Here is a 57,671-nt window from a genome sequence, read left to right as displayed (position 1 = left end):
GCCGACTTCAGTGCACGCTTCATGAGAACCAGCTCCGGAGAGGACGAGGAACGCTTGCTGCGGGACTCAACCACCGGAGCCTGGGCCTGGCCCCGGCCTCTCCTGTGCGCCGCCTGTCAGCCGGGCGACGCACACCTCACGCCCGCGCTCAACGCCGGACGCGGGCCAACTGCCGTGACTGCGCGACCAGTCGGTCCGCGCTGTCCCAGACCTCGGCGTCCTCCTCCAGGAAGCCGCCCGCGAGGTTGCGGGTGGTGATGGAGACGCGCACCGGGCCGGGGGCCGGGCGACAGCGGACGTGGACGGTGAGTTCGACGGTGGGGACCCAGCCGGCGATCCCGAGGTCGAAGGCGGTGGGCGGCAGGGCGTCCACCGCGAGCAGCAGGGAGAGCGGGTCGGCGTCCCGTCCGTCGGCGAGGCCGAACCAGGCCCTCATCTCACCCTTGCCGGAGGGCTGTCCGAGCGCCCAGCCGACGGTCGACGGGTCCAGCTTGAGCATCAGCCGCCGGGCGATGGGCTGCTGGTCGGCGTCGGGGGCGGGGGCGGGCCCGTCCTCGGGTCCGAAGCACTGGCCGATCGGCGGAAAGGCGGGCGGCTTCGCCGACGTGCGGACGTCGTCGGGGAGGGCGTCGAGGTCGCCGTAGGAGGCGAGGACGCGGATGCGTTCGACCTCGCGGCCCTCTCCGTCGTACTGGAAGAGGGAGGCCTGCCCGGTGGAGAGGGTGCGGCCGGCGCGGACCGTCTCGGTGCGCACGACGGCCGGGCCGGGGCGGGAGGCGCTGAGGTAGTGCGCGGAGACGGTGAAGGGGTCGCCGTGCGGGAGGGTGTCCGCCAGCGCGCGGCCCAGAACCGCGAGGAGATAGCCGCCGTTGACGGCGCCGAAGATCGTCCATCCTGCGGAGAGGTCGGTGTCGTAGACGCCGGGTTCGCGCGGGGTGACGGCGGTGTCGCGGTCGAACTCGCTGTCGCCGACTGCGGCGGGGGCGATGGCTGCTTCTGGCATGCCTGAACCGTACAACAGGAAATTACTAAGCGGTAGCTTTGCTCGCACGGCCCGCGCCTGAGCCTGAGTGGGAGCCGAGCCGGGGCGCGCCTCACTCCCCTCAGAGGTGAGAACCCGGCAAGACACGGGTAAGCGTCCCCCTCCCCCGTGAACCCCTCCCCCCGGCCGCCCCTCTGCACAGACATGAGCCTCACCGGGACTCCGTTCCTCTGCACCCTGGTCGTCCTGGCCCTCGTCGCCGTCGCCCTGCCGCTGCTGCTGTGGTCGCGACTGCGCGGGCCCAGGGCCGTGCGGGCCTCGGCCAGGGTGCTGATGCTGCTGTTCGCCCAGGGCACGGCCGTCGCCCTGGTCTTCGTGCTGGTCAACAACGCGAACAACCTGTACGACACCTGGGGCGACCTGCTCGGCACCGGCAGCCATGTGGAGCAGGCCGCCGACCTCGGCGCCGACGGCGCGGCGGGCATCGCGGCGGCGCGGCTGCCCAGGGTCCGGCAGACCTTCACCCAGGGCGACGGAGCCGGCATGCACGCGGCGGGCGGGGTGCGCGTCACCCAGCTCGAAGGCCGGGTCTCCGGCGTGAACGCGGAGGTCTACGTGTGGCTGCCGTCGCAGTACGACCAGCCCGCCTACCGGCACCGCACCTTCCCCGTGGTGGAGCTGCTGCCGGGTTATCCCGGCTCGCCGAAGTCCTGGTTCGGGCCGCTCGGGGTGCACGAGCGGCTGCTGCCGCAGATCCGCGCGGGCAAGGTCGCTCCGTTCATCCTCGTCGCGCCGCGCACCACGCTGCTGCCCGGTGTGGACACCGGCTGCGCCGACGTGCCGGGCACCGTCAACGCCGACACCTGGCTGAGCGTGGACGTGCCGAAGATGGTCATGGACAACTTCCGGGCCGAACCCGCGCCCCGGGGCTGGGCGGTCGCCGGGTTCTCGGCCGGGGCGCACTGCGCGGTCGAGCTGGCCGTCGCCCACCCCGACCGCTACCGGGCCGCGGTGAGCCTGTCCGGCTACAACGATCCGGCGGGCGAGCCCTCCTCCATGGCCGCGCAGGACCCGGCCCTGCGCCGGGCCACCGATCCCCTGCTGGTGCTGCGCCGGGCCGCCGAGCCGCCCGCCGTCGCGCTCTACCTCTCCGGCCAGCCGCACGACGGCTACGAGGACGCCCTCGCGCTGCGGCGGGCGGCGAAGGCGCCGACGAGCGTGCACGTCGTGTATCTGCCGAAGAGCGCGGGCGGTCACAACGCGACCCTGTGGCGGCCGCAGATCGTGCCGGCGTTCCGCTGGCTCACCACGCAGATGGGCGAGCAGCCGGTCGGCGGCGTGAGGACGGCTCCCTCTACTCCTCCCGCACCGTCGAGCGACGGTTCCACGCACGAGGCGCTCGCCAGTGGAACCGCATCGCGAGCAGCCGCAGGACGAAGGCGGTGACGGCGGCCCCGCCGCTGGCCCACGGGCCGATGACGTCGTAGCGGATGCAGAGCACGACGATCGTGGCGCCGACGATCGCCGGCACCGCGTAGAGGTCGCGGTCCCAGCGCAGCAGTGAGGGCACCTCGTTGGCGAGGACGTCGCGCAGCACTCCGCCGCCCACGGCGGTGGCCAGGCCCAGGGCGGCTGAGGCGGTCAGTCCGAGGCCGTAGGCGTACGCCTTCGTCGTGCCCGTGACGCAGAACAGGCCGAGGCCGGCCGCGTCGAAGACGTTCACGCCGGTCTGGATGCGCTCCACGTGCGGGTGGAGGAAGACCACGAGGAGGGCGGCGAACAGCGGGGTGAGGAAGTACCCCAGATCCGTGAAGGCCGCGGGCGGCACCGCGCCGATGATCACATCACGGAAGATCCCGCCGCCCAGTGCGGTGACCTCGGCGAGCACGGCGATGCCGAAGACGTCGAAGTTCTTGCGGACGGCCAGCAGCGCGCCGGAGATGGCGAAGACGAAGATGCCGATCAGGTCGAGGGTGTGCTGGACGGAGGGGCTGAACATTTGCTGGAACACCCTGCCATTCTGACCCAGCACAGAGCCCCCGCCTTCCATTGCAAGGCGGGGGCTCGGTGGTGCTTACTTCTCCTTGGAGGGCGTCTCCGCAGGCGGGGCGGGAGGCGTCGTCGGCTCCGCCTCGGCGGTCGCCGTCTCCTCCGTGAGGGACGCCACCGCCGCCGACGTCTCCGCCGACTCGGCGAGCACCTCGTCGGCCACCAGCTCCGCCGCCTCCTTCGCGGCGGTCAGCAGGACGGTGTCCTGCGGGGCCTGGTCGGCGAAGTTCTCCGGGTGGTGGCAGGCGACCTGCTGACCGGGGCGCAGCTCGACGAGCTTGGGCTCGGTCGTCTTGCAGATCTCCGTCGCCTTCCAGCACCGGGTGTGGAACCGGCAGCCGGTGGGCGGCGAGATCGGCGAGGGCACGTCGCCCTTGAGCAGGATCCGCTCGCTCTTGGCGTTCTTGCGCCGCGGGTCCGGGATCGGCACCGCCGACATCAGCGCCTTGGTGTAGGGGTGCATCGGCGACTTGTACAGCGCGTCGCGGTCGGCCAGCTCGACGATCTTGCCGAGGTACATCACCGCGATCCGGTCCGAGACGTGCCGGACGACCGAGAGGTCGTGCGCGATGATCACGTACGTCAGGCCGAGCTCCTGCTGGAGGTCGTCGAGCAGGTTGACCACCTGCGCCTGGATCGACACGTCCAGCGCGGACACCGGCTCGTCGGCCACGACCAGCTTGGGGTTGAGCGCGAGCGCGCGGGCGATGCCGATGCGCTGGCGCTGACCGCCGGAGAACTCGTGCGGGTAGCGGTTGTAGTGCTCGGGGTTGAGACCCACGACTGACAGCAGCCGCTGCACTTCCTTCTTGACACCGCCCTCGGGCTCGACGCCCTGGAGCTTGAAGGGGGCGCCGACGATCGTGCCGATGGTGTGGCGCGGGTTCAGCGACGAGTACGGGTCCTGGAAGATCATCTGCACATCGCGGCGCAGCGGGCGCATGCCGCCCACGCCGAGGTGCGTGATGTCCTTGCCCTCGAACTCGACCTTGCCGCCGGTCGGTTCGAGCAGCCGGGTGATCAGCCGGCCCATCGTGGACTTGCCGCAGCCGGACTCGCCCACGACGCCGAGCGTCTCGCCGGAACGGACCTCGAAGTCCAGCCCGTCGACCGCGTGCACCGCGCCGACCTGCCGCTGGAGCAGGCCCTTCTTGATCGGGAAGTGCTTCTGCAGGCCGGTGACCTTCAGCAGCACCTCGCCGTCGGCACGACGGGTCTCGCCAGCCTGCGCGGGAATCGTCACCGCTTTGTCGTCACTCACAGCTTCGGCGCAATCTCTTCGGTCCAGATACGCTCCCGCTGCTCCTTGCTCAGGTGGCAGGCGGCCCAGTGCCGGCTGCCGACCTCGGCCAGCTCGGGGCGGACCGTGCGGGTGACGTCGTCCTTCGGGAGGTCAGCGTACGGGCAGCGCGGGTTGAAGGCGCAGCCGGACGGGACGTTGATCAGGGAGGGCGGGGAGCCCTTGACCGGGATCAGGCGTTCCTGCTGGTCGCGGTCGAGCCGCGGCATCGAGCCGAGCAGACCCCAGGTGTAGGGGTGGCGGGGCTCGTAGAACACCTTCTCGGCCGGTCCCCGCTCGACGCAGCGCCCGCCGTACATCACCAGGATGTCGTCGGCGAGTTCGGCGACGACGCCCAGGTCGTGGGTGATGACGATGACCGCGGAGCCGAACTCCTTCTGCAGGTCGCGGATGAGGTCGAGGATCTGCGCCTGGACGGTCACGTCCAGGGCGGTCGTCGGCTCGTCCGCGATGAGCAGCTCGGGGTTGTTGACCAGCGACATCGCGATCATCGCGCGCTGACGCATACCGCCGGAGAACTCGTGCGGGTAGTTGTCCACCCGCTTGTCCGGCTGCGGGATGCCCACCCGGTCGAGCATCTCGACCGCGCGGCGCTTGGCGGTCTTCTTGTCGACGTCGTGGTGGATCCGGTACGCCTCCACGATCTGCTGGCCGATCGTGTAGTACGGGTGCAGCGCGGACAGCGGGTCCTGGAAGATCATCGCCATCTCGCGGCCGCGCAGCTTGCGCACGTGGTCCGGGTCGGCGCCGAGGAGTTCGGTGCCGTCCAGCCAGATCTCGCCGGAGATCTGCGCCTTGCGCTTGCCGTACTGGCCGGCGGTGTGCAGGCCCATGATGCCGAGCGAGGTGACCGACTTGCCGGAGCCGGACTCGCCCACGATGCCGAGGGTCTTGCCCTTCTCCAGCTGGAAGCTGAGTCCGTCGACGGACTTGACCAGGCCGTCGTCGGTGGGGAAGTGCACCTTCAGGTCGCGCACTTCGAGGAAGGCGCTCGGAGCCGGGGAGGACGACGTGGGCTCGCCCACGGCCGCTCCGGTCTTGCTGAGTTCCGTCATGCGAGCCTCACTCGGGGGTCGATCACGGCGTACAGGACGTCCACCACGAGGTTGGCGATGAGCACCGCGAGAGAAGTGATCAGGACGACGCCCAGAATGATGGGCAGGTCCTGGTTCCTGATGGCGTTCAGCACGGCCTGGCCGAGGCCGGGGAGGCTGAACGTGGTCTCGGTGAGGATCGCGCCGCCGATGAGGGCGCCGAGGTCCATGCCGAGCATGGTCAGGATGGGCGTCATCGTGGAGCGCATGGCGTGCTTGCCGATGACGGTCTGCTCCTTGAGGCCCTTGGCGCGGGCGGTGCGGATGTAGTCCTCGCCGAGGATCTCCAGCATGTTGGCCCGGGTGATCCGGGCGTACATCGCCGCGTAGAGGAACGCGAGGGTGATCCACGGCAGGATCATGCCGCCGAACCAGCCGCCGAAGCTGTCCTCCAGGGGCACGTACTGCGCGTTGAACCACTTCAGCCCGAAGGCGAAGACGGCCAGGCTCAGCATGCCCGTGAAGTAGATGGGGAGCGAGACGCCGGCGAGGGCGACGATCATCGCACCGCGGTCCCACAGGGTGCCGCGCTTGAGCGCGGAGAGCACGCCCGCCGCGACGCCGAAGATCAACCACAGCACGGCGGCGCCGAGCGCGAGGCCCAGGGTCACCGGGAAGCGGTCGGTCAGCACCGGCCAGACGGCCTGCTCGCTGCGGAAGGAGTAGCCGAAGCACGGCGCGGCGCACTGGATGGTGTCCCCGCCGCCGGTGTAGGTGCGGCCGGCGAAGATGCCCTTGAAGAACTCCCAGACCTGGAAGTAGATCGGTTCGTCCAGAGCCAGCTTCTCGCGCACGCCCGCGATGGCGGCAGGGTCGGCCTGCTTGCCCACGAAGCTCAGCGCGATGTCGACACCCGCCCACTTGGGGACGAGGAAGAAGATGCCGAAGACCACCATGATGATGACCACCAGCATCACTGCGGCGGCGAACAGCCGCCTGATGAGGTAAGCGAGCACAGCTCTCGGCCCGCCGCGGACGGCGGGCCACCGGTGGGGGTACCTCCCATGCCTTGTGGGCGGTGGGGGACTTCCGATGGCCCGCGGTCACGCTGCGCCGGCCTTCACCTGCCTTTCGTGCCGTGTGGCGGGTGCGCCGGGTTTACTTCTGCGGGTTCTTCAGGCCGAGGTTGACGAAGTCGTACTGACCGCTGTAGCCGTCGGTCGTGTAGACGTTCGCCAGGTTGTCCGAGCGCCAGTTGATGAACTTCTCGAAGACGAAGGGCAGGTAGTACGCGCCCTCCATCACCTTGTGGTTGATCTCCGTGGAGATCTTCTCCTTGCCGGCGTCGTCCAGCGTGTTCACGTACTGGTCGAACAGACCGTCGATGGCCTTGTCCTTGATGAGCGCGTAGTTGTTGTTACCGCTCTGCTGGATGAACTTGCTGTTCCACAGCGGCAGACCGAAGCCCTGCACGGACGGGAAGTCCGGGCCCCAGCCCATGATGATGATGCCGTACTTCTTCTTCTTCACGTTCTCGGGGCTGCCGATGATGCCGGAAGTCTGCGAGCCGTCGTACTGGTCGATCTCGGCGTTGATGCCGACCTTCTTCAGCGACGCCTGGAGCGACTGGGCGGTGGCCACCTCGACCGGCTTGTTGTTGCGGACCGCGATGGTGGTCGTGAAGCCGCCGGGCTTGCCGCAGGCCTTCAGGGCCTCCTTGGCCTTGGCCTCGTTGCCGCTCTTGTTGGCGCCGGCGATCTCGTACGGGTCGTACTTCTGGCCCTCGGCGCCCGGGACCGACGGCGGCAGCATGTTGGTGCCGATGTCGCCACCCGCGACGGGGCCGCCGCGCGCGGTCTGGAGCGAGACGTGGTCGGCGCCGTAGATGACGGCCTTGCGGCACTCGATGTTGTCGAACGGCGCGACGCTCTGCGGGAAGACCGCGTAACGGACGTAGCCGGAGACCGGGTTGTCCAGGTTGGCCTTGTGCTGCTTCAGGGCGGTGGTGCGGCCCTGCGGCGACATGCCGGTCTGGTTGAGGTCCAGGTCCAGGTCACCGTTGAGCAGACGCTGGTCCAGCTGGTTGGCGTCGGAGAAGAACTGGACGGTGATCTTGTCCGGGTAGGCCTTGCGGATCGGGTCCGAGGCCTGCTTCCACTGGTCGTTGCGGACCAGGTTCAGCGACTTGCCGGGCTGGTACGACTGGAACTTGTAGGGGCCGGAGGAGAACGGCTTCAGCTGGTACTGGGCCTTGGTGTCCTTGTCCTGGCGGACCGGGGACGCGGAGATCAGGCCGAGCATCTCCTCGAAGTCCGAGTTGGCCTTCGGCAGCTTGAAGACGATGGTCTTGTCGTCCGGGGTCTCGATGGCCTTCAGACCGAGCTTGTCGGCCGAGGTGTCCTTGTACGGACCCTTGTAGGCGCCGGTGGGGTCCAGCACGTCCTTCAGGTACGTCGGGCCGCCGGACAGCACGTCCTGCGCCCACACGCGCTCGATGCCGTACTTGATGTCCTTGGAGGTGATCGGCTTGCCGTCCTCCCACGTCACGCCGTCACGCAGGGTGTACGTGTAGGTCTTGCCGTCGTCCGTCACCTTGGCGAGACCCGTGGCGAGGTCCGGGGTGAGCTCGGCGCCCGCCTTGCCCGGCTCGGTCTTGTTCGTGACGAGCTGACGGCTGTAGTACCGGGCGAAGTTCCACATCATGCCGTAGTAACCGCGCGTGGTGTCCCACGAGTCGGCGTCCTGGGCGGCGCCGAACTTCAGGGTGCCGCCCTTCTTGGCGAGCGAGGCCTGGGCGACCTTGTTGTTCGCGGCGTCGAAGCCGGCGGCGCCGTTCTTCGAGCCGCCGCCGTCGTTGTCTCCGCCTCCGCACGCCGCCGTGGTCAGCAGCGCGGCGACCGCGGCGGCAGCGGCAAACGCCTGCTTCCGCCGCCCTGAGGTGCGTTCGGTAGTCACGATCTCGGATCCTCCGGATAGATGAGAGCCCCCGTGTGAGACCACGGGACAGTCAGTGGTGCGGCGGTTCAGCGGGATGCCTTCGGGTCGAGCGCGTCCCTGACGCCGTCGCCGAAGAGGTTGAAGGCGAGCACGGTGATGAAGATCGCCACACCCGGGACCACCATGTACATGGGGTCGGACTCGTAGTAGTCGATCGCGCTGGAGAGCATCTGACCCCAGGAGGCGGTGGGCGGCTTGACGCCCACGCCGAGGAAGCTGAGCGCGGCCTCGGTGAGGATGTTCGTGGGGATCATCATCGTGGTGTAGACGATGATCGGGGCCACGAGGTTGGGCAGCAGCTCCTTGAAGAGGATGTACAGCCGTCCGGCGCCCAGCGAGCGGGCGGCCTCGACGTACTCGCGCTCACGCATGGACAGCGTCTGGCCGCGCACCACTCGCCCGATGTAGGGCCAGCCGAAGAACCCGATGACGAGGATCATCACGAAGACGCGCACATTGGAGCCGGTCAGGCCCAGCAGGTTGCTCGGCATGACGGAGACCAGCGCGATGATGAACAGCAGCTGGGGGAAGGCGAGCAGACCGTCCATCACACGGCTGACCAGGGAGTCGACCCAGCCGCCGAAGAAGCCGGCGAGGATGCCCAGGACCGTTCCGAGGATCACGGCCACGACGGCCGACAGGAAGCCGACCAGCAGGGAGATGCGGGCGCCGTAGAGGATGCGGGCGAAGATGTCGCGGCCGTTGACGGGCTCCACGCCGAGCAGGTGCTCACCGCTCACGCCGCCGAGCGAGCCCGTGGGGGTGCCGAACAGCGGGTCGATGAGGTTCTCGTGATACTCGTTCGGGTCCTGCCCGAGCGCGCCGGTGATGACCGGGGCGAGCAGCGCGATCACCACGAGGAAGAGCACGACGATGCCGCCCGTGAGGGCGAGCTTGTCCCGCTTCAGGCGCTCCCAGGCGATCCGGCCGAGGGAACGACCCTGTACGGCCTTCGTGCCGGAAGCGGCGGCCGCCGCTTCCTCGACCGGGCTCGGGGCCGCTTCCGCGGTCGGCTCGTGCAATGGTGCCGTCATCTGGCAGGGACCCCTCTCAACCGGCGGTAGCCGGCCCGCACTTGCCGCTGTAGCGGCGTGATCAGTCCGTTCGTGTGCAGGGGCGAAGCACCCCTGGAGCGGGAGTCTTCAACGCTTTGGCGATCTGTTGCCAGACTTGGCAGGAAAAGGATGCGTAAACGTGATGCGGTCAGATGGATTCCGTTATCCGGACGGTGGGTAATGACTGCCGGACGGGGGCGAATGCGGACATATGCGCATTGATGCGCCCCAACTGCCGCTATCTACGCGCGAAGACGATCGGTGCCCTCCCCGGCGGGAACACGCTGGGTGAGGGGCGGGCGGGCAAGGTCAGAAACGGCCGGCGGGCGGATAGCCGTAGCCCGCCACGGGCGCCTGCGAGGGGGCGGCGGGGGCCGGGGCGTGGGCCTCGCGGTCGTAGAACGGGCGGGCGTGGACGCGCATCCACATCACCACCGGGTCGTGGTCGTCGGTCATGGCGACCGTCGACACCGGCAGCCCCTCCGGGACCGCGCCGATCGACTGCTGCATCATCGCCCGCACCGCGTCCACGGCCGGCGGGGACGTGTCGTACACGTCCAGCCCGATGACGAGGTACGGCGCGCCCAGGGCCGGCTGGACCCAGGCACGGCGCAGTGCGCGCAACGCCGGTGTGCGGTGGGCGTTCTGCGCGAGGAGGGCGTAGAACTGCGGGACCTCCACGCCCGGTTCGGACAGCCGCAGCGGGCCGGCCGGCTGGCGGTCCAGGCCGGTCGCGATGCGGCGCAGGTCGAGCCAGGGGATGCCGACGCCGCCGCCGGGGGCGTGCGGGTTCAGCCAGAGGCCGTGGTGGTCCGGGTACAGCGTGCGGGCCACGTCGAGGCCGTCGACCACTTCGTACGATCTGTTCCAGCCGCTGGCCGAGAGTTCCTGGGCGGAGGTGACGCAGGGGGCGTAGCCGTGGCCGTCGACGTCCATCGTGCCGTACTGGGCGTCCGGGGAGCCTGCCTGGCCCTGCCACAGCAGCATCCACACCTGGCCGGTGGTCGGGGTGGCGAGGGCGCGCAGGAGCGCCTCGTAGGCGTCGTAGCGCCCGGGCGTCACCTGGCGCAGCATGTGCTCGACCTGCCCGGTCGCGATGCCGCTGGCGCTCACCTGTACCGCCCCTTCGATTGGTTGGCCTCGATTCGTGGAGACTAGCTTAGGTGGCTTCGCCGACAACGGGTGCCCATCGGGTGTCGGTTGTTCGGCCGGGCGCACCTTGCGGGGCGGGTGCCTGCCGTCGGCGGGGGGCTCGCCGTCGGCGGGGCGGGGGCTCGCCGTCGGCGGGTGCGGGCTGTGGGGGGGCTGGGCGCGCAGTTCCCCGCGCCCCTGGAGTTGGGCCGGTCGCCCTGGGGGCCAGGGACCCGGGGTCCCCCGCCCCTGCAGGTGCGAGGTGTGGGGGGGCTGGGCGCGCAGTTCCCCGCGCCCCTGGAGTTGGGCCGGTCGCCCTGGGAGTCAGGAGCCCCGGGGTCCCCCGCCCCTGCAGGTGCGAGGAGTGGCGGGTCGTCGCCCGGTTCCCCGGTGCGGGTCAGCGGGTGTAGAACGGGCGGACGTTCTCCTTCAGCCATCTGGCCACCGGGTCGTCCGTGACGTCCAGGAGGACCAGGTTGACCGGCCAGTGGGTCGGGGTGGCGGTCAGGGCTCGGCCGAGGGCTTCCAGGGGGAGGGCCCTCAGGTCGCCTTCCCATGGGGAGAGTTCGACGCCGACGAACATCACCGGGTCGGCCGTCTCGATGGCCGCGAGGCAGCGGCGGGCCGTGACGACGACGCCGATCGCCTCGAACTCGGCCGACGCGGCGGACAGGAAGTCGATCGGGTCGTCCTGCCAGTCGGGCTCGAACAGCCGGACCCGGCCACCGGCGGCGGGGCCGTCCAGCGGGGTGCGGCCGGCGCGGCACAGCTCGGCGACGGCGCCGGGCGGCAGCGGGACGCCGACCACGCCCTCCGGGTTGACCGCGATGCCCACCTGCGGCGGCAGCCCGCGCGCGAACTCCACAGCCGGGGCGATCGTGTACGACATGTGCGAGCCGGCGACCTGGCGGAACTGTTCCTCGGAGCTGAAGACGGGCACGTAGGCCTGACCGTCGAGCTCCAGCGTGGGCAGGTCCAGGGGGCCGCTGTGCGGACCGCCTCCGCTGGGCAGCGGGATCCACACGAAGCTGCGGCTGAGCACCTCCACGATCCGCGCGCCGGCGCCGGGCACGCCGAGGGAGGCGGACAGCGCCTCCTCCAGTTCGTTGCCGGGCCATCCGCCATGCGAAGGGGGGTGCGCCTGTGCCGGGAAACCCGCGGAGAAGTCCGCCGGGAAGTCCGCCGGGGGGAATTCCATCTGCCTACCGCCGCCTGCCGAGAACCACTGGTGCCAGAAAAGGCTAACGGGTGCCGCCACCCCGCCCCCGCCCGCGCCCCTCCGGCGGGCTCAGCCGGTGAAGTCGATGCGGCGCAGCGTGTCCGCCGCGTCGCGGTCCAGGAGTACGGCCGAGCCGCAGCCTCCGGGCAGCCGGCCCTTCTCCACCGCGCGCAGCAGACGGGACGCGGCCCGCCGGTGGCGCAGGAAGGCGTAGCGGGACACCCCGCGCCCCCGTGCCCGCTGCCCTTCGAGCGCGGTGTCCACGGTGACGTCGAGCAGCAGCAGGTGCAGCGTGCCCCCGCGGCGGCGGGCCTCACGGGCCAGCCAGTCGCGCACCCACGCCTGCGTACCGCAGTCGTGCACGACCACCCCCTTGCCCTCGCGCAGCGCGCGCCGCAGCCCCACGTAGTGGGCGAGGCGGACGAGGGGACGGTAGAGCGCGTACGGCAGCGCGCGCGGCGTCCGCGCGTCCCAGCGGTCCCGGGTGTCCTGCGAGTCGACGCGGTGGCCCTTGACCGCGCGCCGCATCAGGGTGGACTTCCCGCTGCCGGGCAGGCCGGTGACCACGACCAGGTCGCGGGGCCCGAACAGCAGGCCGTGCGGGCTGTGGCCGGCGCGGGCGCGCAGGTCGCGGACGACGGGAGCGGTCCGGGAGCCGCAGGCTGCTCCGGCGGTCGCCGCGGGCTGCGCCGGCACGGCGATCGCCGAGGTGGTCGCGTAGGCCGAGGTGGTCACGTACGCCGTGGTCCTGTTCACCGTGGTCGTCCTCCCCTGGGGTCCGACAAGTCTTCTCCCCATCGAGCGTAAAGAGAAGGTAATGCGCGGCGCCTTCCGATTTCGTGCACGTACCGCCACAAGCCGGTTACAGATGCGGCCTGCCCTGACCGGGGCGAGCCGTGCAATGATGGCCGCGCCAACTGCATACCGGCCGTTTGAATCCGCGCGGGAGAGTTCCCCGGCGGCGCTCGCCCAGAGCGCCCGCCCGGGACGCCGAAGGAGCAAGTCCCTCCCTTGAATCTCTCAGGCCCCGTACCGCGCGGGCGAGGCACATCTGAAAAGCGGGCCGGCCCCTCGACAGGGGGCGGCTCCACCCAAGGTGCAAGCCATGGTCACCCCGTCGTACGGATGGCCTTCATGGCGAACCTCTCAGGTTCCGATGACAGATGGGGAGGAACGACCTCGCCAGTCTTGCCTTGGGAGACGAACGCCCGATGAGCAGCACCCCGCTTCGCCATACCGCCCTCGACGCCCTGCACCGCTCGCTGGGCGCGACCATGACCGACTTCGCCGGCTGGGACATGCCCCTGCGCTACGGCTCCGAGCGCGACGAGCACAACGCCGTGCGCACCCGGGCCGGGCTCTTCGACCTCTCGCACATGGGCGAGATCACGGTGACCGGCCCGGCCGCGGCCGCTCTGCTGAACTTCGCGCTGGTCGGCGACATCGCCTCCGTCGGCGTGGGCCGCGCCCGCTACACCATGATCTGCGTGGCGGACGGCGGCATCCTCGACGACCTCATCGTGTACCGGCTGGCCGAGACCGAGTACATGGTCGTCGCCAACGCCTCCAACGCCCAGCCGGTGCTGGACGCCCTGGTGGAGCGGTCCGCCGGCTTCGACGCCGAGGTCCGCGACGACCGGGACGCCTACGCGCTGCTCGCCGTCCAGGGCCCGGAGTCCCCCGGCATCCTCGCCTCCCTCACCGACGCCGACCTCGACGGCCTGAAGTACTACGCCGGCCTGCCCGGCACGGTCGCCGGCGTTCCCGCGCTGATCGCGCGCACCGGCTACACCGGCGAGGACGGCTTCGAGCTGTTCGTGAAGCCGGAGCACGCGGTCGAGCTGTGGCAGGCGCTGACCAAGGCGGGCGAGGGCGTCGGCCTGATCCCGTGCGGGCTGTCCTGCCGGGACACCCTGCGCCTGGAGGCGGGCATGCCGCTGTACGGGCACGAGCTGTCGCTGTCGCTGACCCCCTTCGACGCCGGGCTCGGCCGGGTGGTGAAGTTCGGCAAGGAGGGCGACTTCGTCGGGCGCGAGGCGCTGCTGCGGGCCGCCGGGCGGGCCGAGGCGAACGCCCCGCGCGTCCTGGTCGGCCTGGTCGCCGAGGGCCGCCGCGTCCCGCGCGCCGGGTACGCCGTGGTCGCGGGCGGCGAGGTGGTCGGCGAGGTCACCTCCGGCGCCCCCTCCCCCACCCTGGGCAAGCCGATCGCGATGGCGTACGTCGACGCCGCGCACGCAGCGCCGGGCGCCGAGGGCGTGGGCGTGGACATCCGGGGCAGCCACGAACCGTACGAGGTCGTGGCCCTGCCGTTCTACAAGCGCCGCAAGTAGTCGCCCGGCGCGTCGCGCGAGGTCGCGTCCACCGGCGTGACCCCGCGCACATTTAGCCGCCCACCAGCGGTTTCCCCAGTCACCCAGCCATCAGCACTCCCCCGCGTACAGGAGAATTCAGGCCATGAGCAACCCGCAGCAGCTGCGTTACAGCAAGGAGCACGAGTGGCTGTCGGGCGCCGAGGACGGCGTCTCGACGGTCGGCATCACGGAGCACGCGGCCAACGCGCTCGGCGACGTGGTCTTCGTCCAGCTCCCCGAGGCCGGCGAGACGGTCACCGCGGGCGAGACCTGCGGCGAGCTGGAGTCGACCAAGTCGGTCAGCGAGCTGTACTCGCCGGTGGACGGGGAGATCGTCGCCGTCAACCAGGACGTCGTCGACGACCCGTCGCTGGTGAACTCCGCCCCCTTCGAGGGCGGGTGGCTCTTCAAGGTACGGGTCACGGGCGAGCAGGAGGAGCTGCTCTCCGCCGACGAGTACACCGCCTACACCGCCGGCTGAGGAGTCGTAGACGCATGTCTGTCCTGAACACGCCCCTGCACGAGCTCGACCCGGAGGTCGCCGCGGCGGTCGACGCCGAGCTGCGCCGCCAGCAGTCCACGCTGGAGATGATCGCCTCGGAGAACTTCGCTCCGCTCGCGGTCATGGAGGCGCAGGGCTCGGTCCTGACCAACAAGTACGCCGAGGGCTACCCGGGGCGCCGCTACTACGGCGGCTGTGAGCACGTCGACGTGGCCGAGCAGATCGCGATCGACCGGATCAAGGACCTGTTCGGCGCCGAGTACGCCAACGTCCAGCCGCACTCGGGCGCCTCCGCCAACCAGGCCGCCCTGTTCGCGCTGGCCCAGCCCGGCGACACCATTCTGGGCCTGGACCTGGCGCACGGCGGCCACCTCACCCACGGGATGCGGCTGAACTTCTCCGGCAAGCAGTTCGACGTGGTCGCCTACCACGTGGACGCCGCCGGGCTGGTCGACATGGCCGAGGTGGAGCGGCTGGCCAAGGAGCACCGCCCGAAGGTGATCATCGCGGGCTGGTCGGCGTACCCGCGGCAGCTGGACTTCGCGGAGTTCCGCCGGATCGCCGACGAGGTCGAGGCCTACCTGTGGGTGGACATGGCGCACTTCGCGGGCCTGGTGGCCGCGGGGCTGCACCCGAACCCGGTCGAGCACGCGGACGTCGTCACCTCCACCACCCACAAGACGCTGGGCGGCCCCCGCGGCGGGATCATCCTCGCCAGGAAGGAGTTCGCCAAGAAGCTGAACTCGTCCGTCTTCCCGGGCTTCCAGGGCGGTCCGCTGGAGCACGTGATCGCGGCGAAGGCGGTCTCCTTCAAGGTGGCGGCGAGCGAGGAGTTCAAGGAGCGCCAGCGGCGTACGGTGGACGGCGCCCGTATCCTCGCCGAGCGTCTGACGGCCGAGGACGCCCGCGCGGCCGGGGTCAACGTCCTGTCGGGCGGCACGGACGTGCACCTGATCCTGGTGGACCTGCGGGAGTCCGAGCTGGACGGCCAGCAGGCCGAGGACCGTCTCCACGAGGTCGGCATCACGGTCAACCGCAACGCCGTCCCGAACGATCCGCGGCCTCCGATGGTCACCTCGGGGCTGCGGATCGGCACGCCGGCCCTGGCCACCCGCGGCTTCACCGCCGAGGACTTCGCCGAGGTCGCGGACGTGATCGCGCAGACGCTGAAGCCCGCCTACGACGCCGAGGCGCTGCGCGCGCGAGTCGTCGCCCTGGCCGAGAAGCACCCGCTGTACCCCGGTCTGGGGAAGTAGTTCCGTAGTTAGCCGTTTTCCGGCGGACGCCCCGCGCACTCGTGAACGGGTGGGCGGGGCGCCGGCGGAAGACTTCTGCACCACCCTGTATGGAGGAGTTCCCGTGGCCATCTCGGTCTTCGACCTGTTCTCGATCGGCATCGGCCCGTCCAGCTCCCACACGGTCGGCCCGATGCGGGCGGCGAGCATGTTCGCGCGCCGGCTGCGCAACGAGGGCCTGCTGTCCTCGGTCGCCTCCGTCCGCAGCGAGCTGTACGGCTCCCTGGGCGCCACCGGCCACGGCCACGGCACCCCCAAGGCCGTGCTGCTCGGCCTGGAGGGCGACTCGCCGCGCACGGTGGACGTGGAGACGGCGGACGAGCGCGTGGAGGCGATCAGGTCGGCCGGCCGCATCCGGCTTCTGGGCGAGCACGAGATCCCGTTCGCCTACGACGACGACATGGTCCTGCACCGCCGCGAGACGCTCCCGTACCACGCCAACGGCATGACGCTGTGGGCCTACGACGAGCAGGGCAAGGAGCTCCTGACCAAGACGTACTACTCGGTCGGCGGCGGTTTCGTGGTCGACGAGGACGCGGTCGGCGCCGACCGCATCGTGCTCGACGACACGGTCCTGAAGTACCCCTTCCGCACGGGCGACGAGTTGCTGCGGCTGGCGCGGGAGACGGGTCTGTCGATCTCCTCGCTGATGCTGGAGAACGAGCGGGCCTGGCGGACCGAGGAGGAGATCCGCGAGGGGCTGCTGGAGATCTGGCGGGTGATGCAGGCCTGCGTGGCGCGCGGCATGTCCCGCGAGGGCATCCTGCCCGGCGGCCTGCGCGTGCGTCGTCGCGCCGCCATGACGGCCCGTCAACTCCGGGCGGAGGGTGACTCGTTGGCCCACTCCATGGAGTGGATCACGCTCTACGCGATGGCGGTCAACGAGGAGAACGCGGCCGGCGGCCGCGTGGTCACCGCCCCCACCAACGGCGCGGCCGGCATCATCCCCGCCGTCCTGCACTACTACATGAACTTCGTCCCCGGCGCGGACGAGGACGGCGTGGTCCGCTTCCTCCTCGCGGCGGGCGCGATCGGCATGCTCTTCAAGGAGAACGCCTCCATCTCCGGCGCGGAGGTCGGCTGCCAGGGCGAGGTCGGCTCGGCCTGCTCGATGGCGGCGGGCGCGCTGGCGGAGGTCATGGGCGGCTCGCCCGAGCAGGTGGAGAACGCGGCCGAGATCGGCATGGAGCACAACCTGGGCCTGACCTGCGACCCCGTGGGTGGCCTGGTCCAGATCCCCTGCATCGAGCGCAACGGCATGGCCGCGGTGAAGGCGGTCACCGCCGCCCGCATGGCGCTGCGCGGCGACGGCTCGCACAAGGTGTCCCTGGACAAGGTCATCAAGACGATGAAGGACACCGGCGCGGACATGTCCGTCAAGTACAAGGAGACGGCCCGGGGCGGGCTGGCGGTGAACATCATCGAGTGCTGAGGCCCCGCGGGGACGGACTCCGCCCGTGCGGCCGGTCTCGGCTGCACGGGCGGTCGTCGTCACCGGGCGCGGGGCCCTCTCAGAGGTGCTGTTCGGTGGCGCGGGTGCGGTGGTACTCGTCCTGGCGCTCGTCCGTGATGTACGCCGGCACCGGGAAGTCCCACCAGCCGGGCACCCAGGGGCCCGCGGCGTCGCGGTCCGTGGGGACCTCGACCAGGGCGGGGGCTCCCGACTGGACGGCCTTGCGCAGGGTCGGCTCCAGGGACTCGGCGTCGGAGACCTTCCACGACTCGAGTCCGAAGGCCCGGCCCATGGCCGCGAAGTCGGGGCTGTACGGCGAGCCGTCCGGGTGGGAGAACTCGACGCCGATGTGCCGCGAGGTCTGCTTGCGCTGGCCGCCGCGGATCGACATGTAGCCCGCGTTGTTCTGGATGACGAAGATCACCGGTGCGTCGGCGGTGACGCTCATGGCGATCTCCTGGGCGCTCATGAGGAAGTCGCCGTCGCCGAGGACGCAGACCACGGGACTGTCGGGCCGGGCGAGCTTGGCGCCGATGGCGGCCGGGACGGCCCAGCCCATGGAGGAGAAGCCGCCCGAGGTGAGGTGGGTGCGCGGTGAGTAGACGGGGAACGTCTGCTTGACCGCGCCCTGCGTGTTGCCCGAGCCGGCGACGATGATCGCGTCGCGCGGGAGCACCGAGCGCAGGGCGCCGAGCGGGCGCTGTGAGGTGAACGGGAAGCGGTCGCTGTCGCGGCGGCCGGCAAGCTTCTCCTCCCAGTCCTGCTTGAGCCGGGCGAGTTCGGCGAGGTACTCGGAGCGGTCGACGCCCTTGGCGGGGAGGGAGTCGACGATGGCCGCCACGGCGCGCTGCGCGTCGGCGACGATGCCCACTTCGGCGGGGTAGTTCTTGCCGATCTCGTGCGGGTCGATGTCGATGTGGATGAGCTTGGCGGGCGGGATGGAGAAGCTGACGCCCTTGGCGTAGCTGGAGGCGGACCAGTCGGTGAAGCGACAGCCGACGGAGATGACGACGTCGGCGGAGCTCGCGATCGCGTTGCCGGTCATCGTGCCGGTCTGGCCGACGCTGCCGGCGAACAGCTCGTGGTCCTCGGGGAAGGCGCTCTTGCCGTTCCACGTGGTGACGACAGGGATCTGCCAGCGTTCGGCGAGAGCGAGGACCTCGTCGGACGCCTCGGACGTGATCGCCCCGCCGCCGACCACGATGACCGGCCGGGTGGCCGCGCGCAACACGTCGACGGCGCGGTCCACGGCCTCGGGGTCGGGGTGCTGGCGGCCGACGGGGATGCGCCGCTCCAAGTCGTGGAGCTCCACGTTCGCCGCCTCGGCCTGCACGTCCATGGGGATCTCGAGGTGCACCGGGCCCGGGCGGCCGGTCAGCATGGAGTTGAAACAGCGGTGCAGGACGAAGGGGAGCTCCTCGACACGGGTGACGACCCAGTGCCGTTTGCTGACGGCCTCGGCCACCTTGGGGAAGTCGTTGGCCGTGTAGCGGTCCAGTTCCTGGAGCAGTCCGTGGCCGCGCATGTGGGTGGGCGGGCCGCCGGTGATGACCAGGACGCTGGTGGAGTCCGTGAACGCGGTGCCCATACCGATGACGGTGTTGCTCGCGCCGGCGCCGATGGAGGTCACCGCGGCCTGCGGGCGGCCGGTGACACGGTAGTAGCCGTCGGCGAGGTGGACGGCGCTCTGCTCGTGGAAGGTCTGGATGAAGGGGATCCTGGACTCGTCGTCGAGGAAGGCGTCGGTCAGTGACCAGATGCCGTGGCCGGGGATGCCGGCGACGACGTCGACCCCGTGGTTGCGCAGGGTCCGCGCGACGATCTGGCCTCCGGTGAGGACAGGCATGGTGTGCTCCCGATCAAGCTCGGTTCGGATGGTGGGGTCAGGCGTTCTGGCGGGCGGCCCAGGCGAAACCCTGTGTGCACAGGCGGGTGACGTCCGGGTTCTGGAGGTCGTCGAGGTCGTGTCCGACCGCGCTGTAGAAGACGCGGCCCTGTCCCCAGGTCCGGGTCCATGCCTGAGGGATCGTCTTCCCTTCCAGCCAGGGCAGGTGTTCGCCGGTGAAGGTGCTCTCGGCCAGGACGTGGTTGTTGGGGTCGACGGACATGTAGTACTGCTCCGACGCGACCCGGAAGTCCTTCACTCCGGCGGTGATCGGGTGGCCGGCGTCCGTGACGGTGACCTCGTAGGGATACTTCACGCCTTCGCCGGCGGGGTGTTCGAGGAAGCTGCCGCCGATGAGCCAGTGGTACTTCAGGCTTGTGCGGAACGCGGCGGCGGCGCCGTGCCAGGCGGCGATCCCGGTGCCGTTCTCCACCGCGCCCAGCAGGTTCGACTCCTGGGCGGCGGTCAGGCCCTCGGACAGCAGAGCGTTGTTCCAGTTGAGTGCGATGAGGTCGTAGCCGGTGAGGTCGGCGTCGAGGGAGAAGATGTCGTTGGTCTCGTCGACGTCGAATCCGAGGTTCTTGAAGATCGGGAGGGCCCATTCCTCGGCCACCTGGTAGGGCTTGTGCCCCGGCCAGCCTCCGTACAGGTACAGCACGCGGGTCATGTGTCGCTCCCTCCGGTCGTTCGGGCCATGGCCGCGGCGCGCTCGCGCAGACGCGCGGCGACCTCCATCGCGTCGCCCTCCGGGGCGGTGGACTTGCGCTCCGGCTTCATGACCAGCAGGTACACCAGGCCCACGGCCGCGACGACGAGGAAGCCGACGAGTGCGATCCACTGGTCAAGGAGCGGGGTTCCCGCGCCGCCGGTGGGCAGGGCGAGAAGGACCATTCCGAGCACGCCGTAGATCAGGGCGGCCACGTTGACCACGAAGCCCCAGCGGCCGAGGGTCCAGGCCCCGGCGGGGCGCCAGCCCTTCAGACGCATCCGCAGCGCGGCCAGCACGACCATCATGAACGCCGCGTATCCGGCCAGCACCTGGAAGGACACGATCTTGGTGAGGGAGTCCGGCGAGTAGTAGACGAACACGAAGATCAGCAGCGGGACGACGTTCACGGCCAGCAGCGCGTTCATGGGGACGCGGTGCCGCTTGGAGATCTTCGAGAAGACGCGGGATCCCGGGAACATGTCGTCGCGGGCGAAGGAGAACACGATCCGGCTCGCGGCGGCCTGCTGGCTCATCACACCCGCGATGAAGGACGTGATGATGACGGTGAGCACCGCCTTCGTGCCCACGATGCCGAGCGAGTTCTGCAGGATCGAGGGGATCGGGTTGGTGTCCTCGCCCGAGAGGATCGAGCCGAGGTCCGGAGCCGCGAGCGCGTAACCGACGAACGCGAGCAGCGCGGCCACTCCGCCGACGGCCACGGTCAGCTGCATGGCCCGCGGGATGCTGCGGGAGGGGTTGGGGACTTCCTCCGCGATCTCGCCGCACGCCTCGAAGCCGTAGAAGAGGAAGAGGCCGACGAGGGAGGCGGCGATGAAGGCCATGATGTAGTCGTCGTGGTTGGAGCTGCTGGTCTCGAAGAAGATCGCGACCGAGTTGTGCCGTTCGAAGATCAGCAGGTACAGGCCGACGAGGACGATGCCGATCAGTTCCGCGGCGAGTCCGATCTTCGAGATCAGAGCCAGTGTCCTGGTGCCGAAGCAGTTGCAGATGAGGCAGACGACGGTCATGCCGATCGCGATCCACAGGCGCTGGGCGGGGGTGGAGCTGATGCCGGGCGCGTCGGCGGTTCCGGCGAAGAGGCTGGCCAGGAAGTCCGAGCTGAAGAGTGCGGTGCTGGTGATGCCGATGGTGATGGTGCAGATGTAGATCCACGCGTTGAACCAGGCGTAGCGCCCGTTCCACAGCCTTCGGACCCATTGGTAGAGCCCGCCCGCGAGCGGGAACTGCGAGACGACCTCGCCGAAGACCAGCGCGACCAGGAACTGTCCGGCCCCGACGATGCCGATCCAGAAGATCGACGGTCCGCCGGCCGTCGCCAGACCGACCGCGAAGAGGGACACGACGCCCACGAGGGGCGAGAGGTACACGAAGCCCAGGGCGAAGTTGCCCCACAGGCTGACCTTGCGGTCGAACTTCTGCTCATAGCCGAGTACGGCGAGCAGTTCGGCGTCGGCGGCCGAGGAGACGGGACTCCCGGTCCCGCCCGTGGAACTGACGCGGGTGGATCTGGGCGCCGCGTGCGCCTCGTTCTCCGTAGCTGACATGACGATCTCCGTGGGTCGAGGGGGACATGCTCCTTGTCGAACGGTCGCCGCGCTGCGCCTGCGGGCGGGCGTAAGTCGCGATCCGTCATCGCGGTTCAGCTCTGCTCGAAGGCGTGGTCGGACCAGTCCAGCCGGGCCGATCCGTAGCGCGCGGCGCGGACGTCTCCCGAGCGCGCGTGTCCCTCGAAGTTCTCGATGCGTGAGGCCCTGCCGCAGATCTCGCCGAGCCGGGCGCTGGACCCGGCGTCCCTGATCTCCTGGTAGGTCACGGTCTTGAGGTACTTGCCGACCCAGAGTCCGCCGGTGTAGCGGGCCGCTCCCAGGGTGGGCAGCACATGGTTGGTGCCGATGACCTTGTCGCCGTACGCGACGCACGTCTTGTCGCCGAGGAACAGGGCGCCGTAGTTACGCATCCGGTGCAGGGCCTCGCGGGGCTCGGCGGTGAGGATCTGGACGTGTTCGCCGGCGTACTCGTCGGCGAGCGCGTAGGCGGCGTCCAGGGTGGGGACCACGGCCACCTCGCCGTGGTCGCGCCAGGCGGGCCCGGCGACGTCCCCGGTGGGCAGATCCGGCAGCAGCTTGTCCACCCAGGCGATGGTCCGCGCGCCCACCTCCTCGGACGTCGTGATGAGGACCGTCGGGGAGTCGGGTCCGTGCTCGGCCTGGGACAGCAGGTCCGTCGCCACCACGAACGGGTCCGCGGTGTCGTCCGCGACGATCAGCACTTCCGTCGGTCCGGCGAACAGGTCGATGCCGACCTCGCCGAAGAGCTGGCGCTTGGCCTCCGCCACATAGGCGTTGCCGGGGCCGGCGAGCATGTCGACCGCGTCGATCGTCTCGGTGCCCAGCGCCAGGGCGGCCACGGCCTGGACACCGCCCATCACGTAGATCTCGTCGGCGCCGGCCAGATGCATCGCGGCGATGCTCACGGGCGGCGGAGCCCCGCGGTCCGGCGGCGTCGTCGCGGCGACCCGCTGGACACCGGCGACCTTGGCCGTCAGGACGGTCATGTGCGCCGACGCGGTGAGCGGATAGCGGCCGCCGGGGACGTAAGCGCCGGCCGCGCCGATCGGGATGTTGCGCTGTCCCAGGAACACCCCGGGCAGAGTCTCCACCTCGAAGTCGGTGAGGGAGTCCCGCTGCGCCCGGGCGAAGCCGCGGACCTGCTCCTGGACGAACCGCAGGTCGTCGAGGACCGTCTCGGGGACGGAGGAGACCACGGAGGCGACCTCGTCGGGGCTGAGCCGGAAGGACGGCGGGCCCCAGTGGTCGAACTTCTGCGACCAGCGGCGCACGGCGGCGTCACCGCCGGCCCGTACGTCGGCGATCACGTCCGCGACGGTCTCGACGATTTCCGGACGGCTGGCCCGGGCCGGTTTCGCGGCGGCGGGACCCTTGATGTAGTGGCGTTCTGACGACACTCTGCACTCCTCGCACGTGGTCGTGCCGGTGGGGTTGACCTGAAGTCTGAGGAAACGCGCGGGTGTGGCGACAGGCGCAGTGTGTGCAATATTGGCCGTGGAACCAGCACACACCGAGGTAGTGGTTCATGGCTGAACCCCTGACTGTTCGCGCCGCACTCGAACTCGAGGTGTTCAAGCGCACCCAAGTGCGCGTGTACGCCGGAGAGAGGAACCTGGACCGCCCGGTGCGCTGGGTGCACACCGGGGAGATCCCGGACATCCACCGCTTCCTCACCGGCCAGGAGATGCTCCTGACGGCCGGGCTCGGCATGGGCAGCACCGCTCTGCAGCAGCGCGCCTTCGTCCGGCGTGTCGCGGACGCCCGCGCGGCCGTGCTCGTCGTCGAGCTGGCCGGGCGCATGTTCGACTCGATGCCGCAGGCCGCGGTCGAGGAGGCCGAGGCCGCCGGCCTGCCCCTGGTGGGACTGGCCGACGAGATCCCCTTCGTCGAGACGTCGGCCCAGGTCCACGAGGTGCTGGTCGGCATCCGCGTCAAGCAGTTGATCGCCGAGGAGGCCACCAGCCAGGCGTTCATGGATCTGCTGCTGGCCGACGAGGACTACGTGGGCGTGGTCAGGGAGCTGGCCCGCCGCACCGGGCACGCCGTGGTGCTGGAGGACGTGACCCATCAGATGCTCGCCTACGGAGGCGCGACCCCGGAGGCCGACCGGGTGGTCAACGAGTGGAGCGCGCACTCGCGGGCCATTCACGAACGCCACCACCCTCTGGTGGCGCAGGGCAACGAGGCTCCTGCGGCCTCGGCGGCGTCCTTCAGCCAGGTCGAGCCCTGCGCACGCCAGCCCGTGGTCCTGCGCGGCGAGTCCTGGGGCTGGCTCCATCTGCTGCACGGCGAGGTGCGGCCGCACCCGGCCGTGCTGCGGACGCTGGAGCGGGCGGCGGCGGCCGTGGCGATCTCGCTGCTCAGCGAGCGGGAGAGCGGCGCCCGCGCGTCCCAGCGCCAGACGGCGCTGCTGAACCGGCTGATGCTGGGCGACATCACGGGAGAGCGGTTCGTGAGCCTCAGCCTGGCGCTCGGGCAGGACCTGCGCGGACGGGAGCTGATCGTTCTCACCGCGTGGGCGGGGGACGACGAGCCCGTCAGGGACCGTGTCCTCGCCCGTCTTCTGCAGGAGGCCGGCTGGCCGGCCGTCGTGGCCGACACCGGAGAGTTCGACGTGGCGGTCGTGGGCCTGCCCGCACGCACGGACGCGACCGCTGTGCGAAAGCTGTTGACCGATCACGGCGTACGGGGCGGCGTCAGCCGGACCGTGGAGCCGGCGGCCCTGCCGCTGGCGCTGCGCCAGAGCCGCAGCGCGGCCTGCGTCGCGGCGGCGGCGGAGCTCCCGGAGGTCCGCCACTTCGACGATCTGGGAGCCCTGCGTCTGCTCGTCGCGCTCTCGGAGGGTCCGGAACTCAGGCGCTATGTCGAGGACGAGCTGGGCCCACTGCTCAAGCACGACGCGCTCGTGAAGAACCCGTTGCTTCCCACCCTGCGGACCTTCCTCGACTGCGGCGGCAACAAGGCCAGGGCGGCCGAGGAACTCTTCATCCAGCGGCGCACCCTCTACCACCGCCTCGACCGGCTCTCCGAGATCCTCGGCCTCGACCTCACCCAGGTCAGCAACCAGCAGCGGCTGCAACTGGCCATGCGCGGACACGACCTGCTGCGCAAGCCGACGCTGCGGCGGGCCTGACCGCCGAGGACGTCAGCCCTTCGTCGCCCTGGCGAGGGACGGGGCGATGCGCAGGGCGTTCGCCCCGATCGTCAGGGCCGGGTTGAGCGCCGCGGAGGACGGGAAGAACGACGAGTCGGCCACCCAGAGGTTGTCGACGTCATGGCTGCGGCACAGGGGGTCGAGCACGCTCTGCGCCGGGTCGTGACCTGCCACGGCCGTTCCGCACATGTGGGAGTTGGTCTCGATGCCCATGCGCTGGGTGAAGATCAGCGGATAGCCGGCCTTGCGGACCGCCCGGGTCACCCGGCGCACGAGTTCGTGGTGGGGCGCGAGGTTGGTCGGCGTCCAGTCGATGAGGATGCGCTCGCCGTCCACGCGCACCCGGTTGTCCCGGGACGGCAGGTCCTCGGTCGTCAGATAGATGTCGAGGCTTCTGGCCGCCATGAACTTCAGGGCCCAGGTCGGCGCCCACGGACGCGCGGGCTTGAGCATGGGGGCCTGGAGCTTGCCCAGCATCTGGAGGTTGCCGAGCGGCCAGCGCGTTCCCGGTCCGGCTTCGTAGAAGTCGTTCAGACCGAGCGTCTTCTGCCACTTCGTGGGGTTGGTCCGCAGGGGGTCGACCCCGACGAAGAACGTGCTGTTGTGGACCATGTAGTTGCGGCCGAGCAGCCCCGAGGAGTTGGCGAGCCCCTGGGGGTGCGAGTCGTCGGCCGAACGCAGCAGCAGCGCGGCCGAGTTGACCGCGCCGCCGGCGAGGGCGAAGCTCTTGGCGTTGATGCGGATGATCCGGCCCGCGTGCCGTGCCTCGGCGGCGACGACCTTGCGGCCGTCGGGCGAGGTGATCAGCCGGGTGACCTCCGCGCCCGTGAGGATCTTCGCGCCGTCGCGCAGCGCGGGGAGCAGCAGCCGGTTCTCGGCGTCGGACTTCATGCCCGTCTCGTCCGGACAGCCGTCGGCGGTCGTGACGGCGGCGCGGTCGGCCTGCGTGCTGATGTTCAGGGCGTTCGGCGTGTGGAACGGGTGCAGGCCCTGCCTGCGCAGCGACCGGGAGAACCGCTCGATCTCCGGTTCGTGCTGGAGCGCCGGGTAGGGGTAGGGCTTGGAGCGGGGCGGCTCGGTGGGGTCCTCGCCCGTCTGCCCGTGCACCTGGAGCAACTGCTCCATGACGGTGTAGAAGGGCTCCAGCTCGTCGTAGCCGAAAGGCCAGGCTCGCGAGACGCCCTCGTGGTGTTCCACCTCGGTGAAGTCACTGCGCCGGAAACGGGGCAGCATGGCGCCGTAGAAACGGGTGTTTCCGCCCACCCAGTAATACACACCGGGCGCGAACGGCTTTCCGGTGCTGCCGTCGTACCAATAGCCCGCGTTTTTGTAGCGGCCTTTGATGTACATCTCGGCCGGTTGCGAGTTCTCGGGTTCACGGGGCAGGAAACGGCCCCGTTCCACGACGAGCACGTCGAGACCGGAGTCCTTCAGCGCCCAGGCCAGCGAGGACCCGCCCATGCCGGATCCGATGATCAGGACGTCCGTGCTGATCTCTTCGGCGGCGTCGGGTGAGACGAGGGAATCGGGCCGGAGCTCCGGGGGCGTGTAATCCTGGCGGACCGGATCGGACATGAGTCGAAATCCCCTCAGACGCTCGGGTGCGGGCTCGGAAAGACCGGAAGTGGTGCCCCTTGCCCTGGCAGTTCCAGGAGAGCCTAAACAGCGGCATGGACGCGGCACATGCACGAGATGGGTAATGACTGCCGCCCCTGTTGCTCACCTCGTGCATGTGCTGGGCGGGCCCGGCGTCTCTAGCGTCGTCACGCACCACGTCGCCGATCAGCGCGTGGGGGACTTCCATGGAGGCGAAATGGACACGGAATCGTATGACTACATCGTCGTCGGGGCCGGCTCGGCCGGTTGTGCGCTCGCGGCCCGCCTGTCCGAGGACCCGGATGTCACGGTCGCGCTGATCGAGGCGGGGCCGCCGGCCCGGGGCCGCCTCTTCGAGATACCCGCACTGTTCTCACAGCAGCTGAAGACGGCGTACGACTGGGACTTCGAGACGGAACCCGAGCCGCGGCTCGCAGGGCGCCGCGCCTACCTGCCGCGGGGCCGGGTGGTCGGCGGCACCAGCTCGATGAACACGATGCTGTACGTGCGCGGTCACCGCTACGACTACGACACCTGGGAGCGGCTCGGCAATCCGGGCTGGGGATACGACGACGTACTGCCGTTCTTCAGGAAGTCCGAGGACAACGAGCGCGGCGCCGACGACTTCCACGGCGTCGGCGGCCCCCTCACCGTCAGCGACCCCCGATCCGTCCATCCGCTGCTGACGGCATGGGTCGAGGCGGCTCAGGACGCGGGCCACAAGTACAACTCGGACTTCAACGGGGCCGAGCAGGAGGGCGTGGGCTACCACCAGGTCACGCAGCGAGGCGGACTGCGGTGCAGCAGCGCGGTGGCGTTCCTGGAGCCGGCCGCCGGCCGTGCGAACCTCACCGTGCTCCCCTCGACGACCGCTCTGCGTCTGAGCTTCGACGGCTCGCGGGCCACCGGTCTGGAGGTCGACCACCTCGGGACCGTCCGGACGATCCGGGTCGAGCGGGAGATCGTGCTGTCCCTGGGGGCCTACAACTCTCCCCACCTGCTGCTGCAGTCCGGCGTCGGACCGGCCGACGAACTCTCCGCAGGAGGGATCGCGCCGCTGCACGACCTGCCTGACGTCGGCAGGAACATGCAGGACCACACCGGGTGCTTCATCAGCTTCTTCAGCGACACCGAGCCGCTCCTGGGACCGGACACCTCCCGGGAGGAGCAGCTCCTGCGGAGGCAGGGCACCGGTCCGATGGCCTGGAACGAGACCGGCGGCTTCTTCAGCTCCGGCGACGACGTCCCCGCCCCGGACATCCAGGTGCACGCCGCGCTGGGCATCGTCCGCGACGAGGGTCTCGCCGCGCCGCTGGAGCCGGGCATGTCGTTCGGGCCGTACGTGGCACGACCCGCGAGCCGCGGCTCGGTGCGGCTGCGGCACTCACACCCGTACGCCAAGCCGCGCATCTTCCACAACTATCTCGACGACCCGGACGACCGCCGGCGGCTGCGGGAGGGCGTCCGCCTGTGCATGCGCATCGCCCGTGAGCAACGGCTGACGTCCCTGCTGCAGTCGGATCTGCGCGCGGCCGCCGGCGCCGGACTGGCCCCGCTGTCGGACAGCGACCAGGACATCAACGACTTCATCCGCACGCAGTCGTTCTCCTTCTACCACCCGTCGGGCACCTGCATGATGGGCAAGGTCGTCGACCACGAACTCCGTGTGCACGGGCTCGAGAACGTCCGTGTGGCGGACACGTCGATCATGCCGACCCTCGTCACCGGCAACACGAACGCCCCCGCCATCATGATCGGCGAGAGGGCCGCCTCGTTCATCCGGTCGTGACCGGCACGGCTCGCGAAGACGTCGCGTCACACCGTCCGGACGACGGTGCCGCCGCCTTGCAGCGCCGTGACCTCGTCGGCGGCCGCGCCGGTGTCGGTGACGAGGGTGTGCAGGCGGGCGGCGGGGCTGACGACGGCGTAGGCGGTGTGGCCGAGCTTGCTGCCGTCGGCGGCGGCGATGACGCGGCGGGCGGAGGCCATGCCCGCCTTCTTCACCGCGGCGTCGTCGAGGTCGTAGGCGGTCAGACCGTCGGCCGCGGTGAGCCCGCAGCAGCCGATGACGGCGGTGTCGAAGCGCAGGGCGGCCAGGGAGGCGAGAGTGAGGGGGCCGGTGAGGGCTCCTTCACCGGCGCGGGGCTGTCCGCCGGGCACGACCAGTGTCGCGGGGCCGGGTGTCTCGGCGAACAGGCGGATGGCCTGCAGGGACAGGGGCATCACGGTGACGGGCCGCTCGCGCAGCAGGCGGGCGACCTCCAGGCAGGTGGTGCCGCTGTCCAGCAGGACGCTCTCGCCGTCGGCGATGAGCGCGCAGACGGCGGCGGCGATCCGGCGTTTGGTCTCGACCGCCTCGTGGGCGCGCAGCGCGAAGGGAGGCTCCTCGCCCCGCAGGAGCAGGGTGCGCGCCCCTCCGCGGACGCGTTCGAGGACTCCCTGGGCGGCCAGGGTGTCCAGGTCGCGCCGGATGGTCATCTCCGAGGCGCCGGTCAGCTCCGCGAGTTCCTGGACCGTGGCGCCCCCGGAGTCCCTGACGACCTTCGCGATCAGCCCGTGCCGGTCTGCGTTGCTCATGCCGTGATTGAACACCACGGGAAAATGAACAACAAACCTGTTCGTTATCGCGGTTTTCAAACACAAAGAATGTTCGTTACGCTGGCCGACATGGAACGTTCCCTGCGAGCCGCCCGCGTGGCGACCTATGTCTACTTCGTCCTGTACGGCACCTTGCTGGGCACCTGGGTGGTGCAGATCCCCGCGATCGAGGAGCGCGTCGGCGTCAGCCACGCCACGCTCGGCGGCCTGCTGGTGGTGCTCGGGCTCGGAGCCTTCACAGGGATGCAGGTGGCGGGTCCCCTGACCGACCGCCTCGGCACCCGCACGGTGGTACCCGCCGGCGGCGTGCTCTGCGGCGCGACCCTGTTCCTGCCCGGCCTCGCCCACGATCCGTGGACGCTGGCCGCCGCGCTGCTGGTCTTCGGGCTCTGCAACGGCTGCCTGGACGTGAGCATGAACGCCCACGCCGTGCACGTGGAGAAGGCGTACGGCCGGCCCGTCATGTCCGGCTTCCACGCCACGTTCTCCGTCGGCGGCGTCCTCGCCGCGCTCGCCGGAGCGGGCACGGCGAGCGCCGGACTGCCCCCGGCCGCGGCCATGGCCGCCATGGGATCGGTGGGCATCGTGGTCGCCCTGGCCGCGGCCCGCGCCCTGCTGCCCGCCGCTCCCGCCGCCGAGAGCACCGGCTCCGCGGAGCAGGCCGGCACGTCACCGGCCGACGAGCGCCGCACCACGACGGGCCGGGTATGGCTGCTGGCCGTCCTGGCGCTGATGGTCATGCTGTGCGAAGGCGCCGCCAACGACTGGAGCGCCCTGCACCTGAGGGACGCCCTGGGCGCCTCCGCGAGCACCGCGGCCTTCGCGTACGGCACCTTCGCCGCGGCCATGACCGTCGGCCGCCTGCTCGCCGACCGCTGCGTCACCCGGTTCGGTTCCCTGGCGATCCTGCGCCACGGCGCGGCCGTGGCCGCCGTCGGCATCACACTCGTGACCGTCGGCCCCTGGATGTGGACCGTGTTCGCCGGCTGGGCGCTGTTCGGCCTCGGCCTGTCGGGCTGTGTCCCGCAGTTGTTCAGCGCGGCGGGGCACGCCGACCCGTCGGCCGCCGGTGCCAACGTCTCCCGTGTCGCCGGGCTCGGCTACGTCGGCATGCTCGCCGGCCCCGCCGTCATCGGCTGGCTGACCCACGTCGTGGCCCTCGACCACGCCTTCGTCCTGTTGACCCTGCTGTGCGTGACCACCGCTGCGGGCGCCGGGGTCCTGCGCACCGGATCCGACCGGAACGGATCCGACCGCGACGGGACCGGCCCCGGGGGATCCGCCCCCGACGGAGCCGACCGCACCCGCCGATGCGAGACGGCAGCCGGCAGCCACTGACCGCTTGTGCGGCACGGGCCCTGACACCCGTGCCGCACAAGCCCTCTCCTCCCGGTCACCAGGGCCGGGCAGGGAAGTCCTCAGCCGAAGGAGCCCCGATGTCCGAGTCCCGCGCACTGCCCGCCCGAGGCCCCGTCGGCGTCATGCTGCCGCTCGATCTCCCCGTCGGCGAGGTGCTGCCCTATGTCCGGCGTGCCGAGGAGCTCGGATTCGACCAGGTGTGGGTGGTGGAGGACCTCGGCTGGCGCGGCGGTGTCGCCCAGGCGGCCACCGTCCTGGCCTCCACCACGAACCTCACCGTCGGGATCGGGATCATGCCCGCCGGCGCCCGCAACGTGTGCTTCGCCGCGATGGAACTGGCCACCCTCGCCCAGCTCCACCCCGGCCGGCTCATCGCGGGGATCGGCCACGGCATGCCCGGCTGGATGCGCCAGGCCGGGTCCTGGCCCGCCAGCCCCCTGACGCTGATCAAGGAGTACGCGAGAGCGCTGCGCCTGCTCATCGCCGGTGAGCCCGGCCCCGCGAACGGCCGGTACGTCCGCTGCGAAGGCGTGGTCCTCACCGAGATCCCGGACATCGTCCCCCCGGTGGTCCTGGGCGTCCGCGGCCCGAAGTCGCAGGCGGTCGCGGGCGAGGTCGCCGACGGTCTCCTCCTGGCCGAGCCCGCCGCACCGGCCTACATCACCGCTTCCCTGCGCAACCTGGGCCGCGACGCCTCCGCGCCCGCTCCGGAGATCGTCGTCTACGACGCCGCCGCCGTCGACGACGACGAGGAAGCCGCCCTGGCCTGCGTCCGCGCCTCTCTGGAGACGGTCGGCGAGCCGCAATGGACCGCCCACATCGACCCCCTGTCCTTCGCCGCGGACCTGCGCGCACACCGCGCCGCCAGCCCCGACGCCCGGCGGTTCGCCCGGACGATGCCCGCCGAGTGGGTCCGCGAGCTGAGCATCGCCGGCACCCCCGCCCAGGCCCGCGCCGCGATCGACGCCCGCCACGCGGCAGGCGCGACCAGCGTCGTCCTCGCCCCGGCGGGCCCCGATCCCCTGGCGGCACTCGACTCGCTCGCCCGCGCCCTGCGCTGAGGGCGGACCCCACGTCAACATCTTTGAGTGTTGAACTCCATCGGGTGACATAGCCGGAGGGAGAGGTTCCGGTGCGGGGGGAGCGGGCATCAGACAACTCCCTCCCCTCCCCCAGCACTTCAGGAGTTCACCATGCTCCGAGGCATCGACGTCAGCGCGTTCCAGTCCTCCGACTACAGTACGGACGGCCTCTCCTTCGTCTTCGTCAAGGCGACGGAGGGGCGTACGTACGTCAACCCCAAGCTCGCCGCCCAGACCAAGACCGCGCGTGAGGCCGGGCTGGTCGTGGGGTTCTACCACTTCCTGTGGCCCGGGAACCTCACCGAGCAGGCGGAGTACTTCGTCGCCAAGGCCCCCGACCGGGCGGGCGACATCCTCGCCGTCGACTGGGAGACGACCGGCGGCGGGACCCACGCGAGCAACGCGGAGAAGGACCGTTTCATCCGCAAGGTGAAGGCCCTGCGACCGGACAACCGCGTGATCCTCTACTGCAACCGGCACTTCTGGCTGAACGTCGACACGACGTCGTACGCCGGGGACGGCCTGTGGATCGCCGACTACGGCACGGCCGGCAAGCCCCGGATCGAGGCCCAGTGGCGCTTCCACCAGTTCACCGACGAGCCCGTGGACACGAACGTGGCCCGGTTCGCCGACCGGGCGGCGCTGCGGGAGTGGGCCTCGGCCGACTGAACGCGCCCACTCCCGTGGCCGTTCGTCACTTGCTCAGGTATGCCCAGAACTCGTCGAACGACAGGAGCTTGTCGCTGTTGAGGTCACGGCTGGCGATGATGGCCTCGGCGACCGACTCGGTGACGTTCCAGTCGCCCTGCTGCGCGAGGGCGGTCTTGAACTCGGCCGCGCTGATGAAGCCGTCACCGTCCGTGTCGATCCGCTGGAACTGCTTGCGTGCTTCTTCGATGTCGACCACCGGGTCCGCCCCTATTCCGTAGCTTTGCTGTCGTACTGACGCAGGTCAGGTTAACGGCCCGAGTGCGCGCCCCGTGCGGCGACCACCGGCGACGCGAGGAGCGGGGCAGTGGAGACGTTGCGGGACATACTCGACGCGGCGGCGCAGGGCGTCTTCCCGCCCGCCGACGGCGGCACGACCGTGGTGCCGCAGCACTCCGCCCGGGACGCCGGCGTGCTGTGCTTCACCGCGCACTCCGTCGTCTTCACGGACGAGGACCCCCGGTGGGTGCGCGAGACGCTCGTGGCCCTCGACTGCGACGCGCTGGCCGCGACCATGAACCCGCTCTTCCTGGCGGCCCTCCTGGAGCGCACGGGCCGCGCCTGCGACACCGTCGACGCGCTGCTCGTCGGCCGACCGCTGCCGGGTGAACCGGCCCTCGCGCTCGAGGAGATCGAGGACGCGGCGCATCCCCGCGTGCGCTACGCGCGTCGACGCCGTGACGACGTGCGCGTCTGGTCCGCGGCGGGCGGGATGCTGGCGATGGGGCGCGGGGTGGGCGGTCGGCTGGAGGTGTCGGTGGAGGTGGACGCCGACGCGCGGCACCGCGGGCTCGGGCGGGCCCTGGTCACCGCGGCGCGGCAGCTCGCCGGTGAGCCTCTGTGGGCGCAGATCGCCCCGGGCAACGCGCGCAGCATGCGGGCGTTCCAGGCCGCCGGGTACGTCCCGGTGGGGTCGGAGGCGCTGCTCCTCCCCCGGTGAGGGACGCGCCGCCTCGGGTTCAGGTGAGGACGCGCAGGAGGAGCACCGAGCGGGCCGGGACCGTCAGGGGGACCGCCGAGGGATGCGAGGTCAGCGGCGGGCGGGACTGGTCCTCCGTCGAGGTGTCCAGGACGAGTTCGTAGCGTTCGGCCCAGGGCGGACCGGGCAGGACGAAGGGGGCCGGGCGGTCGCCGGCGTGCAGGACGGCGAGGAAACTGTCGTCGGTGATGGGGGCGCCCCGCTCGTCGCGGCCGGGGATGTCCCGGCCGGAGAGGTACATGCCCAGCGTGGCCGCGGGGGCGTACCAGTCCCGTTCCGTCATCTCCGTGCCCCGCGGCGTGAACCAGGCCAGGTCGCGCAGCCCGTCCACCGAGTGGGGCCGGCCGGAGAAGAACGCCCGGCGGCGCAGCACGGGGTGGTCGTGCCGCAGGGCGATCAGCCGGGAGGTGAGGTCGAACAGGTTCTTCCAGCCCGGGTCCTCCAGCAGTTCCCAGTCGACCCAGCTGATCTCGTTGTCCTGGCAGTACGCGTTGTTGTTGCCCCGCTGGGTCCGCCCCATCTCGTCGCCCGCGACCAGCATCGGCACGCCCGTCGACAGCAGCAGCGTGGTCAGCAGGTTGCGCAGCTGACGGCGGCGCAGGGACCGTACGCGTTCGTCATCGCTCTCACCCTCCGCGCCGCAGTTCCAGGCGCGGTTGTCGTTCGTGCCGTCCCGGTTGCCCTCGCCGTTGGCCTCGTTGTGCTTGCGCTCGTAGGAGACGAGGTCGCGCAGGGTGAACCCGTCGTGGGCGGTGACGAAGTTGACCGAGGCGTACGGCCGCCGGCCGCCCCAGGCGTACAGGTCGCTGGAGCCCGACAGGCGGTAGCCCATCTCACGGACGTCGGGCAGCGCGTGCCGCCAGAAGTCCCGGACGGCGTTGCGGTAGCGGTCGTTCCACTCGGTCCACAGGGGCGGGAAGGCGCCCACCTGGTAGCCGCCGGAGCCGACGTCCCAGGGCTCGGCGATCAGTTTCACCCGGCGCAGGACCGGGTCCTGGGCGATGACCGCGAGGAACGGGGAGAGCATGTCGACGTCGTGCATGGAGCGGGCCAGCGCCGCCGCGAGGTCGAAGCGGAAGCCGTCGACGCCCATCTCCGTGACCCAGTAGCGCAGCGAGTCGGTGATCAGTCGGAGCACCTGCGGCTGGACGACGTGCAGCGTGTTGCCGCAGCCGGTGTAGTCGGCGTAGCGGCGGGCGTCCGACTGCAGGCGGTAGTAGCCGCGGTTGTCGATGCCCTTGAGCGACAGCGTCGGGCCCAGCTCGCCCGCCTCGGCGGTGTGGTTGTAGACCACGTCGAGGATGACCTCGATGCCGGCCGCGTGCAGTGCCCGCACCATCCGCTTGAACTCGCCGACCTGCTGCCCCCTGGTGCCGGACGCGGCGTAGGCGGCGTGCGGGGCGAAGTAGCCGACGGAGTTGTAGCCCCAGTGGTTCTTCAGGCCGCGGCGCAGCAGATGGTCCTCGTGGGCGAACTGGTGGACGGGCAGCAGCTCGACGGCCGTGACGCCCAGCTTCACCAGGTGCTCGATCGCCGCGGGGTGCGCCAGACCCGCGTACGTGCCGCGCAGTTCCTCGGGGATCGCCGGGTGCCGCATCGTGAAGCCGCGCACGTGCAGTTCGTAGATGACGGAGTCCGCCCAGGGCGTCTTGGGCCGCCGGTCGTCGGCCCAGTCGTCGTCATCGTGGACGACGACGCCCTTCGGGACGAACGGCGCGGAGTCCCGTTCGTCGCGCACGGTGTCGGCGACATGCTGCTCGGGCCAGTCCCGCACATGCCCGTACACCTCGGGCGGCAGCGCGAACTCGCCGTCCACCGCGCGCGCGTAGGGGTCCAGGAGCAGCTTCGCCGGGTTCCAGCGCCCGCCGGTCCACGGGTCCCAGCGGCCGTGCACCCGGTAGCCGTAGCGCTGCCCGGGCATCACGCCGGGGACGAAGCCGTGCCAGATCTCGTGGGTCAGCTCGGTGAGGCGGGCCCTGGTCTCCCGGCCCTGCCCGTCGAAGAGGCACAGCTCGACCGCCTCCGCACCCGCCGCCCACAGTGCGAAATTGGTGCCGGCGACGCCGTCCGGGCCGACCCGGAAGCGGGCGCCCAGCGGTGTGGACGCGCCCGGCCACACCGGCACGCCCGGCGTCGCCCGCCGTGTCCCGTTCACGACGGCGGACGCGGCGGTGCGCCTCTCCGCCACCGCCTCCTGCTCGGCTGCGCTGGACACCGTTGCGCCTCCCGCGGCTCGTGGAACGACGGTGGCCCCGGGGCGTACGGCGTCCCGGCCGCGGCCCCCTGGCGTCGTCCTCCTCCCTGTTCTGCCCAGACCGTGCCTCGCACTCACGTTTCCCCGGAGCGTGCCCCGTCGTTGGGTATCGCGTGAGGCACGTACAACGGCGCGCGCGGCGCGCGGGGGCCGCGCTGGCCGCCGTACTGACATGGGCAGGACTGCTGGCCGGCGCGGCCGGCTGCACCGGGGAGGGCGCCGGCGGCGGCCCGGACCTGACGCAGGGCAAGGCGCCGCCGGCACAGGACGTCATCCGCGTCACCCCGCGGGACGGGGCACGGGCGGTGCGCCCCGGCAAGGAGCTGCGGGTGCGGGTGACCGAGGGGCGGCTGGAGTCGGTGAAGGTCGTCAAGTGGCAGGACGCGCGGGAGACCCCCGTGCCGGGCGGGCTCTCCGCCGACGGGCGCACCTGGAGCCCCCGCGAGGCGCGGCTCGGGCTCGCCGCCCGGTACACGGTCGACGCGGTGGCCGTCGACGGCAAGGGCCGCCGCTCGGCCCGGCACACCGCCTTCACCACCTTCGTCCCCGAGGAACGCTTCATCGGCTACGTCACGCCGGAGAACCGCTCCACCGTCGGCACCGGGATGATCGTCTCCCTGGAGTTCAACCGGGAGATCGCCGACCGGGCCGCCGTCGAGCGCGCGGTCCGGGTCACCGCCGAGCCGGCCGTCGACGTCCGGCCGCACTGGTTCGGCGACAGCCGGCTGGACTTCCGCCCCGAGACGTACTGGCGGCCCGGCACCCGGGTGAGCGTCGCGCTGCGCTTCCGTGACGTGGAGGCCGCGCCGGGGGTCTACGGGCTCCAGGACAGGACGTTCTCCTTCACCGTCGGCCGGCACCAGGTCTCCCGTGTCGACGCCGCCGCGCACACCATGGAGGTACGGCGCGAGGACGAACTGATCGCCACCGTCCCCGTCACCGCCGGGGCGCCGAAGACGACGACGTACAACGGCAAGATGGTGGTGACCGAGATGCTGGAGCTGACCCGGATGAACGGCGCCACGGTCGGCTTCAAGAAGAAGGACGGCAAGAGCGAGTACGACATCCCGGACGTGCCGCACGCCATGCGGCTGACCAACTCCGGGACCTTCCTGCACGGCAACTACTGGGCGCCGGCGGACGCGTTCGGCACGGTCAACCTCAGCCATGGCTGCGTGGGCCTCAGGGATGTGAAGGGCGGCGGTTCCGACACCCCGGCGGGCTGGTTCTTCGACCGCAGCCTCGTCGGCGACGTCGTCGAGGTCGTCAACAGCAAGGACAAGACGGTCGCGGCGGACAACGGGCTCGGCGGCTGGAACATGGACTGGGAGGAGTGGACGGAGGGCACCGCGGTGGAGTGACGGCGCCTGCGACTCGGTGAGCTCGATGATCTCCTCTCCCTGACGCGCCGCATGTTCCCCGCCCCCGTTTCGGGAACCTTTCCTCCCAAGGTCGAAGTTGGGACGGAACGGTGACAGTCGGGGGCCGCCAGGGCCGTTGACCTTGTGGTTAATATGCGGCCAGCGCGGGGGACGCGCCGGTGCGCGGGCCTGACCGGCCCGGGGGAGGGGAAGAGAAAAGTGAACGTGCGACCGATATCGGGGGCATCGGTTGGCAGGCGCTCACGCGGCCGCGACAAGCGGCTGGCGATGATCGTCGGGGGGCTGATGCTGGCCGTCACGGCCTGCGGCGGGGGCGGGGACTCCGGCTCGGAGAAGCCGAAGGCCGACGGGGGCTCCGGCTCGGCCACCGCGCAGGGCGCGCAGTCGGAGGCGGTCGTGAGCATCGCCCCGAAGGACGGCGCGAAGGACATCGACACCAACGGAACGCTGAAGGTCACCGCCGCGAAGGGCAAGCTGACCGAGGTCGTCGTCAAGGACGCCAAGGGCACGGCGATACCGGGCGCGATCTCCGCGGACGGGGCCGGCTGGACGCCGAGCACGCATCTGGCCGCCGCCACCAAGTACCAGGTGCACGCCGTGGCGAAGGACGCCCAGGGCCGTACGGCCGCCGAGGACACCAGCTTCACCACGCTGACCCCGGAGAACACTTTCGTCGGCGACTTCACGCCGGAGGACGGCTCCACGGTCGGGGTCGGCATGCCGTTCTCGGTCCTCTTCACGCGGGGCATCACCAAGCCGGCGGACGTCGAGAAGGCCATCACCGTCAAGACCGAGCCGGCCGTGGACGTCCAGAGCCACTGGTTCGGCAACGACCGTCTGGACTTCCGTCCAGAGAAGTACTGGAAGGCCGGCACCAAGGTCACGGTAAAGATGAACCTCGACGGCGTCGAGGGCCGTGAGGGCGTCTACGGCAAGCAGACCAAGACGGTCTCCTTCACCATCGGCCGCAACCAGGTCTCCGTGGTGGACGTCGACAAGCTGACCATGCAGGTCACCCGGGAGGGCAAGACCGTCAAGAGCATCCCGGTCACCACGGGACAGCCCGGCATGGAGACCTGGAACGGCCAGATGGTCATCAGCGAGAAGCTGACGGTGACCCGGATGAACGGCGAGACGGTCGGCTACGGCGGTGAGTACGACATCAAGGACGTCCCGCACGCCATGCGGCTGACCACCTCCGGGACCTTCATCCACGGCAACTACTGGGGCGGCGACGCGTTCGGCAACCGTAACGCCAGCCACGGCTGCATCGGCCTGCGCGACGTGCGCGGCGGCTATGACAGCGGGGTGCCGGCCGCGTGGTTCTTCAAGAACTCGATGATCGGCGACGTGGTCGTCGTGAAGAACTCCAACGACGAGGTCGTGGCCGCGGACAACGGCTACAACGGCTGGAACATGTCGTGGGCGGAGTGGAAGAAGTAGTTCCGCCCCCTCCCTCCCGCTGACCGGGCCCGGCGCCGTGACCCACGGCACCGGGCCCGGTCACGTCGGTCACCGCACTGCGCCGCCCCGGGGGCAACCCCCGGACCCCCGGCCGCCGATGTGACCCGCCGCACCGCCCCGGCCCCGGTTAGTCCCCGTGCTGCGCCACCCCGGGGGCAACCCCCGGCCCCCCGGACCCCCGGCCGCCGATGTGACCCGCCGCACCGTCCCGGCACCGGTTAGTCCCCGTGCTGCGCCACCCCGGGGGCAACCCCCGGACCCCCGGCCGCCGATGTGACCCGCCGCACCGTCCCAGCACCGGTTAGTCCCCGTTAACCTGCTCGCATGACCGTGAATCTCGAAGTCGCCGAGGGCGTCGGCACGATCCGTCTCGACCGCCCGCCCATGAACGCGCTGGACGTCGCCACCCAGGACCGGCTCAGGGAGCTGGCCGAGGAGGCGACCCGTCGTGACGACGTACGGGCCGTCGTCATCTACGGCGGCGAGAAGGTGTTCGCGGCGGGCGCGGACATCAAGGAGATGCAGGACATGGACCACACGGCGATGATCCTGCGCGCCCGCGCGTTGCAGGACGCCTTCACGGCGGTGGCCCGGATCCCCAAGCCGGTGGTGGCGGCCGTGACGGGCTACGCGCTGGGCGGCGGCTGCGAGTTGGCGCTGTGCGCGGACTTCCGGATCGCCGCGGACAACGCGAAGCTGGGCCAGCCGGAGATCCTGCTCGGCCTGATCCCCGGCGCGGGCGGCACCCAGCGGCTCGCCCGGCTGGTCGGCCCGTCCAAGGCGAAGGACCTGATCTTCACCGGTCGCATGGTCAAGGCGGACGAGGCGCTGAACCTGGGTCTGGTGGACCGGGTGGTCCCGGCCGGCGAGGTGTACACGCAGGCGCACGCGTGGGCGGCGAAGCTGGCGCAGGGTCCGGCGATCGCGCTGCGCGCGGCGAAGGAGGCGATCGACACCGGTCTGGAGACGGACATCGAGACGGGTCTGGCCGTCGAACGGAACTGGTTCGCGGGCCTGTTCGCCACGGCGGACCGCGAGATCGGCATGCGGAGCTTCATGGAGGAGGGGCCGGGGAAGGCGAAGTTCCTGTGAGACGGGCCGCGTGAAGGTGCGGTTCACCGGATTACGGGAACCTTAAGGCAGCCTTAAGCCTGTCTTGTCCGGGGAGTCGGGGACCCGCTTATCGGCCGGTCGTCGCGGCAGGTGGACGCGGGTTTCCCCCGACCCCGTCCACCTTCGGCGCATACCGCGGGCACCCTTCGGAACAGTGCCCTCCAGGGGGTGCATTCCTTGGGAACCACCCCGGCGATCGCCCCGGACGGCCATGATGGGGGGCATGGCGGGGCTGGAGGACATCGATCAGCCGCGGGGGGACGGTCGCGTGGCCGCGGCACGCTGGTCGCCCGCGGTCGTGGACGAACGGGCGCTCAACGCAGTGGAGTTGTTCGGCGACCCGACCGAGGCGGAGGTCCGGCTGCCGTCCCGTCCCGAGTCCGCCGCCACCGCCCGCCGGCTCGTCCAGGTCATCGTCCTGCGCCGCTGGCAGCTCAGCGCCAGGATGACCGAGGACGCCGTGCTGCTCGCCTCGGAACTCGTCGGCAACGCCGTCCGGCACACCGGCGCGCGGGTCTTCGGCCTCCGGATGCGCCGCCCTCGCGGCCGGATCCGCGTCGAGGTGCGCGACCCCTCCCGCGGACTGCCCTGTCTGATGCCGGTGCAGGAGCTGGACGTCAGCGGCCGGGGCCTGTTCCTCGTCGACAAGCTGGCCGACCGCTGGGGGGTCGATCTGCTGCCCCGGGGCAAGACGACATGGTTCGAGATGAGGGTCGCGGACCACTGACCCCACCGCACCGCCGCCAGGCCGTTCGCATGGTCGAACGTGCAGGTCGTAGGACTTTCGCACGATCACGTTCCGGCCAAAACTCGCTGGGCGATGTCAGTGGCGGTCCGTAGGCTCGCCGGTGATGCCGACGACACGTGCAAGCACCAAGGATCGTTCCTCCGTACGGACGTTGCTCCGCCTGTGGCCCTATGTGCGGCCGGTGCGGGTGCGGTTGTTCACCGCCGCGTTCGTCGCCGTCGTGGCCTCGTGCGCGGGGCTGGTGTTCCCTCTCGTCCTGAAGTGGATGGTGGACGGTCCGGTCGCCGACCAGGACCCGGCCGGGGTCTGGCTGGGCGCGCTGTACCTGCTGCTGCTCGGCATCGCGGAGTCGCTGCTCTTCGGACTGCGGCGGTGGCTGGTGGCCCGGCCGCTGGCGCACGTCGAGGCGGAGATGCGCTCGGGCCTCTACCGGCGCCTCCAGCGGCTGCCGGTGGCCTTCCACGACCGCTGGCCCTCCGGGCAGCTGTTGTCCCGGGCCACCACGGATCTGATGCTGCTGCGGATGTTCCTCGCCTTTCCGCTGACGTTCCTGCTGGTCAACGGGGTGACGATCATCGTCGGCGTGATCATCATGCTGATGCAGGACTGGTCGCTGGGGCTGGTGATCCTCGGGCCCGCGATCCCCGTGATGGTGATGTGCGTGATCTTCGAACGCCGGTACGCGATCGTGGCGCGGCAGGCGCAGGACCAGGTGGGTGATCTGACGACGGTCGTCGAGGAGAGCGTCCTCGGCATCCGCGTCATCAAGGGGTTCGGCCGGCACCGCAGTCAGGCGCGGGCGTTCCGGGAACTGTCGCGGACGCTGCGCGGGACGGAACTGCGCAAGGCGCGGCTGCTGGCGACGATCTGGGCGGTCATCGTGACGCTGCCCGAGGCGGCCATCGGGGCGGCGCTGGTGCTCGGGGCGGTGCAGGTGGCGGACGGGGACCTGTCGGCGGGGACGCTGGTCGCCTTCCTGTCCACGGCGCTGGCCCTGCGGTGGCCTGTGGACTCCATCGGGTTCCTGCTGGCGATGAGCCAGGAGGCGGCGACGGCCACCGAGCGGTACTTCGAGGTGATGGACGCGGAGCCGGAGGAGGCGGGACAGCCCGGAGCCCGCGGCGGACCCGAGCCGGTGACGCGCGGTCCGCAGCACGGCCCGGCGGCGTCACTGCCCGCGGCCGAGGGTGCGGACGGCTTGCTGTTCGACGGAGTCGTGTTCCGGTACCCCGACGCCGAACCGGACGCCGCTCCCACCCTCGTCCGGGTCGATCTGCACGTGCGGGCCGGGGAGTCCATGGCGCTCGTGGGGGCCACCGGAAGCGGGAAGACGACCCTCACCGCACTCGTGCCGCGGCTGTACGAGGTGACGTCCGGGCGGATCCTGCTCGACGGGGAGGAGATCACCGCGATGTCCCGGGAGGAGCTGCGGGCGAAGGTCGCCGTGGCCTTCGAGGAGCCGACGCTGTTCTCCGCGAGCGTCGGGGAGAACGTGCTCATGGGGGCGGACGACGCCGCGGGCGCCCAGGAGCTGGAGCGGGCGCTCGCCGTGTCGCAGGCCGGTTTCGTGCACGCGCTGCCGCAGGGGACGCGGACCCAGGTCGGCGAGCAGGGGCTGAGCCTGTCCGGCGGTCAGCGGCAGCGACTGGCGCTCGCGCGGGCGGTCGTGGGGCGGCCCCGGTTCCTCGTCCTCGACGACCCGCTGTCCGCGCTGGACGTCCACACGGAGGCCGCCGTGGAGGCCGCGCTGCGCCAGGTCCTCGCCGGCACCACCGCGCTGATCGTGGCCCACCGCCCGTCGACCGTGCTGCTCGCCGACCGGGTCGCCCTGCTGTCGGGCGGCCGGATCACCGCTGTGGGCACCCACCACGAACTGCTGCGCACCAACGCCGAGTACGCGCACCTGATGTCCGGCGAGACGAGCGACGTGACGTCGGGCGCGACGGCCGGCGCCCCGTCCCGGGACCAGGAGGACGACCGCCGATGACCGCCCCCACGACCCCCACCCCCTCCCCCACCGCCGAGGACTCCGGGCACGCGCACGAGCCGGCGCCCGCGGGAGTCGACGGCGACCCCTTCGACCGGGACGTCCTGCCCACCCCGCCGGGCGCCACGGCGGCCCTGCTGCGCTCGCTGCTCGCGCCGATGAAGGCGCGCGTCGCCCTCACCACGCTCCTGCTGCTCCTCCAGCAGGCGGCCGTGCAGGCCGGCCCGCTGCTGGTGGCGTACGCCATCGACCGGGCCGTGCCGGCGTTCCGCGACGACGACCACGGGCCGCTCGTCGCCGTGGCCGCCGGATACCTGCTGTGCGCGCTGGCCTCCGGCGGGCTGCAGTACGCGTTCCTGATCGCCTCCGCCCGCGTCAACCAGGACGTGCTGCTGGACCTGCGCGGCCGGATCTTCCGGCACGCGCAGGCGCTGAGCGTCGACTTCCACGAGCGCTACACCTCGGGCCGGCTGATCTCGCGTTCCACCACGGACGTGGAGTCCCTGCGCGAACTGCTCGAGGAGGGGCTCCAGGAACTGATCACGGTCGTCCTGTCCTTCGTCTTCATCTCGGCGATGCTGCTCTGGCTGGACCTGGGGCTGGGGGCCGTGGCGGTGGCGTCCTTCGTGCCGCTGCACTTCCTCGTGCGGATCTACCAGCGGCGCGCGAAGGCGGTGTACCGGGCGCGGTCCACCGCGATCGCGGCCGTGATCGTGAAGTTCGTGGAGACGATGAACGGCATCCGCCCCGTGCGCGCGTTCCGCCGCGAGGACGTCAACGACGCCGAGTTCCGCACGCTGAACCAGGGGCACGAGCGCACCAACGGCGACGCGCTGCTGGAGATGGCCCGGTACGTCGTCGGTTCCCGGCTGGTCGCCAACACCTCCGTCGCGCTGATCGTGCTGTGGGGCGCCTACCGGGTCGCGGACGGCACCCTGGCGCTGGGCGTGCTGGCGGCGGCGGTGCTGTACCTGCGGAGGCTGTACGACCCGATCGACCGGCTCGCCATGTTCCTCAACTCCTACCAGTCGGCGGCGGCCTCGCTGGAGAAGATCGCGGGGCTGCTCGCCCAGACGCCGTCCGTGCCCGAGCCGCCGGCCCCCCGGGAGCTGCCCGCCCGGCAGGGCGGACTCCCCGGCCGGGAGGTCGTGTTCGAGGCGGTCGGCTTCGGCTACCGCACCGGCGGCGAGGTGCTGCCCCGCTTCGATCTGACCCTGCCGGCGGGGCAGACGGTCGCGGTGGTCGGCTCCACCGGCGCCGGCAAGTCCACCCTGGCCAAGCTCCTCGCCCGCTTCTACGATCCCAGCGCCGGCCGGATCCTCCTCGACGGCGTCGACCTGCGCGATCTCGCGGTGCCCGAGCTGCGGCGGGGCGTGGTGATGGTGACGCAGGAGGCGTTCCTGTTCTCCGGCACGGTCGCCGAGAACATCGCGATCGGCCGGCCGGAGGCGAGCCGGGAGGACATCGAGCGGGCGGCGAAGGCCATCGGCGCGCACGAGTTCATCAGCGCGCTGCCCGACGGTTACGACACGGACGTACGCAAGCGGGGTGGCCGCATCTCCGCCGGTCAGCGCCAACTGGTGGCTTTCGCACGGGCGTTGCTCGCCGATCCCGCGGTGCTGATCCTGGACGAGGCGACCAGCTCGCTCGACGTGCCGGGCGAGCGGGCCGTGCAGGCGGCGATGGCGACGGTGCTCAAGGGCCGGACGGCGGTGGTGATCGCGCACCGGCTGTCCACCGTGGAGATCGCCGACCGGGTGCTCGTCATGGAGCACGGGCGGATCGTCGAGGACGGCAGCCCGGCCGAACTCATCGCGGGCACGGGCCGGTTCGCGGATCTGCACCGGGCGTGGCGGGACAGTCTGGCGTGACGCGCGCCGAAGGAGACGTGAGGACCGGCAGGGGGAACGAGTGATCGACGCGTACGAGGACCCGGGCGCACCCGACCGCCGTGGCGGCGCCCGGTACCTGTGGTGGCTGGTGTGCCGCCAGCCGGGGCGGTCGGTGGCCGGCGCGGTGCTGGGCAGCGTCTGGCTGGTGCTGATGGCGTCGGCGCCGTACCTGCTGTCCAAGGCCGTCGACGAGGGGCTGGAGCCGGGCGACACGGCCGCGCTGGCCGGCTGGACGGCCGCCCTGTTCGTGGTCGGCGCGGGCAACGCCTGGGTGAGCATCATGCGGCACCGCACGATGACGCGGGTGCGCATGGACGCCAACTTCCGCACGGTGAAAGTGGTCGTGGGGCAGGCGGTGCGGCTGGGCGCCGCGCTGCCGCGCCGGGTCGGCGCCGGGGAGGTCGTCACGGTCGGGGTGGGCGACGTGGGCACCATCTCCTCGTCGCTGACGGTGATCGGGCCGGGCGTGGGCTCGCTCGTGGTGTACGTCGTCGTCGCCGGGCTGCTGCTGTCCGTCTCGCCGCTGCTCGCGGGGGTGGTGCTGCTGGGGATGCCGGTGGTGGCGGTGCTGGTCGGGCCGTTGATGGCGCGGTTGCAGGGCGCGGAGAGCGAGTACCGGGAGCGGCAGGGCGTGCTCACCGCCCGGATCGGCGACCTCGCGGGCGGGTTGCGCGTGCTCAACGGGCTGGGCGGCAAGCAGTTGTTCGCGGACGCCTTCGCCCGTGACTCGCAGCGGCTGCGCGCCCAGGGGTACCGGGTCGGCTCGGTCACCAGCTGGATGCAGGCGCTGGGCATGGGGCTGCCGACGGTGTTCCTCGCGGTGGTGACCTGGCTGGCGGCCCGGCTGGCCGCCCAAGGGGAGCTCACGGTCGGCGAGTTGGTGTCGGTGTACGGCTATGTCGCCGTACTGGTGGGCCCGGTGGCGTTCCTCGTCGAGATGGGCTACGAGCTCAGCCGGGGCGTGGTGGCCGCCCGCCGGGTCGTACGGCTGCTGCGGCTGGAGCCCGAGCCGGACACCGGGACCGCCGAAGCGCCCGCCGAGCCGTCGGCGCTGGAGGACCCCGCGTCGGGGGTGCGGGTGGCGCCGGGCCGGCTGACCGCGCTGGCCGGCGCCCGGCCCGCCGACGCCGCCGAGGTCGTCGACCGGCTGGGCCGGTACGCGCCGTCGGACGTCACCTGGGGCGGCGTCCGGCTGGACGCGGTCGCCCTGACGCAGGTCAGGGCGCGGATCCTGGTCGCCGACAACGAGGCCGACCTGTTCGCGGGCAGCCTGCGCGAGGTGGTGGGCGGCCGGCGGGAACGCTCCCCCGAGGAGGAGCGGCGGGCGGTGCGGGCGGCGGCCGCCGAGGACGTCGTGCAGGGGCTGCCGGAGGGGCTCGACTCGCCCGTGGCGGCGCAGGGGCGCAGTCTCTCCGGCGGTCAGCGGCAGCGTGTCCGGCTGGTGCGGGCGCTGCTCGCCGACCCGGAGGTGCTGCTCGCCGTCGAGCCGACGTCGGCGCTGGACGCGCACACGGAGGCCGCGATCGCCGGACGTCTGCGCGCGGCGCGGGCCGGCCGCACGACCGTCGTCACCAGCACCTCCCCGCTGCTGCTGGACCACGCCGACACCGTCCACTACCTGGTGGACGGCAAGGTGGCGGCGAGCGGCCCGCACCGCAGGCTGCTGGAGACGGAGCCGGGCTACCGGGCGCTGGTGGCGCGAGACCCGGACGACGACGAGGACGACGGGGGCGCCCCGCGCGAAGTGAGGGCGCGGGGTGCGCAGTCCGCACCGGGCGCTGAAGGTACCGAAGGTGTCGAGGAGGTTCTGCGGTGACGGCGGGCGGCGGGAGCGTGGCGGCGGACGACGTGCGGGGCACGGGGCGCCTGCCCGTCGCCGGACCGGACGAGGTGCGGCGGGCCGCGGGGCGGCTGGTGCGGGCGGACGGGCGGGCCTTCGCCGTCGTCCTGGCACTGAACTTGCTCGCCGCCGCGGCCGGTCTGGCCGGTCCCTGGCTGCTGGGCCGGATCGTCGACGCGGTGCGGGAGGGCGGCGGGGTCGGCGCGGTGGACCGGCTGGCGGCGGCCATCCTGGTGTGCGCGCTGGCCCAGCTGCTGCTGGCGCGCTGGGCCCGGTACGCGGGGCACCGCTTCGGGGAGCGCACGCTCGCCCGGGTGCGTGAGGAGTTCGTCGACCGGGCGCTGTCGCTGCCGGCGTCGGTCGTGGAGCGGGCCGGGGCCGGCGATCTGACCATGCGCGGCACCGCCGACGTGGCCGCGGTGGGCGCCACCCTGCGCGACGCCGGCCCCGAGCTGCTGGTCTCCTCGGTGCAGGCGCTGTTCCTGATCGGCGCGGTGTTCCTGATCGACCCGCTGCTCGGCGCGGTCGGAGTGCTGGGGCTCACGCCGATCCTGGTCGTGCTGCGCTGGTATCTGCGGCGGGCGCGGGCCGGTTATCTGGCCGAGGGCGCGGCCACCTCCGAGGTCGCCGAAATCCTCGCCGCGACGGCGACGGGGGCCCGTACGGTCGAGGCGTTCCGGCTGCGGGAGCGTCGGGTCGCGGCCAGCCGGGAGGCGCTGGAGACCTCGCGGCGGGCCCGCTTCCACACCCTGTACCTGCGGTCGGTGTTCTTCCCGGTGATCGAGGTGTCGTACTCGCTGCCGGTGGCGGGCGTCCTGCTGCTGGGCGGGGCGCTGCACGCGCGGGGCGCGGTGAGCCTGGGGGCGGTGGTGGCGGCGGCGCTGTATCTGCGCCAGTTCACCGGGCCGCTGGACGAGATCCTGATGCGGGTGGACCAACTCCAGGGCAGCGGGGCCTCGTTCGCCCGTGTGGAGGGGCTGGGCGAGGCGTCGCGGCCGGCGGGGGCGGCCGGCGGCGCGTCGGACTCGGTTCCGGTTCGCGTTCCGGCGGACGACCTGATCGAGGTGAGGGACGTGCGGTTCGCCTACGAGCGGGGCGGCGAGGTGCTGCGCGGGGTCGACCTGACGGTGCGGCCGGGCGAGCGGCTCGCGGTCGTCGGCCCGTCCGGCGCGGGGAAGTCCACGCTGAGCCGGCTGATCGCGGGGGTGGACGCGCCCACGGCCGGCTCGGTGACGGTGGGCGGGGTGCCGGTCTCGGAGCTGGCGCCGGAGGCGCTGCGCCGGCAGGTCGTTCTGGTCACCCAGGAGCACCATGTGTTCATCGGCACGGTTCGCGACAATCTGCTGATCGCCGAACCGGCCGCGACCGACGAGCAGTTGTGGGCGGCGCTGACGGCCGTCGGAGCCGAGGGCTGGGTGCGGGAGCTGCCCGGCGGCCTCGATGCGGAGCTGGGCGCGGACCGGGGCCGTACGGACGGCTCTCAGGCTCAGCAACTAGCCCTGGCGCGCGTGGTGCTGGCGGATCCGCACACGCTGATCCTGGACGAGGCGACAGCCCTGCTGGACCCGACGACCGCGCGGCACACCGAGCGCGCCCTGGCCGCGGTCCTGCGCGGCCGGACGGTCATCGCGATCGCCCACCGGCTGCACACCGCGCACGACGCGGACCGGGTGGCCGTGATGGAGGACGGGCGGCTCGCCGAACTCGGCACGCACGAGGAGCTGGTGGCGGCCGGGGGCCCGTACGCGGCGCTGTGGGGGACGTGGCACGGGGAGCCGAGGAACCGACGGCCTTGAGGCGGGAGTTCAAGGCCGGGTCCGGGCGACTCATCCGTATATCGAACATGAACTCCCGGTCAACGAACCGTTTCCGGCCAACTTTCTGACGCGCTCCTGACAGACAGCGCTGCCACCTGCCACTCTTCCCCCTGCTACTGCACAGCAACCCCACAGCACCACCCCGTTCTGCGTACCGCCCCAAGACGTCTAAGTCGTGCCCGGACGGCCGATCCGTCGTCCGGTCTCCCCTGGCCGCGTGATCCGCGGCCGCGCAGAAGGAGTCAGTGTGAGCAGCAGTTCTCGCAGACGCACCCCCCACACCCCGTACCGCAGAGCCACGGCCGCCGCGCTCGTCGGCGTGGCCGCGCTCCTCGCCACCGCCGTGCAGTCCGGCGCGGCGACCGCCGCCCCGACCCAGGCCCCGAAGGCGGCCGGCCAGGCGGCCCCGGGCGCGGAGTCGGTCCGGCTCTCCCCCGCCCAGCGTGCCGCGCTGATACGCGACGCGAACGCCGACAAGGCGCAGACCGCCAAGGAGCTGGGCCTGGGCGCCAAGGAGGCGCTGGTCGTCCGTGACGTCGTCAAGGACGGCAACGGCACGGTCCACACCCGCTACGAGCGCACCTACGAGGGCCTGCCCGTCCTCGGCGGCGACCTGGTCGTCGAGAGCACCCCGGCCGGCGCCACCGAGGGCGTCGTCAAGGCCACCCGCGCGGCCATCACGCCGGCGACCACCACGGCCAAGCTGCCCGCCGCGAAGGCCGAGGCGCAGGCGCTGGCGGCGGCCAAGGCGGAGTCCGCGAAGAACCCCGGCGTCAACCGTGAGCCCCGCAAGGTGATCTGGGCGGCGAACGGCAAGCCGACGGTGGCGTACGAGACGGTCGTCGGAGGGTTCCAGCACGACGGCACCCCGCAGGAGCTGCACGTCGTCACGGACGCCACGACGGGCGCGAAGCTGTACGAGTGGGAGGCGATCGAGACCGGCGTCGGCAACACGGTGTACAGCGGTCAGGTCACGCTCACCACCACGCAGTCCGGGTCGACGTACAACCTGACCGACGGAGCGCGCGGCGGCCACAAGACCTACAACCTCAACCGCGGCACCTCCGGCACCGGCACGCTGTTCTCGGGCCCCGACGACGTGTGGGGCAACGGCAGCGCCTCGAACCTGGAGTCGGCCGGCGCGGACGCCCACTACGGCGCGCAGCTGACGTGGGACTACTACAAGAACGTGCACGGCCGTTCGGGCATCCGCGGCGACGGCGTCGGCGCGTACTCCCGCGTCCACTACGGCAGCAACTACGTCAACGCGTTCTGGTCGGACGACTGCTTCTGCATGACGTACGGCGACGGCTCCGGCAACGCCAACCCGCTGACGGCGATCGACGTGGCCGCGCACGAGATGACGCACGGGCTCACGTCCAACACGGCGGGCCTCCGGTACTCCGGCGAGTCCGGCGGCCTGAACGAGGCGACGTCCGACATCTTCGGATCGACCGTCGAGTTCTACGCCAACAACTCCTCCGACGTCGGTGACTACCTCATCGGCGAGGAGATCAACATCAACGGCGACGGCACGCCGCTGCGTTACATGGACAAGCCGAGCAAGGACGGCTCGTCCAAGGACAGCTGGTACTCCGGGCTCGGCGGGATCGACGTGCACTACTCGTCCGGTCCGGCGAACCACTTCTTCTACCTGCTGTCCGAGGGCAGCGGCGCGAAGACGATCAACGGCGTGTCCTACAACTCGCCCACGTCGGACGGGCTCCCGGTCACCGGCATCGGCCGCGACAAGGCGGAGAAGATCTGGTTCCGCGCACTGACGACCAAGTTCGTCTCGAACACCAACTACGCGGGCGCCCGCACCGGGACCCTCGCGGCGGCCGGTGAGCTGTACGGCACCACCTCCGCCGAGTACACGGCGGTGGCGAACGCCTGGGCCGCGATCGCGGTCGGTTCGCGTCCCGGCGGCGGTGGCGGTGGCGGCACCTCCTTCGAGAACACGGCCGACGTGTCGATTCCGGACAACGGCGCGGCCGTCGAGTCGGCGGTCACCGTCTCGGGCCGCACGGGCAACGCCCCGTCCAACCTCGCGGTGGCCGTGGACATCGTCCACACCTACATCGGCGACCTCCAGGTGCAGCTGATCGCCCCGGACGGCACGGCGTACACGCTGAAGGCGTACGGCACCGGCGGCAGCTCGGACAACATCAACACCACGTACACCGTGAACGCGTCCTCCGAGGTCGCCAACGGTGTCTGGAAGCTGAGGGTCCAGGACAACGCCGCGCAGGACACCGGCTACATCAACAGCTGGAAGCTGACCTTCCCGTAGGCCGCTGCCAGGAGGCCTCATAACAGCGTCAATTGAGGCTCACCCCCCACATACAGGGCGCCGTCCCGGAGGTTCGACTCCCCGGGGCGGCGCCCTCTTTTGCCTCTCGATTGCCTTCGTCCTGTTGGCCCTTTACGTGGGTCGACTCGCTTTACACAGCGGCAACATTCATCGGTTGGTCGTTTTCCGGCCAACATCACCACACCCTCATGACATGTACGCGACTTGATGCCAATCTTCCTCTCACCTGCCGCACAACTTCACCGCAGCACCGGCCGGCCTCCCCACGCCGACCGGGTAGCCCCCACATCCAAGGAGCTTGTGTGACCTCCCTCTACGCGCGTCACAAGCGCACCTCTCTGGCCATCGCCACCGCCGTCGCGGCCGGAGCCCTCGTCACCACCGGCCTGACCGCCGGCACCGCCGCCGCGCAGTCGCCGGCGGAATCGACGAGCGCCAAGCCGCTCGCCGTGCCCACCGCGCTGGCCCCCGCCGCGCGCACCGCGCTCATCCAGGACAAGCAGGCCGAGGCGCCCGCGACCGCACAGGAGATCGGCCTGGGCGCGCAGGAGAAGCTGGTCGTCCGTGACGTCGTCAAGGACGCCGACGGCACCGTCCACACCCGTTACGAGCGCACCTACGCGGGCCTGCCGGTCCTCGGCGGCGACCTGGTCGTCCACGAGTCGGCCGCCGGCGTCGAGCAGGGCGTCAGCAAGGCGACGAACGCCGCCATCAAGGTCGCCTCGACCAGCGCGGCGCTGCCGGCGGCGAAGGCGGAGTCGCAGGCGCTGTCCCTGGCCAAGGCCGCGGGCTCGCAGGACACCGACGCCTCCCGCGCCCCCCGCAAGGTGGTCTGGGCCGGCAACGGCAGCAAGCCGACCCTCGCCTACGAGACGGTCGTCGGCGGCCTCCAGGACGACGGCACCCCGAACGAGCTGCACGTCATCACCGACGCGGCCACCGGCGCGAAGCTCTACGAGTACCAGGGCATCGAGACCGGCACGGGCAAGAGCCTCTACTCCGGCACGGTCACCCTCGGCACGTCCCTGTCGGGTTCCACGTACCAGCTGAACGACACCGGTCGCGGCGGCCACAAGACGTACAACAAGGCCCGCAGCACCACCAGTTCGGCGGGCACGCTGTTCACGGACGCGGACGACACCTGGGGCACCGGCGCGGCCTCCAGCTCCTCCACGGACCAGACGGCGGCGGTGGACGCGGCCTACGGCGCCCAGACCACCTGGGACTTCTACAAGAACACCTTCGGCCGCAACGGCATCAAGAACAACGGTGTCGCCGCGTACTCCCGCGTCCACTACGGCAACGCGTACGTCAACGCCTTCTGGGACGACAGCTGCTTCTGCATGACCTACGGCGACGGCTCGGGCAACACCAAGCCGCTCACCTCGCTGGACGTGGCCGGCCACGAGATGACCCACGGCGTCACCTCGAACACGGCGGGCCTGAACTACTCCGGTGAGTCCGGCGGTCTCAACGAGGCCACCTCCGACATCTTCGGCACCGCGGTGGAGTTCTACGCCGCGAACACCAAGGACGTCGGCGACTACCTCATCGGCGAGAAGATCAACATCAACGGCAACGGCACGCCGCTGCGCTACATGGACCAGCCGAGCAAGGACGGCGCGTCGGCCAACTACTGGTCGTCGTCGCTGAAGAACCTGGACGTGCACTACTCGTCCGGCCCGGCGAACCACTTCTTCTACCTGCTGTCCGAGGGCAGCGGCGCGAAGACGATCAACGGCGTGTCCTACAACTCGCCGACCTCCAACGGCTCGACGATCACCGGCATCGGTCGCGCCAAGGCGGTCCAGATCTGGTACAAGGCCCTGACCTCGTACATGACCTCGACCACCAACTACGCGGGCGCCCGCACGGCGACCCTGAACGCGGCCTCGGCGCTGTACGGCTCCACCAGCACCGAGTACAAGACGGTGGCGGCGGCCTGGTCGGCGGTCAACGTCGGCTGATCTGACGCAAGTCGACTGAGGGCGGCACCCGGGAGCTGGACGTACCGGGTGCCGCCCTTAGTCTTGGGTCCCATGTCTGCTGGGGAGTTCACGTACGACGACGTCGGCGCGACGCGCGAGCGTCCGGGGCACTGCCCGCCGGGGTTCCACGCCCTGCACGTGCGCACCCGCCTCGGCGAGGGCGAGGCCGTCTTCCGCCGCGCCGCCGAGGCGGTCCTCAGCTGGGAGATGCACCGCGCGCTGGGCGTCGGCGTCACGGCCACCGCCGACCGCGCGGCCCCCGACGTGGACGTCACCGTCACCCTGGCCGGCATGATCAAGGCGCCCTGCCGCGTCGTGTGGACGCTGGAGGAACGCCGCCGGGCCGGCTGGGCCTACGGCACCCTCCCCGGCCACCCGGAGTCGGGCGAGGAGTCCTTCGTCGTGGACCGCACGGGCGACGGCACCGTATGGCTCACCGTCTCGGCGTTCAGCCGCCCCGCCAAGTGGTACGCCCGTGCGGGCGGCCCGGCGACCCGCGGCCTGCAGCAGGCGTACGCCCGCAGATGCGGGGCGGTACTGCGGGACCTGGCGGCGGGGCCGGACACGGAGTAGCGAGGGTCCGCCGGCGGACACGTACCGCCGCTCACGGCACACGTGGCGGCACGTCAGGTACGGGACACCACTCCGCATCCCCTCTCGCGGCCGTCGGCGATGTCCTTGCTGCGGTCGTAGGGGTCCACCGTCGGTCCGGTCGGGGCCGGTCCGGTGGGCCCGCCGGTCGGGAAGTTGGGATGCAGGAAGCCGTCGTGGATGTCACAGGCGGTGTTGCCGATGTCCAGCCGGTAGTTCCGGACGGAGATCTTCCCCGGCGTGGCGAGGTACTTCGCGGGATCGGGCAGCTGGACGTCCAGCACGCGACGGACGATGGCGCGGGACACCTCGGTGGCGCCCTTCTCAACTCGCATCAGGGGATAGACGAAGGTGTAGTCGGCGTGCACGGCGACGGAGGCGCCCTCGCCCGCCGTGAACGTCATCCGTCCCCGGGTCTTGACCACATCACCGGCGAGGCGCAGTTCGCGGGGATCGAAGCGGCTGAACATCGTCAGCGGGTCGTGTTCCTTGTCCGATCTGCTCAGCGCGGTGTTCAGCCGGGTGTGCAGGTCTTTCTGCTGCGGATCGATCACGTCGAGGGCGGTCTCCGGGCGTCCGCCCCTCAGGGTGACCGGGTCGAGGTTCGCGTCGACCAGGAGCTTCTTGGTCTGCCGCAGCGCCTGCTCCACCTGGGCCTTGGACCACGTGCCGACCGCGGTCGCCTCGGGCAGGACGATGCCCGCCTCTCCGTCGGCCCAGCGCTGCGCGGGGGATCCCGCGAACGGCCGGTCGACCGTGGGCCGGTCGGGGCCGGCCTCGCCGGGCGCGCCGGTCGGGGCCGCGGTCTCCGCCGGCAGGGGCGACGCGGAGAAGGCCTCCGGCTCGCCGCCGAAGAGGTCGCCGGGCAGCAGCGAGGGCCGCATCGCCACGACGGCCAGCGCGATCACGACGGGCACCGCGACGTACGCCCACGTCCTGCGCTTGCGCTCCGCCCTGGCTTCCGTCTCCCTCGTGACCGGTCCGGTGCGCCAGCCCGCGGGGACTTCGCCTCGTGCGTCCTGCTGCCGCAGGCGCTCCGTGACCATACGGGCCCGCGCCGACGGCTCCTTGCGGACGGAGGCGTCCGGCCCCCGCTCGCTCTCCTCGAGAAAGGCCCGCAGCTCCTCATCGGATATGGACGAACCGCTTCCAGAATCATCTTCGGGAGATCTACCCACCACTCCGACGCACGCCTTCCCCGAGTTCGAATGGTTGTTCCTCAACCAGGCGAGATTACTGGGTGGTTGGCGCGGATCGTGCGCGGAACGGGCCGTGCCGGGCGGGCATCCGGCACGGCCGCGTCGAGCACAAGGGGCCCGAGGTGCCCCGTCAGCGCATCAGAACGCCCGCACCCTCCCCCGCGTCCTCCAACGGCGTTGCCATCAGGCCCAGTTCGGCGGTGGTCGCCAGGAGGGGGTGGGTGGGCAGGACGCGGACCGTGTAGCCGTAGGGGCCGGTGCGGTCCAGGGAGAGGGGGCCCTCGTAGGTCCAGCGGTTGCCGGTATCGGGGGCTCCGGCCGGTTTCAGGGGAACCGTCGTCGCGTCCGTGATGCGGTCCTCCTCGTCGACGCGGCCCGAGACCGCCTGCACCTCGACGTCGTCGGGGGTGAGGTCGCCGAGGCTCAGGCGGACGCGAAGGGCGAGAGTGGTGCCCAGTTCGGCGGTGGGGGTGGCCACGGAGGTCTCGACGTGGTCGACGGTCACGCCCTGCCAGGCGGCGCGCACCCGCGCCTTCCAGGCGGCCAGGTCGCGGGCCGCGTCCGGGGTCAGGGCGCGGTGGGCCCGAGCGGCCGGCGCGTAGAGGCGGTCGACGTACTCGCGGACCATCCGGCCGGCCAGCACCTTCGGGCCGAGCAGGGTGAGGGTCTGGCGGACCATCTCGATCCAGCGGTCGGGCAGCCCCTGCCGCCCACGCTCGTAGAAGCGGGGCGTCACCCGCTGCTCCAGCAGGTCGTAGAGAGCCGCCGCCTCCACCGCGTCACGGTGGTCGGGGTCGGTGCCGACGCCGTCCGCCGTGGGGATCGCCCAGCCGAAGTCGGGCTGGAACCACTCGTCCCACCAGCCGTCCAGGACGGAGAGGTTCAGACAGCCGTTCAGCGCGGCCTTCATCCCGGACGTGCCGCAGGCCTCCAGGGGGCGCAGGGGGTTGTTCAGCCAGATGTCGCAGCCGGGGTACAGCTTCTGCGCCATCGCCATGCCGTAGTCGGGGAGGAAGACGATGCGGTGGCGGACTCGCGGGTCGTCGGCGAACCGGACGAGTTCCTGGACGAGCCGCTTCCCGCCGTCGTCGGCGGGGTGCGCCTTGCCGGCGACCACGATCTGCACCGGGCGCTCCGGGTGCAGCAGCAGGTCGCGCAACCGGTCCCGGTCGCGCAGCATCAGCGTCAGCCGCTTGTACGACGGGACGCGGCGCGCGAACCCGATGGTGAGGACGTCCGGGTCGAGCACCCCGTCGATCCAGCCCAGCTCCGCCGTCCCCGCGCCCCGCTGCCGCCAGGAGGCCCGCAGCCGCGCCCGTACCTCCTGGACGAGCTGCTCGCGCAGGTCGCGCCGGAGGTCCCAGACGTCCTGGTCGGGAATGTCGGCGACGGAGTCCCACCGTTCGGAGCCGCCGACGCTGAGCGCGTCCTCGGTGCGCTGCACGCCGATCTGCCGGGCGCCGAGCCGCAGCACCTCCGGGGCCACCCAGGTCGGGGCGTGCACGCCGTTGGTGACGGAGGTGATCGGCACCTCGTCGGCGTCGAACCCGGGCCACAGACCGGCGAACATCTCCCGGCTGACCTGGCCGTGCAGCAGCGAGACGCCGTTGGCGCGCTGGGCCAGGCGCAGGCCCATCACGGCCATGTTGAACAGGTTCGCCTCGCCGCCGGGGTAGGTCTCCCTGCCCAGGCCCAGGACGCGGCCGACGTCCAGGCCGGGGAGCTCCGCGTGCGGGCCGAAGTGCCGGGCGACGAGATCGCGGTCGAAGCGGTCGATGCCGGCGGGGACCGGCGTGTGGGTGGTGAAGACGGTGCCGGCGCGGACCGCCTCCAGGCCCGAGTCGAAGTCGAGCCCCTCGGCGCACAGCTCGGCGATCCGCTCCAGGCCGAGGAAGCCGGCGTGCCCCTCGTTGGTGTGGAAGACCTCGGGTTCGGCGTGGCCGGTGAGCCGGCAGTACGTGCGCACCGCCCGGACACCTCCTATGCCGAGCAGCATCTCCTGGAGCAGCCGGTGCTCGCTGCCGCCGCCGTAGAGCCGGTCGGTCACCCCGCGTTCGCCGAGGTCGTTCTCCTCGACGTCGGAGTCGAGCATGAGCAGCGGGACGCGGCCGACCTGGGCCAGCCAGATCCGTGCGCGCAGCTGCCGGCCGCCGGGCAGGGCGATGGCCACGTGCGCGGGGGTGCCGTCCGGCTCCTTGAGCAGGGTCACCGGCAGTTCGTTGGGGTCGAGGACGGGATAGTGCTCCTGCTGCCAGCCGTCCCGGGACAGGGTCTGGCGGAAGTAGCCGTGGCGGTAGAGCAGCCCGACGCCGATCAGGGGTACGCCCAGGTCGCTGGCGGCCTTGAGATGGTCGCCGGCGAGGATGCCGAGGCCGCCGGAGTACTGGGGCAGGGCGGCGGTGATCCCGAACTCGGGTGAGAAGTAGGCGATGGCGGCGGGGAGCCCGGAGGGCTGGGTCTGGTACCAGCGGTCGCCGGTCGCGTAGTCGTGGAGGTCGTCGGCGGCGGCGGTCAGCCGGCGCAGGAAGCGGCGGTCGCCGGCCAGCTCGGCGAGGCGCGCGGGGCGCAGGCCGCCCAGCAGCCGTACCGGGTCGCCGCCGCAGGACGACCAGCGCTCGGGGTCGACGGACTGGAACAGGTCACGGGTTTCCGCGTGCCATGACCAGCGCAGATTGCGGGCCAGGTCGCTCAGCGGCCGGAGGGGTTCGGGCAGAAGGGGTCGGACGGTGAATCGACGGATCGCCTTCACATTCCACCTCGGCGTGCGGTTGAAGGAGGCGCACGGCAGTGTGCGTCCACGTCTTCTGAAACGTTACCGGTGCGGGTGTGGCCGCCGCTGAGGGCAGGCCGAGCGGGGTCCTGGGGCCTGCGGGGGCACGACGCGCTCTCCCCGCCGGGCCGGGACACGCCCCGTTCTGGCCGGTTTCACCCCCGTGGGCCACCTTGTCGCCCTCCACGGGGCACGAGAGGCTGCCCAGTGGCGCACACGGCACGGTTGTCGTATGCCGGTTCGAAAGGGGAAACACGGCCGGACTTATGTGTGGACATACGCGCGAGTAGTTAACAAAGTGCCGGATTGTTCACCCGAACAGGGTGGGAAGGCTCCTCCGGTACGAGACCGAGCACGACCCGAGCGGAACCCCGGGACATCCGGTCAGCTGTACGACCGGGCCGTTTCCGGGTACCAGTACATCTTCGGCACCCCCACAGCAGGACCCACCTCCCCACAGCCATCCGCCCACCCCTCGTTGATGCGGACAGGAGCGGTCATGCCCGCCAGGCACCATTCGTCAGCACCCCCGACACCCCCACGCGCCAAGGGCTCCGCGAAGGATCCCGCGCCGGCTCCCGGGGCCCGCCCCGCCGACGCCGGACCGCCCGCCCCGGAGCGGCCCTCCGCCCCCGCCGCGACCGCCGTGGGGCGCATCCCCGTCCTCGACGTCCGCCCGATGGTCCAGCACGGGCGCCGGCCGGCCAAGGCGGTCGCCGGGGAGACGTTCCAGGTCTCGGCCACCGTGTTCCGCGAGGGCCATGACGCCGTCGCCGCGAACGTGGTCCTGCGCGATCCCGACGGGCGCCCCGGCCCCTGGACGCCGATGCGCGAGCTGGCCCCCGGCACGGACCGCTGGGGCGCCGACGTCACCCCGGACGCGCCGGGCCGCTGGTCCTACACGGTGGAGGCGTGGAGCGACCCGGTCGCCACCTGGCGGCACCACGCGGAGATCAAGATCCCGGCGGGCATCGACACCGACCTCGTCCTGGAGGAGGGCGTCCGCCTCTACGAGCGGGCCGCCGCCCAGGCGCCGGAGGGCGGGCGGGACGTCCTGCTCGCCGCGGTCGAGGCCCTGCGCGACGAGGACCGCCCGGCCGCCTCCCGGCTCGCGGGGGCCCTGGCCCCGGAGGTGGACGCCGTCCTGGCCCGTCATCCCCTGCGGGAGCTGGTCACCGCGTCGGAGACCCTGCCGCTGCTGGTGGAGCGTGAGCGGGCGTTGTACGGGTCGTGGTACGAGTTCTTCCCGCGGTCGGAGGGGACGGCCGAGCGGCCGCACGGGACG

At 71.5% G+C, this 57,671-nt stretch carries 44 protein-coding genes and 1 riboswitch (1 of these 45 running past the window's edge); of the genes, 23 read left to right on the top strand and 21 right to left on the bottom strand.

All coding sequences use genetic code 11. From position 1 onward, the window contains the following. Positions 1 to 23: the 5' end (the start) of a hypothetical protein gene (locus ACIRS4_RS16225; RefSeq protein WP_404195626.1), read on the bottom strand. It extends 403 nt beyond the left edge of the window; 23 of the gene's 426 nt are visible here — the first part of the coding sequence; it begins with the start codon at positions 21 to 23; its stop codon lies off the left edge, out of view. Positions 24 to 148: 125 nt separating this feature from the next. Next, positions 149 to 1,003: a thioesterase family protein gene (locus tag ACIRS4_RS16220; protein ID WP_404195624.1), complete on the bottom strand. Its 855-nt coding sequence runs from the start codon at positions 1,001 to 1,003 to the stop codon at positions 149 to 151. A gap of 183 nt (positions 1,004 to 1,186) precedes the next feature. On the opposite strand from ACIRS4_RS16220, the gene ACIRS4_RS16215 reads away from it, so the two are divergent. Continuing rightward, entirely contained in the window at positions 1,187 to 2,428 is a 1,242-nt protein-coding gene (locus ACIRS4_RS16215) for an alpha/beta hydrolase (protein WP_404195621.1), read from the top strand. On the opposite strand, the gene ACIRS4_RS16210 is transcribed toward ACIRS4_RS16215, so the two are convergent. The 9 genes from ACIRS4_RS16210 to ACIRS4_RS16170 form a co-directional block, all read right to left on the bottom strand. Further along, on the bottom strand, positions 2,337 to 2,993 hold the full coding sequence (locus tag ACIRS4_RS16210) for a trimeric intracellular cation channel family protein (RefSeq protein WP_404195619.1): 657 nt from the start codon (positions 2,991 to 2,993) through the stop codon (positions 2,337 to 2,339). The two genes, ACIRS4_RS16215 and ACIRS4_RS16210, sit on opposite strands and share 92 nt — an antisense overlap. A gap of 63 nt (positions 2,994 to 3,056) precedes the next feature. Then, positions 3,057 to 4,292, bottom strand: coding sequence for an ABC transporter ATP-binding protein (locus ACIRS4_RS16205; protein ID WP_404195617.1), 1,236 nt, complete (start codon positions 4,290 to 4,292; stop codon positions 3,057 to 3,059). Then, entirely contained in the window at positions 4,289 to 5,386 is a 1,098-nt protein-coding gene (locus ACIRS4_RS16200) for an ABC transporter ATP-binding protein (protein WP_404195614.1), read from the bottom strand. The genes ACIRS4_RS16205 and ACIRS4_RS16200 overlap by 4 nt, the downstream gene beginning before the upstream one ends. After that, positions 5,383 to 6,381: an ABC transporter permease gene (locus ACIRS4_RS16195; protein ID WP_404195611.1), complete on the bottom strand. Its 999-nt coding sequence runs from the start codon at positions 6,379 to 6,381 to the stop codon at positions 5,383 to 5,385. The genes ACIRS4_RS16200 and ACIRS4_RS16195 overlap by 4 nt, the downstream gene beginning before the upstream one ends. Before the next feature lie 142 nt (positions 6,382 to 6,523). Then, positions 6,524 to 8,320: an ABC transporter substrate-binding protein gene (locus tag ACIRS4_RS16190; RefSeq protein WP_404195608.1), complete on the bottom strand. Its 1,797-nt coding sequence runs from the start codon at positions 8,318 to 8,320 to the stop codon at positions 6,524 to 6,526. A gap of 68 nt (positions 8,321 to 8,388) precedes the next feature. Next, positions 8,389 to 9,396 (bottom strand): ABC transporter permease, encoded by a 1,008-nt coding sequence (locus ACIRS4_RS16185; protein WP_404195605.1) that lies wholly within the window; start codon positions 9,394 to 9,396, stop codon positions 8,389 to 8,391. Between the two features lie 330 nt (positions 9,397 to 9,726). Continuing rightward, the gene (locus ACIRS4_RS16180; protein ID WP_404195602.1) at positions 9,727 to 10,530 is read right to left on the bottom strand and encodes an enhanced serine sensitivity protein SseB C-terminal domain-containing protein; all 804 of its coding nucleotides are present in this window, start codon (positions 10,528 to 10,530) and stop codon (positions 9,727 to 9,729) included. A gap of 415 nt (positions 10,531 to 10,945) precedes the next feature. Beyond that, the gene (locus tag ACIRS4_RS16175; protein WP_404195599.1) at positions 10,946 to 11,746 is read right to left on the bottom strand and encodes an enhanced serine sensitivity protein SseB; all 801 of its coding nucleotides are present in this window, start codon (positions 11,744 to 11,746) and stop codon (positions 10,946 to 10,948) included. Positions 11,747 to 11,836: 90 nt separating this feature from the next. After that, on the bottom strand, positions 11,837 to 12,523 hold the full coding sequence (locus ACIRS4_RS16170; RefSeq protein WP_404195596.1) for an AAA family ATPase: 687 nt from the start codon (positions 12,521 to 12,523) through the stop codon (positions 11,837 to 11,839). 177 nt (positions 12,524 to 12,700) lie between these two features. Further along, positions 12,701 to 12,812: riboswitch (glycine riboswitch) on the top strand. A gap of 166 nt (positions 12,813 to 12,978) precedes the next feature. Here ACIRS4_RS16170 and gcvT point away from each other — a divergent pair. The 4 genes from gcvT (at position 12,979) to ACIRS4_RS16150 (ending at position 17,347) form a co-directional block, all read left to right on the top strand. Then, positions 12,979 to 14,097 (top strand): glycine cleavage system aminomethyltransferase GcvT, encoded by a 1,119-nt coding sequence (gene gcvT / locus ACIRS4_RS16165; protein WP_404195594.1) that lies wholly within the window; start codon positions 12,979 to 12,981, stop codon positions 14,095 to 14,097. A 124-nt stretch (positions 14,098 to 14,221) separates the two neighbouring features. After that, the gene (gcvH, locus tag ACIRS4_RS16160) at positions 14,222 to 14,599 is read left to right on the top strand and encodes a glycine cleavage system protein GcvH (protein ID WP_130443324.1); all 378 of its coding nucleotides are present in this window, start codon (positions 14,222 to 14,224) and stop codon (positions 14,597 to 14,599) included. A 14-nt stretch (positions 14,600 to 14,613) separates the two neighbouring features. Beyond that, on the top strand, positions 14,614 to 15,876 hold the full coding sequence (gene glyA / locus ACIRS4_RS16155; RefSeq protein WP_404195592.1) for a serine hydroxymethyltransferase: 1,263 nt from the start codon (positions 14,614 to 14,616) through the stop codon (positions 15,874 to 15,876). Between the two features lie 103 nt (positions 15,877 to 15,979). Next, on the top strand, positions 15,980 to 17,347 hold the full coding sequence (locus ACIRS4_RS16150; RefSeq protein ID WP_404195589.1) for an L-serine ammonia-lyase: 1,368 nt from the start codon (positions 15,980 to 15,982) through the stop codon (positions 17,345 to 17,347). 79 nt (positions 17,348 to 17,426) lie between these two features. Here ACIRS4_RS16150 and ACIRS4_RS16145 read toward each other — a convergent pair whose 3' ends face one another. The 4 genes from ACIRS4_RS16145 to hisD all read right to left on the bottom strand — a co-directional run bounded on the left by ACIRS4_RS16145 (position 17,427) and on the right by hisD (position 22,948). Beyond that, positions 17,427 to 19,214, bottom strand: coding sequence for a thiamine pyrophosphate-binding protein (locus ACIRS4_RS16145; protein ID WP_404195587.1), 1,788 nt, complete (start codon positions 19,212 to 19,214; stop codon positions 17,427 to 17,429). A gap of 37 nt (positions 19,215 to 19,251) precedes the next feature. Continuing rightward, the gene (locus ACIRS4_RS16140; RefSeq protein WP_404195584.1) at positions 19,252 to 19,920 is read right to left on the bottom strand and encodes a ThuA domain-containing protein; all 669 of its coding nucleotides are present in this window, start codon (positions 19,918 to 19,920) and stop codon (positions 19,252 to 19,254) included. After that, positions 19,917 to 21,527 carry an APC family permease gene (locus ACIRS4_RS16135; RefSeq protein ID WP_404195582.1) on the bottom strand — a complete coding sequence of 537 codons (1,611 nt, stop codon included), beginning with the start codon at positions 21,525 to 21,527 and terminating at the stop codon, positions 19,917 to 19,919. Before ACIRS4_RS16135 ends, ACIRS4_RS16140 begins: the two co-directional genes overlap by 4 nt. A 95-nt stretch (positions 21,528 to 21,622) precedes the next feature. After that, positions 21,623 to 22,948 (bottom strand): histidinol dehydrogenase, encoded by a 1,326-nt coding sequence (gene hisD / locus ACIRS4_RS16130; protein WP_404195579.1) that lies wholly within the window; start codon positions 22,946 to 22,948, stop codon positions 21,623 to 21,625. Positions 22,949 to 23,076: 128 nt separating this feature from the next. Between hisD and ACIRS4_RS16125 the strand changes: the two genes are divergently transcribed. Continuing rightward, positions 23,077 to 24,684, top strand: a complete 1,608-nt coding sequence (locus ACIRS4_RS16125; protein ID WP_404195576.1) for a PucR family transcriptional regulator — start codon at positions 23,077 to 23,079, stop codon at positions 24,682 to 24,684. 12 nt (positions 24,685 to 24,696) lie between these two features. On the opposite strand, the gene ACIRS4_RS16120 is transcribed toward ACIRS4_RS16125, so the two are convergent. Beyond that, positions 24,697 to 26,280 (bottom strand): GMC oxidoreductase, encoded by a 1,584-nt coding sequence (locus tag ACIRS4_RS16120; RefSeq protein WP_404195574.1) that lies wholly within the window; start codon positions 26,278 to 26,280, stop codon positions 24,697 to 24,699. Positions 26,281 to 26,518: 238 nt separating this feature from the next. Between ACIRS4_RS16120 and ACIRS4_RS16115 the strand changes: the two genes are divergently transcribed. After that, positions 26,519 to 28,090 (top strand): GMC family oxidoreductase, encoded by a 1,572-nt coding sequence (locus tag ACIRS4_RS16115; RefSeq protein ID WP_404195572.1) that lies wholly within the window; start codon positions 26,519 to 26,521, stop codon positions 28,088 to 28,090. Positions 28,091 to 28,116: 26 nt separating this feature from the next. Here the strand turns inward: ACIRS4_RS16115 and ACIRS4_RS16110 are convergent, their stop codons facing one another. After that, positions 28,117 to 28,878, bottom strand: coding sequence for a DeoR/GlpR family DNA-binding transcription regulator (locus ACIRS4_RS16110; RefSeq protein WP_404195569.1), 762 nt, complete (start codon positions 28,876 to 28,878; stop codon positions 28,117 to 28,119). A gap of 90 nt (positions 28,879 to 28,968) precedes the next feature. Here ACIRS4_RS16110 and ACIRS4_RS16105 point away from each other — a divergent pair, with 90 nt between their 5' ends. The 3 genes from ACIRS4_RS16105 (at position 28,969) to ACIRS4_RS16095 (ending at position 32,009) form a co-directional block, all read left to right on the top strand. Beyond that, on the top strand, positions 28,969 to 30,237 hold the full coding sequence (locus ACIRS4_RS16105; RefSeq protein ID WP_404195566.1) for an MFS transporter: 1,269 nt from the start codon (positions 28,969 to 28,971) through the stop codon (positions 30,235 to 30,237). 98 nt (positions 30,238 to 30,335) lie between these two features. Next, positions 30,336 to 31,319 carry an LLM class flavin-dependent oxidoreductase gene (locus tag ACIRS4_RS16100; RefSeq protein ID WP_404195564.1) on the top strand — a complete coding sequence of 328 codons (984 nt, stop codon included), beginning with the start codon at positions 30,336 to 30,338 and terminating at the stop codon, positions 31,317 to 31,319. 132 nt (positions 31,320 to 31,451) lie between these two features. Further along, the gene (locus tag ACIRS4_RS16095; protein ID WP_404195562.1) at positions 31,452 to 32,009 is read left to right on the top strand and encodes a glycoside hydrolase family 25 protein; all 558 of its coding nucleotides are present in this window, start codon (positions 31,452 to 31,454) and stop codon (positions 32,007 to 32,009) included. Between the two features lie 25 nt (positions 32,010 to 32,034). On the opposite strand, the gene ACIRS4_RS16090 is transcribed toward ACIRS4_RS16095, so the two are convergent. Further along, positions 32,035 to 32,247 carry an EF-hand domain-containing protein gene (locus tag ACIRS4_RS16090; RefSeq protein ID WP_404195559.1) on the bottom strand — a complete coding sequence of 71 codons (213 nt, stop codon included), beginning with the start codon at positions 32,245 to 32,247 and terminating at the stop codon, positions 32,035 to 32,037. 108 nt (positions 32,248 to 32,355) lie between these two features. On the opposite strand from ACIRS4_RS16090, the gene ACIRS4_RS16085 reads away from it, so the two are divergent. Further along, positions 32,356 to 32,988, top strand: a complete 633-nt coding sequence (locus tag ACIRS4_RS16085; protein ID WP_404195555.1) for a GNAT family N-acetyltransferase — start codon at positions 32,356 to 32,358, stop codon at positions 32,986 to 32,988. A gap of 19 nt (positions 32,989 to 33,007) precedes the next feature. On the opposite strand, the gene glgX is transcribed toward ACIRS4_RS16085, so the two are convergent. Further along, positions 33,008 to 35,242, bottom strand: coding sequence for a glycogen debranching protein GlgX (glgX, locus tag ACIRS4_RS16080; RefSeq protein WP_404195552.1), 2,235 nt, complete (start codon positions 35,240 to 35,242; stop codon positions 33,008 to 33,010). A gap of 152 nt (positions 35,243 to 35,394) precedes the next feature. Here glgX and ACIRS4_RS16075 point away from each other — a divergent pair, with 152 nt between their 5' ends. The 11 genes from ACIRS4_RS16075 to ACIRS4_RS16025 all read left to right on the top strand — a co-directional run bounded on the left by ACIRS4_RS16075 (position 35,395) and on the right by ACIRS4_RS16025 (position 52,399). Continuing rightward, positions 35,395 to 36,642 (top strand): Ig-like domain-containing protein, encoded by a 1,248-nt coding sequence (locus tag ACIRS4_RS16075; RefSeq protein ID WP_404195549.1) that lies wholly within the window; start codon positions 35,395 to 35,397, stop codon positions 36,640 to 36,642. A 219-nt stretch (positions 36,643 to 36,861) separates the two neighbouring features. After that, positions 36,862 to 38,106 carry an Ig-like domain-containing protein gene (locus ACIRS4_RS16070; protein WP_404195547.1) on the top strand — a complete coding sequence of 415 codons (1,245 nt, stop codon included), beginning with the start codon at positions 36,862 to 36,864 and terminating at the stop codon, positions 38,104 to 38,106. Between the two features lie 345 nt (positions 38,107 to 38,451). Then, a complete protein-coding gene (locus ACIRS4_RS16065) occupies positions 38,452 to 39,219 on the top strand; it encodes an enoyl-CoA hydratase/isomerase family protein (protein WP_404195545.1) in 768 nt (255 codons plus the stop codon). 244 nt (positions 39,220 to 39,463) lie between these two features. Then, on the top strand, positions 39,464 to 39,967 hold the full coding sequence (locus tag ACIRS4_RS16060; RefSeq protein ID WP_404195543.1) for an ATP-binding protein: 504 nt from the start codon (positions 39,464 to 39,466) through the stop codon (positions 39,965 to 39,967). 124 nt (positions 39,968 to 40,091) lie between these two features. Continuing rightward, complete coding sequence (locus tag ACIRS4_RS16055) at positions 40,092 to 41,975, top strand: ABC transporter ATP-binding protein (protein ID WP_404195540.1); 1,884 nt, start codon at positions 40,092 to 40,094, stop codon at positions 41,973 to 41,975. Continuing rightward, positions 41,972 to 43,846 carry an ABC transporter ATP-binding protein gene (locus ACIRS4_RS16050; protein ID WP_404195538.1) on the top strand — a complete coding sequence of 625 codons (1,875 nt, stop codon included), beginning with the start codon at positions 41,972 to 41,974 and terminating at the stop codon, positions 43,844 to 43,846. Before ACIRS4_RS16055 ends, ACIRS4_RS16050 begins: the two co-directional genes overlap by 4 nt. Before the next feature lie 40 nt (positions 43,847 to 43,886). After that, a complete protein-coding gene (locus tag ACIRS4_RS16045) occupies positions 43,887 to 45,683 on the top strand; it encodes an ABC transporter transmembrane domain-containing protein (RefSeq protein WP_404195536.1) in 1,797 nt (598 codons plus the stop codon). After that, a complete protein-coding gene (locus tag ACIRS4_RS16040; RefSeq protein WP_404195533.1) occupies positions 45,680 to 47,503 on the top strand; it encodes an ABC transporter ATP-binding protein in 1,824 nt (607 codons plus the stop codon). The genes ACIRS4_RS16045 and ACIRS4_RS16040 overlap by 4 nt, the downstream gene beginning before the upstream one ends. A 268-nt stretch (positions 47,504 to 47,771) precedes the next feature. After that, complete coding sequence (locus tag ACIRS4_RS16035) at positions 47,772 to 49,817, top strand: M4 family metallopeptidase (RefSeq protein ID WP_404195531.1); 2,046 nt, start codon at positions 47,772 to 47,774, stop codon at positions 49,815 to 49,817. A 323-nt stretch (positions 49,818 to 50,140) separates the two neighbouring features. Further along, positions 50,141 to 51,805, top strand: a complete 1,665-nt coding sequence (locus tag ACIRS4_RS16030) for a M4 family metallopeptidase (protein ID WP_404195528.1) — start codon at positions 50,141 to 50,143, stop codon at positions 51,803 to 51,805. Positions 51,806 to 51,877: 72 nt separating this feature from the next. After that, positions 51,878 to 52,399, top strand: a complete 522-nt coding sequence (locus ACIRS4_RS16025) for a DUF1990 domain-containing protein (protein WP_404195526.1) — start codon at positions 51,878 to 51,880, stop codon at positions 52,397 to 52,399. A 53-nt stretch (positions 52,400 to 52,452) separates the two neighbouring features. Here ACIRS4_RS16025 and ACIRS4_RS16020 read toward each other — a convergent pair whose 3' ends face one another. Continuing rightward, positions 52,453 to 53,463, bottom strand: a complete 1,011-nt coding sequence (locus ACIRS4_RS16020; RefSeq protein ID WP_404195523.1) for a hypothetical protein — start codon at positions 53,461 to 53,463, stop codon at positions 52,453 to 52,455. A 283-nt stretch (positions 53,464 to 53,746) separates the two neighbouring features. Further along, positions 53,747 to 56,365, bottom strand: coding sequence for a glycosyltransferase family 1 protein (locus ACIRS4_RS16015; RefSeq protein ID WP_404195521.1), 2,619 nt, complete (start codon positions 56,363 to 56,365; stop codon positions 53,747 to 53,749). 520 nt (positions 56,366 to 56,885) lie between these two features. On the opposite strand from ACIRS4_RS16015, the gene ACIRS4_RS16010 reads away from it, so the two are divergent. After that, positions 56,886 to 57,671 (top strand): maltotransferase domain-containing protein (locus tag ACIRS4_RS16010; RefSeq protein WP_404195519.1); only part of this gene is annotated, 786 nt, incomplete at its 3' end.

This window comes from Streptomyces sp. NPDC101166 (assembly GCF_044768125.1).
Taxonomy (GTDB): Bacteria; Actinomycetota; Actinomycetes; order Streptomycetales; family Streptomycetaceae; genus Streptomyces.
The sequence above is the reverse complement of the archived record's forward strand: the minus strand, read 5'-3'. Positions and strand labels throughout refer to the sequence as shown.

Excerpts from the sequence above, each read along its gene's own strand:
- ACIRS4_RS16065 (WP_404195545.1), top strand. The coding sequence starts at position 38,452 with ATGACCGTGAATCTCGAAGTCGCCGAGGGCGTCGGCACGATCCGTCTC.
- ACIRS4_RS16025 (WP_404195526.1), top strand. The coding sequence starts at position 51,878 with ATGTCTGCTGGGGAGTTCACGTACGACGACGTCGGCGCGACGCGCGAG.
- ACIRS4_RS16020 (WP_404195523.1), bottom strand. The coding sequence starts at position 53,463 with ATGGTCACGGAGCGCCTGCGGCAGCAGGACGCACGAGGCGAAGTCCCC.
- ACIRS4_RS16140 (WP_404195584.1), bottom strand. The coding sequence starts at position 19,920 with ATGACCCGCGTGCTGTACCTGTACGGAGGCTGGCCGGGGCACAAGCCC.
- ACIRS4_RS16095 (WP_404195562.1), top strand. The coding sequence starts at position 31,452 with ATGCTCCGAGGCATCGACGTCAGCGCGTTCCAGTCCTCCGACTACAGT.
- ACIRS4_RS16055 (WP_404195540.1), top strand. The coding sequence starts at position 40,092 with ATGCCGACGACACGTGCAAGCACCAAGGATCGTTCCTCCGTACGGACG.
- ACIRS4_RS16215 (WP_404195621.1), top strand. The coding sequence starts at position 1,187 with ATGAGCCTCACCGGGACTCCGTTCCTCTGCACCCTGGTCGTCCTGGCC.
- ACIRS4_RS16060 (WP_404195543.1), top strand. The coding sequence starts at position 39,464 with ATGGCGGGGCTGGAGGACATCGATCAGCCGCGGGGGGACGGTCGCGTG.
- ACIRS4_RS16120 (WP_404195574.1), bottom strand. The coding sequence starts at position 26,280 with ATGTCCGATCCGGTCCGCCAGGATTACACGCCCCCGGAGCTCCGGCCC.
- ACIRS4_RS16175 (WP_404195599.1), bottom strand. The coding sequence starts at position 11,746 with ATGGAATTCCCCCCGGCGGACTTCCCGGCGGACTTCTCCGCGGGTTTC.
- gcvT (WP_404195594.1), top strand. The coding sequence starts at position 12,979 with ATGAGCAGCACCCCGCTTCGCCATACCGCCCTCGACGCCCTGCACCGC.
- glyA (WP_404195592.1), top strand. The coding sequence starts at position 14,614 with ATGTCTGTCCTGAACACGCCCCTGCACGAGCTCGACCCGGAGGTCGCC.
- ACIRS4_RS16200 (WP_404195614.1), bottom strand. The coding sequence starts at position 5,386 with ATGACGGAACTCAGCAAGACCGGAGCGGCCGTGGGCGAGCCCACGTCG.
- ACIRS4_RS16050 (WP_404195538.1), top strand. The coding sequence starts at position 41,972 with ATGACCGCCCCCACGACCCCCACCCCCTCCCCCACCGCCGAGGACTCC.
- ACIRS4_RS16220 (WP_404195624.1), bottom strand. The coding sequence starts at position 1,003 with ATGCCAGAAGCAGCCATCGCCCCCGCCGCAGTCGGCGACAGCGAGTTC.
- gcvH (WP_130443324.1), top strand. The coding sequence starts at position 14,222 with ATGAGCAACCCGCAGCAGCTGCGTTACAGCAAGGAGCACGAGTGGCTG.
- ACIRS4_RS16135 (WP_404195582.1), bottom strand. The coding sequence starts at position 21,527 with ATGTCAGCTACGGAGAACGAGGCGCACGCGGCGCCCAGATCCACCCGC.
- ACIRS4_RS16110 (WP_404195569.1), bottom strand. The coding sequence starts at position 28,878 with ATGAGCAACGCAGACCGGCACGGGCTGATCGCGAAGGTCGTCAGGGAC.
- ACIRS4_RS16105 (WP_404195566.1), top strand. The coding sequence starts at position 28,969 with ATGGAACGTTCCCTGCGAGCCGCCCGCGTGGCGACCTATGTCTACTTC.
- ACIRS4_RS16145 (WP_404195587.1), bottom strand. The coding sequence starts at position 19,214 with ATGCCTGTCCTCACCGGAGGCCAGATCGTCGCGCGGACCCTGCGCAAC.
- ACIRS4_RS16115 (WP_404195572.1), top strand. The coding sequence starts at position 26,519 with ATGGACACGGAATCGTATGACTACATCGTCGTCGGGGCCGGCTCGGCC.
- ACIRS4_RS16185 (WP_404195605.1), bottom strand. The coding sequence starts at position 9,396 with ATGACGGCACCATTGCACGAGCCGACCGCGGAAGCGGCCCCGAGCCCG.
- ACIRS4_RS16100 (WP_404195564.1), top strand. The coding sequence starts at position 30,336 with ATGTCCGAGTCCCGCGCACTGCCCGCCCGAGGCCCCGTCGGCGTCATG.
- ACIRS4_RS16125 (WP_404195576.1), top strand. The coding sequence starts at position 23,077 with ATGGCTGAACCCCTGACTGTTCGCGCCGCACTCGAACTCGAGGTGTTC.